General features: G+C 70.9%; 55 protein-coding genes (1 of these 55 only partly in view). 31 read left to right on the plus strand and 24 right to left on the minus strand.

Features of this window, described 5'->3' with window-relative positions; genetic code table 11:
• Positions 1-1,332, minus strand: partial view of a DNA repair protein RadA gene (gene radA / locus EV372_RS13275; protein ID WP_130396257.1) — the 5' portion only. It extends 51 nt beyond the left edge of the window; 1,332 of the gene's 1,383 nt are visible here — the first part of the coding sequence; its start codon is at positions 1,330-1,332; the stop codon falls past the left edge of the window.
• 171 nt (positions 1,333-1,503) lie between these two features.
• Between radA and EV372_RS13280 the strand changes: the two genes are divergently transcribed.
• The 12 genes from EV372_RS13280 to ccsB all read left to right on the plus strand — a co-directional run bounded on the left by EV372_RS13280 (position 1,504) and on the right by ccsB (position 14,999).
• Positions 1,504-2,418, plus strand: a complete 915-nt coding sequence (locus EV372_RS13280) for an SGNH/GDSL hydrolase family protein (protein ID WP_130396258.1) — start codon at positions 1,504-1,506, stop codon at positions 2,416-2,418.
• 229 nt (positions 2,419-2,647) lie between these two features.
• On the plus strand, positions 2,648-3,256 hold the full coding sequence (locus EV372_RS13285) for a C40 family peptidase (RefSeq protein ID WP_130396259.1): 609 nt from the start codon (positions 2,648-2,650) through the stop codon (positions 3,254-3,256).
• A 257-nt stretch (positions 3,257-3,513) separates the two neighbouring features.
• Positions 3,514-4,452, plus strand: a complete 939-nt coding sequence (locus EV372_RS13290) for a sugar phosphate isomerase/epimerase family protein (RefSeq protein ID WP_130396260.1) — start codon at positions 3,514-3,516, stop codon at positions 4,450-4,452.
• An 86-nt stretch (positions 4,453-4,538) separates the two neighbouring features.
• Complete coding sequence (gene proC / locus EV372_RS13295; RefSeq protein ID WP_130396261.1) at positions 4,539-5,333, plus strand: pyrroline-5-carboxylate reductase; 795 nt, start codon at positions 4,539-4,541, stop codon at positions 5,331-5,333.
• Between the two features lie 773 nt (positions 5,334-6,106).
• Positions 6,107-7,645, plus strand: coding sequence for a DUF1109 domain-containing protein (locus tag EV372_RS13305; RefSeq protein WP_130398909.1), 1,539 nt, complete (start codon positions 6,107-6,109; stop codon positions 7,643-7,645).
• A gap of 184 nt (positions 7,646-7,829) precedes the next feature.
• Positions 7,830-8,990, plus strand: coding sequence for an acetoin utilization protein AcuC (locus EV372_RS13310; protein WP_130396262.1), 1,161 nt, complete (start codon positions 7,830-7,832; stop codon positions 8,988-8,990).
• 255 nt (positions 8,991-9,245) lie between these two features.
• Entirely contained in the window at positions 9,246-10,043 is a 798-nt protein-coding gene (locus EV372_RS13315; protein ID WP_130396263.1) for a phosphatase, read from the plus strand.
• Positions 10,044-10,289: 246 nt separating this feature from the next.
• The gene (locus tag EV372_RS13320) at positions 10,290-10,493 is read left to right on the plus strand and encodes a helix-turn-helix domain-containing protein (protein WP_013155995.1); all 204 of its coding nucleotides are present in this window, start codon (positions 10,290-10,292) and stop codon (positions 10,491-10,493) included.
• Positions 10,494-10,757: 264 nt separating this feature from the next.
• Complete coding sequence (locus tag EV372_RS13325; protein ID WP_275101149.1) at positions 10,758-11,501, plus strand: TlpA family protein disulfide reductase; 744 nt, start codon at positions 10,758-10,760, stop codon at positions 11,499-11,501.
• Positions 11,501-12,307: a cytochrome c biogenesis CcdA family protein gene (locus EV372_RS13330; protein ID WP_130396264.1), complete on the plus strand. Its 807-nt coding sequence runs from the start codon at positions 11,501-11,503 to the stop codon at positions 12,305-12,307. The genes EV372_RS13325 and EV372_RS13330 overlap by 1 nt, the downstream gene beginning before the upstream one ends.
• Complete coding sequence (gene resB, locus EV372_RS13335; protein WP_130396265.1) at positions 12,307-14,010, plus strand: cytochrome c biogenesis protein ResB; 1,704 nt, start codon at positions 12,307-12,309, stop codon at positions 14,008-14,010. The genes EV372_RS13330 and resB overlap by 1 nt, the downstream gene beginning before the upstream one ends.
• The gene (gene ccsB / locus EV372_RS13340; protein ID WP_130396266.1) at positions 14,007-14,999 is read left to right on the plus strand and encodes a c-type cytochrome biogenesis protein CcsB; all 993 of its coding nucleotides are present in this window, start codon (positions 14,007-14,009) and stop codon (positions 14,997-14,999) included. The genes resB and ccsB overlap by 4 nt, the downstream gene beginning before the upstream one ends.
• Before the next feature lie 70 nt (positions 15,000-15,069).
• On the opposite strand, the gene EV372_RS13345 is transcribed toward ccsB, so the two are convergent.
• Complete coding sequence (locus EV372_RS13345) at positions 15,070-16,044, minus strand: LacI family DNA-binding transcriptional regulator (protein ID WP_130396267.1); 975 nt, start codon at positions 16,042-16,044, stop codon at positions 15,070-15,072.
• 185 nt (positions 16,045-16,229) lie between these two features.
• Here EV372_RS13345 and EV372_RS13350 point away from each other — a divergent pair, with 185 nt between their 5' ends.
• Complete coding sequence (locus EV372_RS13350) at positions 16,230-17,513, plus strand: pectate lyase family protein (RefSeq protein ID WP_130396268.1); 1,284 nt, start codon at positions 16,230-16,232, stop codon at positions 17,511-17,513.
• Between the two features lie 74 nt (positions 17,514-17,587).
• Here the strand turns inward: EV372_RS13350 and EV372_RS13355 are convergent, their stop codons facing one another.
• The 3 genes from EV372_RS13355 to EV372_RS13365 form a co-directional block, all read right to left on the minus strand.
• Positions 17,588-18,220 carry a DUF4333 domain-containing protein gene (locus EV372_RS13355; RefSeq protein ID WP_130396269.1) on the minus strand — a complete coding sequence of 211 codons (633 nt, stop codon included), beginning with the start codon at positions 18,218-18,220 and terminating at the stop codon, positions 17,588-17,590.
• A gap of 289 nt (positions 18,221-18,509) precedes the next feature.
• Complete coding sequence (locus EV372_RS13360) at positions 18,510-18,866, minus strand: PLD nuclease N-terminal domain-containing protein (protein WP_130396270.1); 357 nt, start codon at positions 18,864-18,866, stop codon at positions 18,510-18,512.
• A gap of 164 nt (positions 18,867-19,030) precedes the next feature.
• Positions 19,031-19,231, minus strand: coding sequence for a BldC family transcriptional regulator (locus tag EV372_RS13365; RefSeq protein WP_017535950.1), 201 nt, complete (start codon positions 19,229-19,231; stop codon positions 19,031-19,033).
• Between the two features lie 422 nt (positions 19,232-19,653).
• On the opposite strand from EV372_RS13365, the gene EV372_RS13370 reads away from it, so the two are divergent.
• Positions 19,654-20,028 (plus strand): DUF4229 domain-containing protein, encoded by a 375-nt coding sequence (locus EV372_RS13370; RefSeq protein ID WP_130396271.1) that lies wholly within the window; start codon positions 19,654-19,656, stop codon positions 20,026-20,028.
• 83 nt (positions 20,029-20,111) lie between these two features.
• Here EV372_RS13370 and EV372_RS13375 read toward each other — a convergent pair whose 3' ends face one another.
• On the minus strand, positions 20,112-21,365 hold the full coding sequence (locus EV372_RS13375; protein ID WP_130396272.1) for an MFS transporter: 1,254 nt from the start codon (positions 21,363-21,365) through the stop codon (positions 20,112-20,114).
• Positions 21,362-22,033: a winged helix-turn-helix domain-containing protein gene (locus tag EV372_RS13380; protein WP_130396273.1), complete on the minus strand. Its 672-nt coding sequence runs from the start codon at positions 22,031-22,033 to the stop codon at positions 21,362-21,364. Before EV372_RS13380 ends, EV372_RS13375 begins: the two co-directional genes overlap by 4 nt.
• Before the next feature lie 150 nt (positions 22,034-22,183).
• Between EV372_RS13380 and EV372_RS13385 the strand changes: the two genes are divergently transcribed.
• Positions 22,184-22,441, plus strand: a complete 258-nt coding sequence (locus EV372_RS13385; RefSeq protein WP_130396274.1) for a hypothetical protein — start codon at positions 22,184-22,186, stop codon at positions 22,439-22,441.
• On the plus strand, positions 22,441-22,887 hold the full coding sequence (locus tag EV372_RS13390; RefSeq protein ID WP_130396275.1) for a hypothetical protein: 447 nt from the start codon (positions 22,441-22,443) through the stop codon (positions 22,885-22,887). Before EV372_RS13385 ends, EV372_RS13390 begins: the two co-directional genes overlap by 1 nt.
• A gap of 10 nt (positions 22,888-22,897) precedes the next feature.
• Here EV372_RS13390 and EV372_RS13395 read toward each other — a convergent pair whose 3' ends face one another.
• The 4 genes from EV372_RS13395 to EV372_RS29055 all read right to left on the minus strand — a co-directional run bounded on the left by EV372_RS13395 (position 22,898) and on the right by EV372_RS29055 (position 27,514).
• Positions 22,898-24,175: a WD40 repeat domain-containing protein gene (locus EV372_RS13395; RefSeq protein ID WP_130396276.1), complete on the minus strand. Its 1,278-nt coding sequence runs from the start codon at positions 24,173-24,175 to the stop codon at positions 22,898-22,900.
• Positions 24,176-24,444: 269 nt separating this feature from the next.
• Complete coding sequence (locus EV372_RS13400; protein ID WP_130396277.1) at positions 24,445-25,686, minus strand: flavin-dependent oxidoreductase; 1,242 nt, start codon at positions 25,684-25,686, stop codon at positions 24,445-24,447.
• A gap of 278 nt (positions 25,687-25,964) precedes the next feature.
• Complete coding sequence (locus EV372_RS13405) at positions 25,965-26,291, minus strand: antibiotic biosynthesis monooxygenase family protein (RefSeq protein ID WP_013156012.1); 327 nt, start codon at positions 26,289-26,291, stop codon at positions 25,965-25,967.
• Between the two features lie 827 nt (positions 26,292-27,118).
• Positions 27,119-27,514 (minus strand): VOC family protein, encoded by a 396-nt coding sequence (locus EV372_RS29055; protein ID WP_165435986.1) that lies wholly within the window; start codon positions 27,512-27,514, stop codon positions 27,119-27,121.
• A 1,006-nt stretch (positions 27,515-28,520) separates the two neighbouring features.
• Here EV372_RS29055 and EV372_RS13415 point away from each other — a divergent pair.
• The 8 genes from EV372_RS13415 to EV372_RS13450 all read left to right on the plus strand — a co-directional run bounded on the left by EV372_RS13415 (position 28,521) and on the right by EV372_RS13450 (position 37,115).
• The gene (locus EV372_RS13415; protein WP_253796037.1) at positions 28,521-29,381 is read left to right on the plus strand and encodes a ParB/RepB/Spo0J family partition protein; all 861 of its coding nucleotides are present in this window, start codon (positions 28,521-28,523) and stop codon (positions 29,379-29,381) included.
• 76 nt (positions 29,382-29,457) lie between these two features.
• Positions 29,458-29,946 (plus strand): PhzA/PhzB family protein, encoded by a 489-nt coding sequence (locus EV372_RS13420; protein ID WP_197044255.1) that lies wholly within the window; start codon positions 29,458-29,460, stop codon positions 29,944-29,946.
• A 73-nt stretch (positions 29,947-30,019) separates the two neighbouring features.
• The gene (locus EV372_RS13425) at positions 30,020-31,195 is read left to right on the plus strand and encodes a 3-deoxy-7-phosphoheptulonate synthase (protein ID WP_165435987.1); all 1,176 of its coding nucleotides are present in this window, start codon (positions 30,020-30,022) and stop codon (positions 31,193-31,195) included.
• A 29-nt stretch (positions 31,196-31,224) separates the two neighbouring features.
• Positions 31,225-31,848 (plus strand): isochorismatase family protein, encoded by a 624-nt coding sequence (locus EV372_RS13430; RefSeq protein WP_013156018.1) that lies wholly within the window; start codon positions 31,225-31,227, stop codon positions 31,846-31,848.
• Positions 31,845-33,764 (plus strand): anthranilate synthase family protein, encoded by a 1,920-nt coding sequence (locus tag EV372_RS13435; RefSeq protein WP_130396280.1) that lies wholly within the window; start codon positions 31,845-31,847, stop codon positions 33,762-33,764. Before EV372_RS13430 ends, EV372_RS13435 begins: the two co-directional genes overlap by 4 nt.
• Entirely contained in the window at positions 33,761-34,627 is an 867-nt protein-coding gene (locus EV372_RS13440) for a PhzF family phenazine biosynthesis protein (protein WP_130396281.1), read from the plus strand. Before EV372_RS13435 ends, EV372_RS13440 begins: the two co-directional genes overlap by 4 nt.
• An 18-nt stretch (positions 34,628-34,645) precedes the next feature.
• Complete coding sequence (gene phzG, locus EV372_RS13445; RefSeq protein WP_130396282.1) at positions 34,646-35,284, plus strand: phenazine biosynthesis FMN-dependent oxidase PhzG; 639 nt, start codon at positions 34,646-34,648, stop codon at positions 35,282-35,284.
• A gap of 205 nt (positions 35,285-35,489) precedes the next feature.
• Positions 35,490-37,115: a flavin-containing monooxygenase gene (locus tag EV372_RS13450; protein WP_130396283.1), complete on the plus strand. Its 1,626-nt coding sequence runs from the start codon at positions 35,490-35,492 to the stop codon at positions 37,113-37,115.
• Positions 37,116-37,165: 50 nt separating this feature from the next.
• On the opposite strand, the gene EV372_RS13455 is transcribed toward EV372_RS13450, so the two are convergent.
• The 3 genes from EV372_RS13455 to EV372_RS13465 all read right to left on the minus strand — a co-directional run bounded on the left by EV372_RS13455 (position 37,166) and on the right by EV372_RS13465 (position 41,003).
• Positions 37,166-37,867 carry an FMN-dependent NADH-azoreductase gene (locus EV372_RS13455; protein WP_013156023.1) on the minus strand — a complete coding sequence of 234 codons (702 nt, stop codon included), beginning with the start codon at positions 37,865-37,867 and terminating at the stop codon, positions 37,166-37,168.
• A 304-nt stretch (positions 37,868-38,171) separates the two neighbouring features.
• Positions 38,172-39,059: a sigma-70 family RNA polymerase sigma factor gene (locus EV372_RS13460; RefSeq protein WP_130396284.1), complete on the minus strand. Its 888-nt coding sequence runs from the start codon at positions 39,057-39,059 to the stop codon at positions 38,172-38,174.
• 528 nt (positions 39,060-39,587) lie between these two features.
• Positions 39,588-41,003 carry a DUF6177 family protein gene (locus EV372_RS13465; RefSeq protein ID WP_130396285.1) on the minus strand — a complete coding sequence of 472 codons (1,416 nt, stop codon included), beginning with the start codon at positions 41,001-41,003 and terminating at the stop codon, positions 39,588-39,590.
• 188 nt (positions 41,004-41,191) lie between these two features.
• Here EV372_RS13465 and EV372_RS13470 point away from each other — a divergent pair, with 188 nt between their 5' ends.
• The 4 genes from EV372_RS13470 to EV372_RS13485 all read left to right on the plus strand — a co-directional run bounded on the left by EV372_RS13470 (position 41,192) and on the right by EV372_RS13485 (position 45,458).
• Positions 41,192-41,683, plus strand: a complete 492-nt coding sequence (locus EV372_RS13470; RefSeq protein WP_130396286.1) for a hypothetical protein — start codon at positions 41,192-41,194, stop codon at positions 41,681-41,683.
• On the plus strand, positions 41,680-42,033 hold the full coding sequence (locus EV372_RS13475; protein WP_130396287.1) for a DUF6507 family protein: 354 nt from the start codon (positions 41,680-41,682) through the stop codon (positions 42,031-42,033). The genes EV372_RS13470 and EV372_RS13475 overlap by 4 nt, the downstream gene beginning before the upstream one ends.
• Before the next feature lie 114 nt (positions 42,034-42,147).
• Positions 42,148-44,955, plus strand: a complete 2,808-nt coding sequence (locus EV372_RS13480; protein WP_130396288.1) for a hypothetical protein — start codon at positions 42,148-42,150, stop codon at positions 44,953-44,955.
• Positions 44,956-45,011: 56 nt separating this feature from the next.
• On the plus strand, positions 45,012-45,458 hold the full coding sequence (locus tag EV372_RS13485; RefSeq protein ID WP_130396289.1) for a hypothetical protein: 447 nt from the start codon (positions 45,012-45,014) through the stop codon (positions 45,456-45,458).
• A gap of 30 nt (positions 45,459-45,488) precedes the next feature.
• Here the strand turns inward: EV372_RS13485 and EV372_RS29435 are convergent, their stop codons facing one another.
• Positions 45,489-45,680 (minus strand): nuclear transport factor 2 family protein, encoded by a 192-nt coding sequence (locus tag EV372_RS29435; RefSeq protein WP_253796041.1) that lies wholly within the window; start codon positions 45,678-45,680, stop codon positions 45,489-45,491.
• Positions 45,681-46,056: 376 nt separating this feature from the next.
• On the opposite strand from EV372_RS29435, the gene EV372_RS13495 reads away from it, so the two are divergent.
• Positions 46,057-46,422, plus strand: coding sequence for a DUF1330 domain-containing protein (locus tag EV372_RS13495; protein WP_130396290.1), 366 nt, complete (start codon positions 46,057-46,059; stop codon positions 46,420-46,422).
• Between the two features lie 41 nt (positions 46,423-46,463).
• On the opposite strand, the gene EV372_RS13500 is transcribed toward EV372_RS13495, so the two are convergent.
• The 9 genes from EV372_RS13500 to EV372_RS13540 form a co-directional block, all read right to left on the minus strand.
• Positions 46,464-46,985: an ATP-binding protein gene (locus EV372_RS13500; protein ID WP_130396291.1), complete on the minus strand. Its 522-nt coding sequence runs from the start codon at positions 46,983-46,985 to the stop codon at positions 46,464-46,466.
• Positions 46,982-47,527, minus strand: a complete 546-nt coding sequence (locus tag EV372_RS13505) for a hypothetical protein (RefSeq protein ID WP_130396292.1) — start codon at positions 47,525-47,527, stop codon at positions 46,982-46,984. Before EV372_RS13505 ends, EV372_RS13500 begins: the two co-directional genes overlap by 4 nt.
• 246 nt (positions 47,528-47,773) lie before the next feature.
• Complete coding sequence (locus EV372_RS13510; protein ID WP_130396293.1) at positions 47,774-47,920, minus strand: DUF397 domain-containing protein; 147 nt, start codon at positions 47,918-47,920, stop codon at positions 47,774-47,776.
• On the minus strand, positions 47,907-48,128 hold the full coding sequence (locus EV372_RS13515) for a hypothetical protein (RefSeq protein ID WP_130396294.1): 222 nt from the start codon (positions 48,126-48,128) through the stop codon (positions 47,907-47,909). Before EV372_RS13515 ends, EV372_RS13510 begins: the two co-directional genes overlap by 14 nt.
• Positions 48,129-48,211: 83 nt before the next feature.
• A complete protein-coding gene (locus EV372_RS13520) occupies positions 48,212-49,105 on the minus strand; it encodes an immunity 49 family protein (RefSeq protein WP_130396295.1) in 894 nt (297 codons plus the stop codon).
• 161 nt (positions 49,106-49,266) lie between these two features.
• Positions 49,267-49,734 carry an antitoxin YezG family protein gene (locus EV372_RS13525; protein WP_130396296.1) on the minus strand — a complete coding sequence of 156 codons (468 nt, stop codon included), beginning with the start codon at positions 49,732-49,734 and terminating at the stop codon, positions 49,267-49,269.
• Positions 49,735-49,753: 19 nt separating this feature from the next.
• Positions 49,754-52,789: a DNA/RNA non-specific endonuclease gene (locus EV372_RS13530; protein WP_253797582.1), complete on the minus strand. Its 3,036-nt coding sequence runs from the start codon at positions 52,787-52,789 to the stop codon at positions 49,754-49,756.
• Between the two features lie 142 nt (positions 52,790-52,931).
• Positions 52,932-53,303 carry a DUF6507 family protein gene (locus EV372_RS13535; RefSeq protein ID WP_130396298.1) on the minus strand — a complete coding sequence of 124 codons (372 nt, stop codon included), beginning with the start codon at positions 53,301-53,303 and terminating at the stop codon, positions 52,932-52,934.
• Between the two features lie 43 nt (positions 53,304-53,346).
• Positions 53,347-53,634: a hypothetical protein gene (locus EV372_RS13540; RefSeq protein WP_130396299.1), complete on the minus strand. Its 288-nt coding sequence runs from the start codon at positions 53,632-53,634 to the stop codon at positions 53,347-53,349.
• A 200-nt stretch (positions 53,635-53,834) separates the two neighbouring features.
• On the opposite strand from EV372_RS13540, the gene EV372_RS13545 reads away from it, so the two are divergent.
• Positions 53,835-54,545, plus strand: a complete 711-nt coding sequence (locus tag EV372_RS13545) for a demethylmenaquinone methyltransferase (RefSeq protein WP_013156039.1) — start codon at positions 53,835-53,837, stop codon at positions 54,543-54,545.
• 634 nt (positions 54,546-55,179) lie between these two features.
• A complete protein-coding gene (locus tag EV372_RS13550; protein ID WP_019610406.1) occupies positions 55,180-56,484 on the plus strand; it encodes a geranylgeranyl reductase family protein in 1,305 nt (434 codons plus the stop codon).
• Positions 56,485-56,515: the final 31 nt, after the last annotated feature.

Raw genomic sequence — 56,515 nt, forward strand, 5'->3', positions numbered from 1 at the left:
GCTCAGGGCCTCGCTCAGCTCCTCCACCTCGTGGACGCGGATGCCCGGCACCGGGTCGCCGAAGTGCTTGGGCACGACCGCCTCGGTGAAGCCGAGCCGCTGCGCCTCCGCCACCCGGCGCCGCACGCCGCTCACGGTGCGCACGTCGCCCGCCAGGCCCACCTCGCCGATCGCGATGAAGCCGACGGGCAGCGCGACGTCGTTGTTGGAGCTGGCCGCAGCCATGGCCAGCGCCAGGTCCACGGCGGGCTCGGTCAGCTTCACACCGCCCACGGTGGAGGCGTACACGTCCATGTTGGCCAGCTTCATGCCCGTGCGCTTCTCCAACACCGCCAGGATCATGTTCACCCGCGAGGTGTCCAGGCCCGAGGTGGCCCGGCGCGGCGCGGGCAGCGGGGTCGGCGCGACCAGGGCCTGGACCTCGGTGATGAGCGGCCGCCGCCCCTCCAGGGTGACGGTGACGCACGTGCCCGGCACCGGGTCGGTGCGCTCGGTGAGGAACAGCCCGCTCGGGTCGGGCAGGCCGACGATGCCGGACTCGGTCAGCTCGAAGCAGCCGATCTCGTCGGTGGGCCCGTAGCGGTTCTTGACCGCGCGCAGCAGCCGCAGCTGGGAGTGGCGCTCGCCCTCGAAGTGCAGCACCACGTCCACCAGGTGCTCCAGCATCCGCGGACCGGCGATGGACCCGTCCTTGGTGACGTGTCCGACGAGCACCGTGGCGATCCCGCGCTCCTTGGCGATCTGGATCAGCGCGCCGGTCACCTGGCGGATCTGGGTGACGCCGCCCGGGACACCGGTGGTGTCGGGGGAGACCATGGTCTGCACCGAGTCCACGATGAGCAGCCGGGGGCCGACCGCGTCCACGTGGCTGGCCAGGGCGGCGATGGAGGTCTCGGCGGCCAGGTAGAGCTTGTCGGAGAGCGCGCCGAGCCGCTCGGCGCGCAGCCGCACCTGTCCGGCCGACTCCTCCCCGGTCACGTACAGCACGGGGCCCTCGGCCGCGCGCATCGCGGCGACCTCCAGCAGGAGGGTGGACTTGCCCACGCCGGGCTCACCGGCGAGCAGCACCACGCCGCCCGGGACCGCGCCGCCGCCCAGGACCCGGTCGAGCTCGTCGACGCCGGTGGGGACGGCCTCGGCGCTCTCCACGCTGATCTCGGTGATGGGCCGGGCCCGGGAGGTGACGGGCGCGGGCGCGACGGCGGAGGGCGCCGGGGCGCCCGCCTCCTCGACCGTGCCCCAGGCCTGGCACTCGCCGCAGCGGCCCACCCACTTGAGGGTGCTCCATCCGCACTCCGCGCACCGGAACGTGGTCTTCGCTGCCTTCGCCATGGTGGCCACGCTAGCGGCTTCCTGGGACAACTCCGCCGGAAGGAGTCAAGGGACCTTTCGGAGACACATGAAAGTTACCTACGAGTTAGGCGCCTTATCCCGTAGGTCGTGTTAAAGAATTCCTAGGGTCCGACAGCTCCAACGCCCCCGCTCCATGGAGAGGAAACCCGCGTGCCCCGTACATCCGCCACCGCCGCGCCCCGATTCCCGCGCCGTGCCCTGGTCCCCGTGGCCGTCGCCGCGCTGAGCGCGTCTCTGGTCGCCGCGCCCGCCGCCGCCGAGACCGCGCAGGCGCCCGCCTTCGACAGTTACGTCTCCCTCGGCGACTCCTTCGTCGCCGGTCCGCTCATCCGGGAGGAGAGGGTCAGCAGCAGCATGCCGCTGCTGGGCTGCCTGCGCACGTCCAACAACTACCCCACGATGCTCGCCGAGCGGATGGGCATCACCGACTTCACGGACGCCAGCTGCTCGGGCGCGGTCGTCAACGATCTCTACGAGCCGCAGTTCGACGACACGCCGCCCCAGCTCGACGCCCTGACCCCGGAGACCGACCTGGTCACGGTCGGGATCTCGGGCAACGACTTCGGCTTCTCCGAGGTGCTCATCGAGTGCGCCAAGCAGAGCCTGAGCAACCCGCTGGGCGACCCGTGCGCCGAGCACTACGGCGACGAGCTCGACCAGCGCGTCGAGGACCTGCGGCCGGAGGTCGCGGGGGTCTACGCCGACATCGCCGAGCGCAGCCCCGACGCCACGGTCCTGGCCGTGGGCTACCTCCAGATCCTGCCCGAGAGCAAGGGCTGCTGGCCGAGCACGCCCATCGCGTGGGGCGACGTGCCCTTCCTGGACCGGGCGCAGACCGCGCTGAACGCGATGATCGCCGAGGAGGCCGAGGCCCAGGGCGCGGTCTTCGTGGACGTCTTCGAGCGCGGCCACGACGTCTGCCAGTCCTCCGACACCCGCTGGGTGGAGGGCCTGATCCCCGAGAACGGGGCCCCGGTGCACCCGAACTACCTCGGTATGCAGGCCACGGCGGACTTCGTGGGAGCCGAGCTGGGGGTCCCCGCGCCCGTGGACGACGCCGCGTGACCCGGGGTGATCGGCCGCCGGGGAGGGGAGTCCGTTCGGTGGTGACCTGAGTGCTTTCGTCCCCCGAAGGTCAAGGACTCTTTACCGTCTTTGGCGGCCGATCACGCTACGGAGAGTGACATATCGCGTGGTCTGTGTGACGAATGGTGAGGGCGTCGCGACGGGGAGATCCGCGTCACAGTGACGTGGGCGCCGCGACGCTCCGAGCGAGAGCGGGAGAACCACCGTCATGCGAATACCGCGACACCACGAGCAAACGCAGGCCTGTCGTCCCACGGATCCGGGGCGGCAGGCCTCGCCCGTTCCTCCGCGTCGTGGCGGCGGGCGCGCGCTCGCCGTCGCCGCGCTCACCGCCGCCGCCCTGACCGCCGGTACGGCGCCCGCGCTGGCCCAGCCGCCGCAGCCGGTGCGACCGGCGCAGCAGGCCGCGCCCACCGCGCAGGACTCCGCCGGACCCCGACGCGTCCACATGTCGCTGTCCAGGTCGACGGTGGAGGACGCCATCGACGCCGCCGAGTCCAAGAAGGGCACCCCCTACCGCTGGGGAGGCACCGGCCCCAACGGCTTCGACTGCTCGGGACTCGTCCAGTGGGCCTACAAGCAGGCCGGGGTGGACCTGCCCCGCATCGCCCACGACCAGGTCGGCGCCGGGACCCGGGTCTCCTACTCCAACGCCCGCAGGGGCGACATCCTGTACTGGGCCGACAGCGGCGGCTACGCCTACCACGTCGCCATCTACCTCGGTGACGGGCGCATGATCGACGCGCCGAACTCGGGGGACCACGTCCGCGAGCGGCACGTCCACGAACACGGCCTCGCAGGCGCCGTACGGCTGTGAGGCGGGCGGGCCTCGCGCAGCGCGCTGACGGCCCCCGCACGCGCCGGGGAGTGAACCCGGCCAAGGTCCGACCGCCCCGACGACGTGGCGGTCGGCAACCACGAACCAGGGCTCCGCGGGTGCACCCGCGGGCCCTCCCACCACCGCCGCGCGACCGCGACCCGCACCCTCCGTGGGGGAGGGCGTGGGGAGAACGGCACGCCGCGTTCACGCGGGCGGTACGCACGCGAGGGGTGTTAGCGCATACTCTGGTTGGCGTGAGCCCTATCCAGGTCCCAGACGCGCCCGTCGTCCTGTCGTCGGCGTCGGTCTACCCGGAGAAGACCCCGGCCGCCTTCGAGATCGCCGCGAAGCTGGGGTACGACGGCGTGGAGGTGCTCGTCTCCTCCGATCCGGCAAGCCAGGACATCGACCTCCTACGGCGCCTCTCGGACTACCACCAGATCCCCGTCACCGCGGTCCACTCACCCTGCCTGGTCCTGACCCAGCGGGTGTGGGGCAGGGAGCCCTGGGGCAAACTCGTCCGCTCCAAGGAGATGGCCGAGGCCCTGGGCGCCAAGACGATCGTGGTGCACCCCGCCTTCCGATGGCAGCGCGACTACGCCCGTGAGTTCGAGACCGGTATCTCCCGCATGCAGGACGAGACCGACGTCGTCTTCGCCGTGGAGAACATGTACCCGGTGCGCGTGCGCGACCGCGAGGTCGTCCCCTACGCGCCGAGCTGGAACCCGCTCGACCGCGACTACCCCGACGTCACGCTCGACCTGTCGCACACCGCCATGTCCGGCTCCGACGCCATGGACATGGCCAAGCGCCTGGGCGACCGCCTCTCCCACATCCACGTGGCCGACGGCATCGGCGGCCAGAACCTCGACGAGCACCTCATCCCCGGGCGCGGACGCCAGCCGGTGGGCGAGCTGCTGGAGTACCTGGCCGGGAACGGCTTCGAGGGCCAGCTGGTCCTGGAGGTCAGCACCCGCAAGGCCCCCGACCGCCAGGCGCGCATGCGCGAACTGGCCGAGGCCCTGGCCTTCACCCGGCTGCACTTCGCCCGGACCGCGGGCCCCGGCGACCGGCCGCGCGACCGCCGCGAGCGCATCGCGCTGCTGCGCCGCGCCCCCTCGGCGCCGCCCCGCCGCTTCGCGGTCGACGAGGGCGGCACCGTGGACGACGAGGGCACCGTCGACCCCGAGTGAGGGCCGGGTGTCCACGGAGTGGGATCCGGTGTCCACACGGGGTCACCGGTGCCGTTAGCGTGGAGGCATCCGCAGGAAGGACCTTCATGATCGCCATCATCGGTGCCGGGAAGATGGGCGAGGCTCTGCTCGCCGGAATGCTGGCCACGGGCCACACGCCGGAGGACGTCCTCGTCACCGAGCCGCGCGAGGAGCACGCCGGGGAGCTGCGCGCCCGCTACGGGATCGAGGTGGTCCCGGCCGCGGACGCGGCCAAGCGCGCCGACACCCTCCTGCTCGCGCTCAAGCCCCAGGACATGGTGGCGCTGCTGGACGACCTGGCGCCGCGCCTGTCCTCCTCCTGCCTCGTGATCTCCGTCGCGGCCGGGATCACCACGGCCGTGCTGGAGGAGCACCTGCCCTCCGGGACCCCCGTCGTCCGGGCGATGCCCAACACGCCCGCCCTGATGGGGCAGGGGATGACCGCGATCGCGGGCGGCGCCCACACCGGTGAGGCCCACCTGGACCGCGCCGAGGCGCTGCTGGGCACGGTCGGCGACGTCATCCGCGTGGGCGAGCAGCACATGGACACCGTCACCGCCATCTCCGGCAGCGGCCCCGCCTACTTCTACTTCATCGCCGAGACGATGATCGAGGCCGGTGTGGCGATGGGGATGCCGCGCGCCACCGCGCAGAAGCTGGTCGGCCAGACCATCACGGGCGCCGCCGCGATGCTCAACGGCTCGGGCGAGCACCCGGTCGTGCTGCGCGAGGCCGTCACCTCGCCGGGCGGCACCACCGCCGCCGCGCTGCGCGAGCTGGAGCGGCACGGCGTGCGCACGGCCTTCACCGACGCCATCGAGGCGGCCCGGGACCGCAGCAGCGCGCTCTCCGGAAGCTGACGAGGCCCCGGGGCCGGGCGAAGCGTGCCGTCGGGGCCGTTCCGCCCGGAGGCGGGGAGGGAGCGCGGGCTGGCGCCGCGCCTCCTCAGGGGGCGCGGAGCGGCCCGGTGACGGCGGCCCGGCACCCGTGGAGCCGGCCTTGGCGGTGCCGGCCGGTCGGGACCGCCGCTTCGGCGGGGGCCCAGGCCCGCCCCGCCGCGGTGAGATGGCCGGAAGCGGCCCGCCCTGGAAGGTCCGATGTCGGGGGACCTGGGTAGTGTCTTCGGTGAAGGGTGTACACGGCCCCCTCGGTCCCGTACGCGCGGGATCTCCCCCATCTCCTGATTCCAGGGTCCTCCATGACTTCTCCCCCTCCCCCGCCCGACCCTTCCCAGCCGCCCGGCGGAGGCTTCCCGCCCCCGGGGCCCACGCCTTCCGGCCCGACCGGCGCCAACCCCGCGGGGAGCGTCCCCACAGGAGGCGACCCCGCGGGGGGTGACCCCGCCCAGGGCGGTCCGACCGGCGCCGACCCGGCCGGAGGGGCCTTCCACGGCGGTGCGCCGACCGGCGGTAGGCCCGCCGGGGGCGCGCCCACCGGGGGCACACCCGCGGGCGGGATGTACTCGGGCGGTGCGCCCGGCCCGCCTCCGGGCGGTATGCCCCCCGGAGGCCCGCCCCCCATGGGGCCTCCTCCCGGCGGCAGGCCGCCCGGCATGATGCCGCCCCCGGGCGGGATGCCCCAGGGCGGTCCGCCCCCCATGGGACCGCCGCCGGGCGGGCCTCCCCCCGGCGGCATGCCCCCCGGCGGGCCTCCTCCGGGTCAGTTCGGCCCGCCGCCGCCCCCGAGGCCGCCCAGGCTCGGCCTGTTCTCCTCCCCGTCCGCGCTGCGCACCTCGCTGCTCAACGCCTCGGGCATGGGAGCCGGGTACGTCTACCTGCGCCAGTGGCCGTTCTTCGCCGCCGCGCTCATCATCACCCTCGGCCTGCTGGTCACCGCCGCCGTCCTCGGCGCCGCCGACAACCTCCTGCTGTGGGCGTCGATCTTCGCGGCCTGGTTCGCCGCCGCGGCCGTGCACGGCCTGTTCGCGGGGCGTGCCCGCGACGAGCGCCTGCTCGGCGGGGGGGAACAGCCCTCCAAGCGGGCGCTGCCCCTCCTCACCGCCGCCGGACTGGCGCTCGCCCTGCTGGTGACCCTCACCGGCGTGTGGCAGGCGGGGGAGTGGCGGCTGCGCGTCGCCGACGCGGCCCACGCCCGCGGCGAGTGCGCGACCTCCGAGGCGGTCGCCGCCTACGGGAGCGTGGAGGACCTCTTCCAGCTCTCCTTCTCCCCGTCGCTCATGTCGCGCGCCCGCGCTGGCGCCGAGGCCTGCGCACTCCTGGACCTGGCCCAGTCCGACGTGGCCAACGAGGCGTACGCGCAGGCCCTGGACTCCTACGCCGCCTACTTCGAGCACCCCGCCGCCCGCTGGGAGGACACCGACGGCGAGGTCGCCGACATCCACCTCTCCTACGCCGCCGACCTGGTGGCCTCGGCCGAGGAGGACTTCGACGGCGAGGTCACCGACGGGTACCGCGAGAGCATGCGGCGGGCGCACGAGATCTACACCGTGATCCCGGCGGACTACGAGGGCACCGAGGCCGCGGGACAGGTCCCCACCGCCCTCACCGAGCTCTACGACACCGGCACCTCCGAGTACGCCGCCGAGAACTGGTGCGCGGGCTTCGACCAGATCGACATGTTCTCCGACCTGGCCTGGGACACCGTCCCCGAGATCGCCGAGCGCATGACCGCCGAGCGCCCCGACGCCGCCTTCAACTGCGGCTGGGACAGCGTGGACGGCGGCTCGCTCGACACCGCCGACGAGATGGTCGCCCTCCTGGAGGCGGAGTACCCCGACCACGAGACCGACGAGGTCGAGCGGATGGTCACCCACATCGGCGCCGGGCGCATCGAGGAGAGGATGGACGCCATGACCTCGCTCGGCGAGGCCGACTTCGCGCCCGTCCCCACCGCCAGCTCCGGCAGTGACAAGAGCGTCCTGGAGATCACCAACAACACCCCGTACGAGATGCAGTTCCTCTACGTCGGGCCGGACGCGGTCCACGAGGAGATCATCACCCCCGCGTGCGAGGACTGCGAGGTCTACAGCTCGCCGCCCTCGGGCAACTCCTGCTTCGACGACGGCGACGTCATGCGCGTCGAACTCGAACCGGGCGAGTACCGGGTGCTGCTCACCTCGAAGGACTCGTTCTTCGGGGCGGTGCCCCTGCACGGCACCGTCGACCTCTCCGGCGGCGACCTGTACGAGTCCTGCTACTTCGTCACGGAGTAGCCGGGCCCCGCGGTCCGGTAGCCCGGACGCCGCGGTCCGGCACGGGGGCCGACCCCCGTGCCGGACCGGGCAGCCAACCCCGGGGTTCGTCCACGCGTGCGGTTGTGCGTACTGTGTGCTTCGGAGCACGCACACCTGAAACGGGGGTCACCACATGGGAGGGCGCACGTCCTGCTCGCTTCGGGTGGCATGGGACGACGGACTCACGGCCTACGACTTCGGTCCGCAGCACCCGATGGCGCCGATACGCGTCGAGCTGACCATGGCGCTGAGCCGCGAACTCGGCGTGCTGGACGCGCCGGGGGTCGGGCTCCTGGACGTCGAACCCGCCTCGGACGAACTCCTGTCCCTCGTGCACGACCCCGCCTACATCGAGGCGGTCAAGCGCGCGGGCCGCACGCTGGAGCCCGACGACGCCCACATGCTGGGCACCTCCGACAACCCCGTCTTCAAGGACATGCACGACGCCGCCGCGCTCATCTCCGGCGCGTCCGTGGCCGCCGCGCGGGCGGTGTGGAGCGGGGAGACCGCGCACGCGGCCAACATCGCGGGCGGCCTGCACCACGCCATGCGCGGCAACGCCTGGGGCTTCTGCGTCTACAACGACCCCGCCCTGGCCATCGCCTGGCTGCTGGAGCAGGGGGCCAAGCGCGTCGCCTACGTGGACGTGGACGTCCACCACGGCGACGGCGTCCAGAACGCCTTCTACAACGACCCGCGCGTGCTCACCATCAGCCTCCACGAGTCCCCGGCGACCCTGTTCCCCGGCACCGGCCAGGCCTCCGAGACCGGCGGCCCGGACGCCGAGGGGTACGCGGTCAACGTCGCACTGCCCGCGGGCACCGGCGACAACGGCTGGCACCGCGCCTTCGACGCCGTCGTGCCGCCGCTGCTGCACGAGTTCCAGCCCGAGATCCTGGTGACCCAGCAGGGCTGCGACACCCACGCCCTGGACCCGCTCGCCAACCTCACCCTGAGCGTGGACGGCCAGCGCCGCGCCTACGCCGAGCTGCACGAGCTGGCCCGCAAGACGGCGGGCGGCCGCTGGCTGCTGTTCGGCGGCGGCGGGTACGGGCTGGTCCACGTCGTCCCCCGCGCCTGGACCCACCTGCTGGGCGAGGCCGCGGGCCGTCCCGTCGACCCCGACACCGAGACCCCGCAGCGCTGGCGCGACTTCGTGCGCCAGCGCACGGGGGAGCTGGCGCCGCTGTACATGACCGACGGGCGCGAGGTCGTCTTCGACCACTTCGTGGACGGCTACGACCCGGGCGACCCGGTGGACCGGGCCATCCACGCGACCCGGACCGCGGTCTTCCCCAGCCACGGGATCGACCCGAGCCTGTAGGGGGCGGCCCTTCGGCGTCGTCGCGGTTCGGACCGCCGATCCGGTGCCGGCAGGGGTTCGCGGGGCTCCGGACGGCTCACGGGACGGCTCCCATAACACCCCGGTGTCGACCGGCGTGAATTCCGGAGGAGCCGCGCGTGTCGCGTCCGAAGCGGGTAGGACAGAGGTTGAATACCGGGCGAACAGGAGCAGGCGCCGTGGTGGCCGCCCAGCGTGGCGCACGCTCGCTGCGCAGACGAGGAAGGGGAGCGCCAGGTGACGCCGCCGACACGCGCTGAACTGATCACCTATCTGGTGCGCACGGGAATCGCCGGGCACGTCGACACCCCGCGCCAGAACAACCTGCGGCACTACCGGCGGCTCGTCCAGAAGGACCCCTACCACCAGTTCGGCCTCACCTTCTCCCACGACTGGACCTACTCCGAGGTCCTGGCGCTGATGAGCAAGCGCTGCGGCGTGGTGGCCGACGAGGAGTACGTGTGGGGGATCGACACCATCGACCCCGACCTGACCATCGACGCCCTGGAGGCCTTCGCCGACCGGCTGGCCCTGGCCGCCGAGCGCCGGGAACGGGTCCTGTTCGCCACCGGCCACCCGCGCAACCTCCGCGAGACCTACCGCGCCTGGAAGGACGCCCTCGCCGAGCGCGGGTGCCAGATCCTCACCGCTGGCGGCGGATACTCCTACGAAGTGACCACAGAGCGCCCTCCGAATCGGCGGATCGTGGTGTGGGAGGACGACATCGCCATCGTCACGGACGGTCGTCTCGCCCGCCACAGCCACCACCCCTTCGCCATGCGTGCCATCCTCGCGGACCTCGCGGACCGCGGTGAGGCATGGCCGCAGTTGGTCATCGCCGATCACGGGTTCGCGGGTGCGGCGGGTGAGGCGGGAGTGCCCGCGATGGGCTTCGCCGACTGCAACGACCCCGCCCTCTTCCTCGCCGAGGCCGAAGGGAAACTACTGGTCACGGTGCCTTTGGACGACGGTTACCTGACCGAGGACTACGCCCCTCTGCGCGAATACGTTCTCGCCCGGGCCGGTCTCCTGTGAGCAGGGGGAGACCATTTATACCCACCGTTAAACCTCATCCGACCCGCCATCAACACATAGCGCCGAAGACAGGCCCAACGGCCTTTCGCTGAGGCGAACTCGGCTCTACTCTGAAAACGGACGTGTCAGTAGTGACAGCGTGACACGCTGGCATGGTTTGGGGCGGGTACACCGGGGTCGCCGCCGCACACCACGCCGGTCCCAAGGGTAGACAATGCTCACGTCCGGGAATGAGGGCGTCGAAAGATGAACGGGAGCAAGCCGCCTCTCGAAGAGGTCAGGTTCCTGACCGTGGCGGAGGTAGCCACGATCATGCGTGTGTCCAAGATGACCGTTTACCGAATGGTGCACTCGGGAGTTCTCCCCGCGATTCGCGTGGGGCGTTCCTACCGGGTCCCCGAGCGGGCCGTGCACGACTACCTCCGCGAGGCTTTCGTCGAGGCTGGTTGATCCAGGGCCCGGCCGACCGGGGCCGCCCCCCGGCCCCCGGTCAGCCGACACACCCGGGGGCGGTGACTGACGGACACCGCCCCCACCGGGGTCTTCTCCCCCCGCCCCCACGCGCGCCGTCCGGCGCGCGGCAGGGCCGTCCCCACCCCCACCGGCCGCGGTCCCCCCTTGTGCCGGGGCGGCCGAACGGGCCCCAGGGCATCTACTACACTTTGTCGTTGTTGTAGTCCGCCCTGTTCACACCCCGTTCGCGAGGTCCCCTCGATGCCCAGCACCAGCACCGGTACGCGCCGAAGCCGTGCCGTGCCGCGCCTGGCGGCGGCCGGACTGGCCGCCGTACTCGCCCTGACCGGCTGCGCCGGGGGCAACGAGATCCAGGCCAGCGACGAGGAAAACCGCTTCATCTCCGGAGACGGCAGCGCCACCACCTTCGAGACCGCCGAGCGCACCGAGGCGCCCGAGGTCACCGGCACCACCCTCGACGGCGAGGAGGTCGCCCTCGGCGACTACGAGGGAGGCATCGTCGTCCTCAACGTCTGGGCGAGCTGGTGCGGCCCCTGCCGCGCCGAGCAGCCGGTCCTGGACGAGGTGCACGCCGAGTACGCGGACCTGGGCGTGGACTTCCTCGGCGTGAACATCAAGGACGACGAGACGGCCGCGCGGTCCTACCAGGAGAGCATGGGCGTCCCCTACCCGAGCCTGTACGACCAGCCCGGCGCGGTGCCCCAGGCCTTCCGCGACACCGTGCCCCCGCGCTCCATCCCCAGCACCCTCGTCATCGACCCCGAGGGCCGCATCGCCGCCCGCGTCATCGGCCCGACCACCTACGGCCAGCTGACCGAACTGCTCAACCCGCTGGTGGTCGAGTTCGACTTCGGCGACCCGGAGGAGCGCCCCCGCGTCGCGGAGCAGGAGGCCGGGGAGACGGCCTCCCCGGAGGAGGCCGATCCCTCGGACGCGCCGTCCGAGGCGGACCAGGGCTCCGGCGGCTCCGGGGACGAGGGCTGATGGACCCCATCGGCACCACCGTCCTCACCGGCTCCCTGCTGGCCGCGATCCCGCTGGCCCTGGCCGCGGGCCTGGTCTCCTTCCTCTCGCCCTGCGTGCTCCCTCTCGTGCCCGGCTACCTGTCCTACGTGACGGGGATGAGCGGCGCCCAGGTGCGCGAGCGCACCGCCTCGACCGCGGGGGGCGGCACCGCCACCGTCGCCGACGTCGACGCCGAACTGGCCTCCCGCCGCTGGACCATGGTCACGGGCAGCGTCCTGTTCATCGCCGGGTTCACCCTGGTGTTCGTCGCCGTCGGCGGCTTCATCGGCTGGCTCGGCGAGATCCTCATGGACTACACCGACCCCATCACACGGGTGCTCGGCGTCCTCACCGTCGTCCTGGGCCTGGCCTTCATGGGCGTCGTCCCGGGCTTCGGACGCGAGTTCCGCTTCCACCGCCTGCCGCGCGCCGGACTGGCGGGCGCGCCGCTGCTCGGCGTCCTGTTCGGCCTGGGCTGGACCCCCTGCATCGGGCCGACCCTGGCCGCCGTGCAGACCCTCGCCTTCGTCGAGGGCGGCGCCGGGCGCGGCATGCTGCTGTCCCTGGCCTACTGCGTCGGCCTCGGGCTGCCGTTCGTCCTGGCCTCCCTCCTCTACCGGCGCGCGCTGGGCACCTTCGACTGGCTCAAGCGCCGCACCCGCACGGTCACCGTGATCGGCGGGGCCATGCTCGTCCTGGTCGGCCTGGCGATGGTGACCGGTCTGTGGACGCAGCTGACCATCGCCATGCAGGGCTGGGCCGCCGACTTCCAGACGGTGATCTGATGAGCACGACCGCGAACGACCAAGGGGCCGGGACCGCCGCCCAGAACGAGGAGGGCGCCCGGCCGCGCCCCAAGGGCCTGGGCGCGGTCGGCTGGCTGCGCTGGATCTGGCGCACCCTGACCTCGATGCGCACCGCCCTGATCCTGCTGTTCCTGCTGGCGGTCGGGGCCATCCCGGGCTCGATCCTGCCGCAGAACGTGGTGAGCGTCGACGAGGTCAACACCTACTTCCAGGAGAACCCCGAACTGGCGCCCTGGCTGGACCGGTTCTACCTCTTCGACGTGTTCTCCTCGCCCTGGTACGCGGCGATCTACCTGCTGCTGTTCGTCTCCCTGGCGGGCTGCGTGCTCCCCCGCGCGCTGGCGCACGCCCGCGCGGTGCGGGCCCGCCCGGTGCGCACGCCCAAGAACCTGGGCCGGATGCCCTACGCCGCCGCGTTCACCACCGACGCCGACCCCGAGACGGTGCTGGAGCAGTCCCGCAGGGTCCTGCGGGGTTACCGGACCGAGCGCTACGGCGACTCCCTCTCCACCGAGACCGGCTACCTGCGCGAGGCCGGGAACGTCCTGTTCCACCTCGCCCTGCTGGGCCTGCTGCTGGCCCTGGCCGCCGGGTCCTTCCTCGGCTACCGCGGCAACATGCTCCTGGTGGAGGGCGACGGGTTCGCCAACACCCTGACCTCCTACGACGCCATCTACCCCGGGCACTGGACCGACACCGACTCCCTGGAGCCCTTCTCCATCCACCTGGACGACTTCGAGGCCTCCTTCATCGAGGACGGCGACCTGCGCGGCCAGGCCGAGTCCTACGTCGCCGACCTCACCTACAGGGAGGCGCCCGACGCGCCGCAGGATCGGCACCGGCTGGAGGTCAACCACCCGCTGAGCGTGGCGGGCGTGCAGGTCTACCTGCTCGGCCACGGGTACGCGCCGGAGTTCGAGGTGCGCAACGCCGAGGGCGACGTGGTCTTCGACCAGGCGGTCCCCTTCCTGCACCGGGACACGGCCTCCTACACCTCCGACGGCGTGGTCAAGGTGCCCGACACCGGGGGCGAGCAGCTCGGCTTCGTCGGCGTGTTCCTGCCCAGCGCGGTGGAGACGTCCGAGGGGGAGATGGTCTCCAACTTCCCCGGGGCCCAGAACCCCCGGATCACCCTGGAGGGCTACCAGGGCGACCTGGGGCTGATCGACCCGCAGTCGGTCTACCAGCTGCGCACCGGCGGCATGGAGGAGCTGGGCAGCTCCCCCGTGATGGGGATCGGGGACACCTGGGAGCTGCCCGAGGGCGCCGGGTCGATCACCTTCTCCGGATACAAGGAGTACGTCAGCCTCCAGATGAACCGCGACGGCGCCCGGCTGCCCGCGCTGACCGCGGCCTCCCTGGCCGTCGCCGGGCTGGTCATCACCCTGTTCGTCCGCCCGCGCCGCGTGTGGGTGCGCGCGACCCGGGGCGGGGACGGCCGCACCCACGTGGAGCTGGCCGCCCTGGGCAAGACCGAGGCGGCCGGCAACAACGTGGAGTTCCACGAACTCACCACGGAACTCGCCGGACGGCTCCGGAGCCGGTCCGACGGGGACTCCGGCTCCGGACCGGACAGCCGTCCGGCTCCCGGCCCGGACTCCGACCCGGATCCCGTTCCGGGCTCCGACCCCCATCCGCCATCCGACCCGCCAGAGTCGACCACACAAGGGAGTGACCGGTGACGTACACACTCGCCGCACAGGTGGACGAGGTGATGACGTCAGTCAGTGACTCGTTGATCATCGCGATGATCGTCACGTACGCGGCTGCGCTGTTCCTCTTCGCCATCGAGGCCGCCTACGGGAAACGCACCAGGCTCAAGGCCGGTCGGCTCATGCCGGTCAACGCCGGTGCCGAGTCCGGCGCCGACGACGGCATCGAGGTCAACGTCCGCAGCACCGAGGTGGAGGCCAGGGCCTCCCAGAGCGTCTTGGGCAAGATCGCCCTGGGCGTGACGACGTTCGGCTTCGTGATGGGCGTCGCCCAGATCATCGCCCGCGGCATGGCCGCCGGGCGCTGGCCCTGGGGCAACATGTTCGAGTTCGTCGTGGCCCTGTGCCTGGTCGCGGTGGGCGGTCTGCTCTTCGCCTCCTACCGGTACCAGGCGCGCTTCCTGGGCGCGTTCGTGCTGGTCCCGGTGCTCATCCTGCTGGGCATCGGCGTCCGCTGGCTGTACGTGGACCCGGGCCCGCTCATCCCCGCCCTGCACTCGTACTGGGTGCCCATCCACGTGACCGCGACGATCATCGCGGGCGGCGCCTTCATGGTCTCCGGCGCGGCCGGCGTCACCTACCTCGTGGCGCACCGGGCCGAGGCCAAGCGCGCGCTGGGCGAGCAGGTGGCCGGTATCGCGGGCCGCCTGCCCAGCCCCGAGCTGCTGGACCGGATCTCCCACCGGTTCATCCTCTTCGCCTTCCCGCTGTGGACCTTCGGCATCATCGCCGGTTCCATCTGGGCCGACGAGGCCTGGGGCCGCTTCTGGGGCTGGGACCCCAAGGAGGTCTGGTCGTTCATCTCCTGGGTGATCTACGCGGCCTACCTGCACGCCCGGGCCACCGGCGGCTGGCGCGGACCCAAGGCCACGTGGATCAACGTGGTGGGCTTCGCGACCATCCTGTTCAACTTCTTCGCGGTGAACTACATGTTCAGCGGTCTGCACTCCTACGCCTGACCCCTAACCCGCGCACGGGGCCCCGCCACGGCGGGGCCCCGTGCGCTTCGGGGCTCCGCGTACTCCGTGCTCAGGCGGGCGGGGGAGCGGTGGACCCGCGCACGACCAGGCGGGTGTCCAGGGTGACGGTGCCGGGGGAGTCCCCGCTGCTGATGCGGTGCAGCAGCAGGTCGATGGCGGAGCGCCCGGCCGCGGCGGTGGGCATGTCGACGCTGGTCAGGTCGCAGTGCCGGGCGGTGTGGGTGTTGTCGACGCCGACGACGCTGAGGTCGCCGGGCACGGACGCGCCCAGGTCCCGCAGCTCCTGGACCAGACCGAGGGCGACCAGGTCGTTGTAGGCCAGGACGGCGGTGGCGCCGAGGTCCAGCACCTCCCGGGCGGCGGCCGCGCCGCCCTCCTCGGTGGGCTGGTTGGGGCCCACGCCGTGCAGGACCAGGCCGCGGCGCAGGGCGGCCTCCTCCGCCGCGCGCTCCAGGCGCTGGTTGGTCCACGACGCGCGCGGTCCGGTGAGCAGGGCGATCTCGCGGTGGCCGAGGGTGGCGAGGTGGTCCACGGCCTGCCCGGCGCCCGAGGCCACGTCCATGAGGACGGCGGGCAGCCCGGCGGGCTGGCGGTTGACGACGACGAAGGGCACGTCGGCGCTCAGCTCCGCGATCAGGCGGTTGCTCAGGCGCGGTGCGACCAGGAGCGCGCCGTCCACCTGGGTGGCCATGGAGCGGATCAGCTCCTCCTCCACGCGGGCCTGCTCGTCGGTGTCGGCCACGAACACGTGGTGGTCGCTGCGGCGGGCGTGGGCCTGCGCGGCCTTGATCAGGGGCGGGAAGAAGGGATTGGCGATGTCGGCGACGATCAGCCCCAGGTTGCCGGTGCGGCGGGTGGACAGGGCCCGCGCGGCGCGGTTGGGCCGGTAGCCCAGGGCGCTGGCGGCGGCGAGCACGCGGGTCCGGGTGTCGGCGTTGACCAGGTGCGCGGCGGAGAAGGTCCGGGAGACGGTGGAGACGTGCACCCCGCTCGCCAGGGCGACGTCCTTGATGGTCACGGCCACCCGTGGCCTCCTTTGCTGGGGAACGGTTCCGAGGCTACTGGCAACCGGTTGTGGTTGGCCAGTGCGTGCTTTCAGGTCTGGTGCCTGGTTTTCCGGGGTTTTCCCGGGTGGGAGGGGTTGACGCCGGTCCGACTCCTAGGAGATGTTCATGCAACCGTTTGCAGTCCCCCCTGAGGAGAAGAAACATGCGCAGGCTCGCACTCCCTCTGAGCGCGGTGTTGGTGATGACCGCTGTCGCGCCCGTCCAGGCGGCGCCCGACGTGGGCAGGCAGGTCCTGCCCGAGGGCGACGGCTGGGCCTCGGCCGGAGGCGGGACGACGGGAGGCGCGGACGCCTCCCCGGAGAACGTCTTCCGCGTCTCCACGGCGCAGGAGTTCCGTGAGGCGGTGAGCGGAGACGAGCCCAAGATCGTCTACGTCGAGGGTCTCATCGACGCGAACACGGCGCCGGACGGCACGCCCCTGTCGTGCGGGGACTACGCCGTGGACGGCTACACGCTGGAGGGCTACCTGGCCGCCTACGACCCCGAGGTGTGGGGCTGGCAGGACCCCAGCGGCCCGCTGGAGGAGGCCCGCGAGGCCTCGGCCGACGCCCAGGCGGAGCGGATCCGGGTGGAGGTCGGCTCCAACACGACCGTGGTCGGGGCCGGGGACGGCGCCGAGATCACCGGGATGAGCATCCGGGTGATCGGCGCGCGCAACGTCATCCTGCGCAACCTCACCCTGTCCGACACGCACGACTGCTTCCCCGGCTGGGACCCCGGCGACGGCGGCGAGGGCAACTGGAACTCCGAGTACGACCACCTGGAGGTCTCCGGCTCCACGAACGTGTGGATCGACCACAACACGTTCGACGACGGCGACAACCCGGGCTCGGAGCTGCCGGAGTACTTCGGGCGCCGGTACGAGGTGCACGACGGCCTGCTCGACATCGTGCGCGCCAGCGACCTGGTGACGGTGTCGTACAACCACTTCGAGGGCAGGGACAAGGCCATCCTGGTGGGCAACAGCGACGGCCGCACCACCGACCGCGGGTACCTGCGCACCACCTGGCACCACAACCACTTCGACAGCCTGGGCCAGCGGGCGCCCCGCGTGCGCTACGGACAGGTGCACGTCTACAACAACCACTACACGGTGGCCACGGACCTGTACCAGTACAGCCTGGGCGCGGGCTTCGAGTCGCACCTGTACGCGGAGAACAACCTGTTCGACCTGCACGACGGCATCTCGGCCGGGGAGATCGTCGGCAACTGGGGCGGCACCGACATCGTGGAGCACGGGAACGCGGTGATGGAAAACGGCCGCGGGCGCGTCACGGAGGTGGACCTGGTGGGGGCGCACAACGAGGCCTATCCCGACCAGGCGCTGGGCACCGACCTGACCTGGGTGCCGCAGTTCTCCACGCGGGTGGAGCCGGTGCACGCGGTCCGCGGCGTGCCGCGCGAGGCGGGCGCCGGGGTGCTCTGAGTCCGGCGCTCCCGGCGTGGTCGCGTACCCCGGGAGCCGGGCCCGCCCGACCCCGTCCGGGCGGGCCTTCGCGGTTACAGGGGCTGGTCGTCGACCTTGATGTCCCACTGGACGTCGTTGCCGTCGACAGAGGTGGTCGTGACGGTCACGCCGTAGTTCATCCCCCCGTCCACGAGGTTGCAGCGGATCTCGGCGCCCACCTCCGCGGGGAGGCCTTGGGAGCAGGAGAAGTCCTCGGGGGCCCGGCCCACCGCCGCCTCCAACTGCGCTGCCGACTGCTGGGCGACCTGCTCGGCGGGGACGACCCCGTCGCTCGCGGCGCTGGTGCCACCGTCCCCGCCGGTGTCCTCGCCCGCGCCGTCCTCGGCGGCGGTGTCCCCGGCCGGGGCGTCGTCGACCTCGATGTCCCACTGGACGTCGTTGCCGTCGACAGAGGTGGTCGTGACGGTCACTCCGAGGGTCTGGCCGTCGGCGGTGAGCTCACAGCGGATCTCGGCGCCCACCTCCGCGGGGAGGTCCTCGGGGCAGGTGAAGCCGTCGGGGGTCTGGCCCACCTCCTCGGCCAGCATCTCGCTCGACCGCTCGGCGACCTGTTCGGCGTCGACCGCGCCGGTGCCGAACTGGAACGAACAGCCGGTTGACAGGAGCAGGGAGACCGCGCCCAGGGCGGTTCCGGTGATGACTCGACGTTGTCCGGCCTGCCGCATCGCGGCCTCCTCAGTGTTCGGCGGTGTGTACGGGTGTGGACGCCGAACACGAGGAGCGGGTTCCGGAGCGGATGGCTCCGATACGGGGCTGTGACATCGGTGTCCGGCCCGTCCGTGCGGTGCTGCGCCGGGGAACCGGCCGTGCGGCGGGCACGGGCGCCCCGCGCAAGCCCGGACGCGCCTGCTCCGGGTTCGGGGATCGGGAAGGGGGTACACAGCGGTGGGGGCCGCGTCCTGTCGGGCGGCCCCCACCGTCGTCGTGTACCGGTCCGGGCCGGTCGTGTCCGGGTCAGTCCTCCGGATCGATGCGCCGGTTGAGTCGTCGCAGGAACTCGGGGTCGTCGTCCGGTCCGAGCGGGTGCGGGCTGCCCGAGGGCTTGGTGAAGTCGGACGGGTCGAGGTCGTCGGCCGAGGCCGTGGCCTGTGTCGGAGAGGGCGCGCCCCCGCGGGCTGCGGCCGCCTGGCGAGGGCGGCCGAGGAGGAGCCACAGGATGGCGCCGACGGGCACGAACAGCACGATGACGAACACCCACAGCACCTTCGGCAGAGTGCGCACCTCAGAGGAAGGGGTGGTGAGCGCGTCGAAGAACGCGTACACCCACAGAACGATCGATACGAGCGTGATCAGGCCACCAAGCCACACCATGGTTCCAGCCTAACTCTTGCAGTCGACTCCTCACGGTCGGGACACCGGGCCGGAGGGCAGGGGGAGTCCGCGGGGCGACTGGCCGGCCGACGGGGCGGTCGGAAGGCCCTGTGGCTCCTGGAGCCCTGGCTCCCGCCGGATGGGCTGTCTTGGGGCACTCGGCCTCAGGGCGTGCTCTCGCTCGGCTCCCCGAGCAGGAGGGCGCGCACCTCCGACTCGCGGAAGCGGCGGTGCCCTCCCGGGGTCCGGATGCTGCTGATCCGCCCGGAGGCGGCCCAGCGCGTGACGGTCTTGGGATCAACCCGGAAGAGTGAGGCCACTTCCCCGGGGGTCAACAGGCGTTCGCTTGCTCGTTCCACCTTCACATTCCCCCAATCGTGCCCGCCTCGGACTGTGGGGGCGGCGGGCGTTTGATCCCCTAGTGTGCACGAGTTGGACCGTTTCCTCCCTAGTTTTCGGAGAAATTGCGGTGTTGGGGGGAGGAGTACCGGATATGTGACCGGAACGTGATGTTCGGGCCCTGCTGTCGGGATTGGAAACATCCCATGACTATGCGAATCGTGTTCGCCTATGTCCCGTTCCCCTGTGCCGCAAGCGACACACCGACCCGATGCCCGTCGCAGCGGGCACGCCCTTAACCTGGAGATAAGGACCTGTGGGAGGCCGTCGGCCCGACCCGTGTGGGGTGCGGGAACGTCCGGACACAGGTGTTGACCGGGCGTTCCGCGCCGCCGATGGGCGTAGCGACCAATCTAGTCCAGGTAATCGTCTGTTGTGAGGCTTTTGGATGCGTAGCTTGCTGACCTATACCGCCGCCCGCCTGGGGCTGTTCGCGGCGGCCTTCGGAGTGGTCTACCTTTTCGGCGCCCGTGAGTGGATCGCCCTCATCCTGGCCTGGCTGGTCAGCGGACTGGCCTCCTACGTCCTGTTGTCCGGGATGCGCGACAAGGTCTCCGCGAGCGCGGTGGAGCGGATGGAGCGCCGCAAGGCCAACAGCCTGTCCGCGCGCCTGTCGGACGCCTCCGCGCGCGAGGACGACTTCCAGGAGGCACCGGAGCGGGAGGAGACCCCGTCCGGGGCGGAGGCCGACACCCGTGCCGAGGAGGACGGGGCCGAGGCGAAGCCGGGCGAGGACGCGCCGACCGCGGCCAGGGAGTCCTGACCGGGCGCCGCGCCCCCGCACACCTCGGCCGGGGAGCGGCACTCCTCAGCCGGGGCGGCCTACGCGGAGCCGCGCTCGACGCCTCAGGCCGTGCCCGCGTCCGCCCCGTCCGGTGACCGGCCCGCCTCGGACCCGCGCCTGTCGAGGCCCTCGGCCGCGCGGCCCACGAGCGGCGGCAGGACCGCGGCCAGGTAGAGGGCCGCGCACGCCAGCAGCACCGGCGACGCCCCGAGCAGACCGGCCGCCGCGCCCGCCACGGGAGCGCCCAACGGCGCCGCCATCCGGGTCAGCGCGCCGATCGTCGCCGTCCCCCGCCCCACGGCGCGGCGGGGCAGGCGTTCGAACAGCACCGCGCCCAGGATCGGGTTGAGCACCCCGCCCGCGAGCCCGCACAGGCCCCACACCGCCAGGACCGCCCACAGCGGCACGTCCAGCGCCAGCACGAGCAGCCGGGGCGGCCCGGCCAGCACCAGCCCCGCGAAGAACACGGCCCGCCGGGGCAGCAGGTGTCCGACCGCCGTGGCCGCGAGCGAACCCACCACCGAGGCCGCGCCCATCACGCCGCCCAGGAGGCCGACCACCGCGGGTCCCATGCCGTTGCCGTCCACCCACACCGGCAGCAGCACCGAGGCCACGGACATGTCGATCATGTTGGTCACCGCGAGCACGACCACCAGGACGCGCAGGGTGGGGTCGCCCCAGACCGCCCGCCAGCCGGTGCGCAGCCTCGCCAGATAGCCCGCGTCCGCCTCGGGGTCCTCGCCCGGGCCGGGGCGCTCCCCGGGCTGGGTGGCGGCCAGTACCACCGCCGCCGCGGCGAGCAGCGCGGCGTTCGCGTACAGGGCCGGGAGCGCGCCGAACAGGGACACCAGGCCGCCCGCGGCCACCGGTCCGACGGTCGTGGACAGCCGGTCCACGGTTCCGGTGAGCCCGGTGACCCGTTCGAGGCGTGCCCCCGTGCGCTCGGCGACGGCCGGGGCCATGGAGACCTTGGCGGCCTCGGCGGGGCCTGTGGCCAGGCCGATCACGGTCACCAGCGCCAGGAGCACGGGGAAGGACAGCAGCCCGGCCGTGTGCAGCAGCGGGACGCAGGCCACCGCCGCCGCGGCGACGAGGTCGGCGCGCACGCTCACGGCGCGCTGGCCCATCCGGTCCAGCAGTGGACCGCCCAGCAGCCGGGCCAGGGTGTAGGAGCCGATCTCGAAGAAGGCCACCGCCCCCATGGACGCCGGGCTGCCGGTGGTCTCCAGGACGAACCAGGGGATGGCGATCATCGCCAGCCGCGTGGCGGTGTAGCACAGGGCCTGGGCGGCGACCAGCCCGCCGACGCCCCTCACGTCCGCGTCCCCGTCGCCCCGTCGCCCCCCTCGGAGCCCTCCGTGTCCGGGCCCCGGTCCTCGGGGTCGGGGAAGGCGGCGAACTGGACGTGCACCGGCCGGCTGCCGGGGGCGCCGGTCTCGCGCGTGTAGCGGTCGAAGAGCGCGCGGACCTCCTCCCGGAAGGCGGAGAGTTCCTCCAGGGTCAGCTCCGTGCGCCGCCCGGACATGACCTGCGCCTCGCGCCAGCCCCCGGGCTGGGCCGCCCACAGGTTGACGGCCGCGGCCAGCTCCTCGCTCCAGCTGGCGGCCAGGGCCATGCGCACGGCGGTGCTCAGCTCGGGCTCGTCGGTGTCCAGGTGCTCGGGGAAGCGGAAGCCCTTGTGCCGGGACCGCCACCAGCGCTCCCGCGAGGTGCCCAGGGAGGGGTCCTCCTCGATGAATCCGTGGGCCTCCAGCTGCCGCAGGTGGTAGCTGGCCGAGGCGGAGGAGACGTCCAGCCACTCCGACACGGTCTTGCCGGTGGCGGGCCCCCGCTCCTGGAGGAGGTTGAGGACGCGGATGCGCAGGGGGTGGGCCAGCCCGCGCAGGGAGCGGGCGTCGAGGGTCGCCGCGTGGGCGAAGGGATCGGGGGTGCGGTCCGGGCCCGGGGAGGGGGTCTCGCTGTCGCGGGGGGCGGAGTCGTTCATGCGGTCACTGTAGACGCCCAAGGTTTCTTGGCCAAGGGTTGTTGGCCAAGGAATATTGGGATGGTTACGGCGACCCGGTACCCATGGGCTCGTGGCCCGTATATCTAGTTTCCTGGGCGATGGAGCAGCAACCGGCCTAGCTTGAGACCCGTGGCCACCAAGCGGATGAAGGCGCGGGTCCTGCTCGCCCTGGCGCGCCGAATGGCGCGCAAGAACGGCCCGCGCCCGGAAGAACTCAAAGGACGAGGCAAGGGGTCACACCAGACTTATGTCCTCCTGGACGGGGGCGGAGCACAGGTCGGTCGTTTCATGGTCACGCAACATTCCAAGGCGCTGTCCCGGGGCCTTCTACAGGACGTGGAGGACGGCTTGCAGCACCTGTTCGGTGAGAAATGGATGGAGAAGTGATGCCTGACTACACGGCTACCGTCATCCGCGATGAGGACCTCTGGGTCGTACGTGTCTCGGGGTTGCCCGAACCCGTCGTCGGAACGGTCGACTACGTACACTTCTCCGAGATCAAGGACGAGGTTCCCGAGGTCATCGCCGACCTCACGGACACCGATCCTGAGGACTTCACCATCACCTGGCGCTACGAGTTCGGCGGCGAGGACGTGACCGAGGACGTCATCCAGTACCTCGTGGCGGAGGAGGGGTTCCGGCGGTCCCCGACCGAGCGCGACCGCGCCCGCGCCCGGGTCCTGGAGACCATGCGCAGGGAGGGCGTCACCCAGCGGGCCATGGCCGACGTCGTGGACCTCTCCCACCAGCGCGTCCACCAGCTGCTCAAGGGTGTGGACACGCCGGTGCCCGGGGGACGCCGGGGGCGCCGCAGGGACGCCCCCGTGTCCTGAGGCCCCGGCTTCAGGAGAGCGGGAACATCCCCAGCCGGGCGTGGTACTCGCCGGCGAGGCGGTCGGTGTCGCTGCCCACGTACAGCCCGTCGGAGGTGGCCAGCATCGCCTCCACGCCGTGGCCGCGCGCCCGGCCGGGGTTCCACGGCAGGGCCTTGCCGGACTCGGGGTCCACGGCGGCGATGCCCTCGCGCGCCACCGAGCCGGGCCCCGGGTTGAGCGCGCCCTCGGCGTTGTCCATCCAGCGCTGGTGCCCGCCCACGTACACCGCCGCCGACGTGATCTCCACCGAGTACAGCGAGTCGCCGCCGGTCTTGTTGCTCCAGGTGGGCTCCGAGCCCGGGGTGTCGGTGTTCTCGAAGCGCGCGACGGACTTGCACAGGCCCGGCCTGACGTACGGGCCGCCCGCCGTCACCACCGCGAAGTAGGAGCCGTCCGGGGAGAAGGCCATCCGCCGCATGTAGGTGTGCAGCTCCTCGTAGTCGCAGGGCGCCTCGTAGGCGGACGTGGACCACGGCGTGACCGAGCCGCTCGCGGTGTCGATCATGGCGATCTGGGGGCGGTCCCGGCCGTCGACCCTGGTGAAGGAGCCGTTGACGACCAGCCGCCGACCGTCCGGGCTCAGCGCCAGCTCCTGCACCTTCAGCACGCCCTGGCGCGCGTCGGACACCTCGGGCGTGAAGCCGGTGTCCACCTCGCCGGAGCCGGAGTCGAGACGGACCAGCGTGGGCTGCTTCACGCCGTTCACCCCCGAGAAGCTGCCGCCCACGTACAGGTGCTCGCCGTCGCTGGCGATGCGCTGGACGCGGCCCCCGTCGACGGCGGCGCCGAACTCCGGCACCCGGTCGCCGTCGTCCGCCGACAGCCGGGCCAGCCCGTCGGCGGGCTCGCCGTCCACCGAGCCGAAGTCCCCGCCCGCGATCACCGTCCCGTCGGGTCCGGGGGCCAGCGTGGTGACGGTGCCGTCCACCTCCGGTTCGAACCCGTGGAGGATCCGACCGGTGCCGTGCTCGAACGCGAACAGGTGGGGCAGGTCGTGGGCGCGGCCCCCCTCGGTCTGGCTGACCCGCGTGAAGCTTCCGGCGACGAGGATGGTGTCGCCGACGCGCAGGATGTCCTTGACCGCGCCGTCCAGGACGTGCGGCGTCCACTGCACGGGCTGTTCGCTGACCACGCGCGCGTGGTCGGCCTCTGCGGCGGGGGAGGCGGGCGCCGCGGCCGCGGCCCCGGCGGGGAGTAGGAGCAGCGTGCCCATCGTCAGGGCGAGCAGCGGGCGGCTGGGTTTCACGGAAGGACTCTCCCTCGGTCGTGCGGGTCCATACGTGCGGGCCGACCGGAGGAGCCGGTCGGAGGGTGTCCGCACCCTCTCAGAGGGTCGCACAAAAACTACGGAGAGTGACACATGTCGAGCGCGGTTCCGGGTCGGCGGAACCGGTGGGACCGCTGGGGCCGGAGGGAGGGCGCGCGGCCCGGGCCCGGGGCTCACGCGGGGCGGGCCGGACGGCGAGGGGCCCGGCCGTGGTGCTCGCACAGCCGGGCCCCTCGGTCCCCGGGGACTCAGCGGGCGCGGGCGCCCGAGGCGTCCAGACCCCCGTTGTCCAGCCGCCGCTCGACCGCCTCCCGGTAGTCGTCGGTGACCGTCTCCAGCAGGGTGCTCTTCTCCTGGTCCGTCCGCCCCGCCATCGAGCGCTCCGAGCGGTCCATCCTGCGGTTGGCCCGGACGATCTCGTTGGTCGCGGGGAGCCGCACGTCCTCGTAGCGCCGCAGCGCCGCCTCCACGTCGCCGCCGGCCCCCAACTCGGCGGCGAGGGTCGCGGCGTCGAGGATGGCCTGGGACGCGCCGTTGGCCCCGATGGGGTACATCAGGTGGGCCGCGTCCCCGAGCAGGGTCGTGCGGCCCTCGCCCCAGTACTCCAGGGGGTCCCGGTCCACCATGGGGTACTGGAGGATCCGTTCGCTGCGGGCGAGCACGCCGGGGACGTCGAGCCAGCCGAAGTCCCAGTGCGCGTAGTGCGGGGCGAGTTCCTCGATGCGCCCGTTGTCGTCCCAGTCCGCATCGACGGACAGACCGGGGGAGGGCACCAGGCACACCCAGTTGAGCAGTGCGCGGCCGCGCGCCGCGTGGCGGGCCGAGATCGGATAGGCGACGAGTCTGGCGGAGTGCTCGTCGTTGGCGACGATCATGGTGCGCCCGTCCAGGAAGCCGTCCAGCTCGGTCAGGCCCCGCCACATGTGGACGCCTCCGCCGGACAGGGCGGTGCGGTCGGGGTGGAGCTGCGCGCGGACGCGCGAGTGCAGCCCGTCCGCGCCGACCAGCGCCGCCCCCGTGACCTCTGCGGCTCCGCCGGACTGGTCGCGGGCCAGGGCGCGCACGCCCGTCGCGGTCTGCTCGAAGGAGTCCAGGCGAAGGCCGGTGCGGACCGCGCCGGGGCCCAGGCGCTCGCGGACGGCCTCCAGCAGGAGCAGTTGGAGTTCACCGCGGTGGATCGAGTACTGCGGGTACTCGTTGCCCGCCGCCACGCCGCGGGGTTCGTTCCAGAGGGTGGTGCCCCTGTGGTCGAGGTAGAGGTGTTCCCTGGTGGGGATGCCCGTCGCGGCGAGCGCGTCGCCGAGGCCGAGGGCGGTCAGCTCGGCGATCGCCGCGGGCTGGACGTTGATGCCGACCCCGAGCGGACGGATCTCCTCGGCGGTTTCCAGAAGGGTGGCGCTGATTCCGTGGGAGTGCAGGGCGAGGGCTGTGGCCAGCCCTCCGATCCCAGCGCCGACGATCACGATGTCGGCACCATCGGCTGAGGTCATGGCGGCCCTCCGTGCTTCCTGCGATCTGGTGGTCGCGTTGTCTGCGGGCACACGCGCGCCCGTCGGGTGGTGCGGTCGATGGGCCCGGCGTCCCGGTGCATCAGAGGTGCTATCACGGCGGGGGCCGATCACCCAAGGGAGTCAGCCGGGAGGCCGCACACGAGACGGGCGGAGGCCCGGGCGGACGGTGCGCCGACTTCCCGGTCGCGCACGTCCGGCCCCGGACCCCCGCCCGCTCGCGCAAGGGAGGATGGGGAGGAAGGACCTGTGATCCTTTGTCAGGCGTGGTGGGTGGAGACCACCGAGTACACGCCGGGCGCCGGGGTGGCCAGCGCGGCGGCCTTCTTGCCGTAGGCCTGGGCCTCGGGGTCGGCCATGGTCGCCTGGATGTCCGCCGGGCTGTTCCACTGGGCCAGGTTGATGACCTTGGTCCCGTCCAGGCTGGCCAGGATGTTCACCGACACGAACCCGGGACGGTTCTTCATGACCTTCTCGGTGCCCTCGTTGAGGACGTCGACGAGCTGCTGCTGCTTCTCCTTCTCCACCTCGAAGACGTTGACGAGGACGGCGAGGCCGTCGTTTGCGCGAATAACGGTTTCACTCATGAAACGGAGGCTAGCAGAACCGGTATGCCGAAACAAAGGTCGTTCGCGGGTTTTTTGAAGAAAAGGGTAATCGATTTTTCATACGCCAAATAAACAGGCGTCCCGATCGGATCGGCAGCGCTCTTCAATGCGCGCTGCCCGGGTGTGCGCCTGTTCTTCGGGTGTGGTTCATCTTCCGTTTTGCGGCGCGGGTTCGGCTGGCCCGGCCGTTTTCTCCGCCACCCGGGGAGAAGTCCGTATGAGTGCCTGTCGGTCATTCACCCCGGGCGGGGCGCGGTTCCGTGGTTCGGCCACCCCGTTCCGCGGCTCCGCTCCGTGGCCTGGTGTGGCGGTCGAACCTTTCCGACCGACGTCCTCTCCGCTTCCGGTCCCCCTTCCACATGGTCTTCGGCGGCGCCCCTCCCCGGGGCCCCTACTCCTCTCGGACGGCGCTTCCGCCCGCGAACTTCCTGGTGGTGGCGGCTGAGGCGCCACCGGTGAGCGGGCACCGGCCTTCGCGGCCCGGCCCCGGCCCACCCGCCAGGGCGCGGCGTCGCCGCCAGTCCGTACGGCATTCCGCCAGGCGGGGCGAAAGGATTCGACGCGCCGGACAGGCCTTTCGGTGAAATGGCGGACAACGGCCGCAAGGGATCACCCGGGCGCGTGCCGAGTTCCGTTCGCGCGCTCCTCGGTGAGGCCTGGCCGTGCAACTGCGGATAATGCTCGGTTGTCCTTGGTCCTGTCGCTTCCCGCTTCGTTCCCGTCCTTTCTGGAGAGATGGGGGTGCAGGGATTCCGTTTACCTGGACGGATGATTCCCGAACCCCTGTCAGCGGGTGCTCCTCAAGGTCACCTGCCGCCTTCGATGAGGCCGTAGACGTTGCCGTCCCAGCCGGAGACCTGGGCCCACCGGTTCCCCTTTCTCCACGCGGTGTCCTGAGGCTCCGTCAGAATTTCGACTCCCTGTCCGCGCAGGTTCTCGCACACGGCGTCGAGGTCGTCGCAGTTGAACCACCCCTGGGCCATGCGGCCGACCCGCGACCGCATCTCCTCCAGGAGCCCGGGGTCGACCTGGGCGAGCGCCACGCTGGTCTGCGATCCCGGAAGGTGCACCTCCACCCAGCGCTGGCCGCCCTGGTGGACGGTGTCGACCTCCAGCCGGAAACCGAGCGCCTCCGTCAGGAAGTCCAGGGTCCTCTGCTGGTCGCTGGTGTAGAGCACGGAGAGCCGGGGGTGGGTGAGCATGGGCTTCCTCTCGGGGCCGACGGAACGGCTGCGTCCGCAGCCGGAGGAACCGTAGTGCAGGTGGACGGAGGACTCACGCGACGGCCGCACACCGCCGCGCGCCCCTCCACCGGCCCCGTACCGGCTCCCGCTCCTCCCCGCCCCCGCTGGGGAGGCCGGCCGACGGCCCGGGGCGCGCCCGCGCCCGGCTCCGTGCGGACCCCGCCCCTCCAACCGCGCCCCCGCGACGGTCATGAACCCACTCCTCTCCTCGCCCGGTCCGCTGACGCCCTTCACCTCCATGACGGACGGCGGGAGGAGAAGGTGACCGGACGGAGGGAGGAGGCGTACGGGCACCCGGTCGCGCGGGAGGCCGCCGTCCGGCGATCCCGCCGAAAAGGGAACGGGGTCCGGAGAAGTACGCCATTTCCGGGAAGTCGCGCCGTGTTACGAACGGTCACGCGGAGCGTTCGTTCGGAGAAAAGGCAAGAAGCGGGCCGCGTTTCTCGGATTGTTCGCGCGGCTCGTGCCCGTGCACGCGTGCCTGCCCGTGCTTGACACCGTCGCCCCAGTTCACAAGGGTCCGAGCACATTCCTGCCCGCCGTCGCCGGGGCACGGGAAGGCGGCTGGTCTCCCTTGCCCCAACCGCGGTCCGGAGGCTTTCACCTGGGCGTCTCCGGGCCGCCCGCCCCGGCGCCGTGTTTTCCCCGCTGTCCGCTTGCGGACAGCTTCGCGCTGGCGCTGCTGCGGGTCTCAACCTAGGCTGAATCCGGTTGTGATCCCCTCTGGAGAGTCCACCCTGCTCGCATGCCCTTCACGAAGGGAAATTTCACTGTGCCTGCCCAAACCATGCCATCCGCCCCTGGACTGGGGGAGGGTCAGAGAAATGACGGGGACCTGCCCCCCGAGGTGGCTGACATAATCAGGGATCTACCCCAGGGAATTGTTCCCATCGCGGATCTCGCCCCTTCCCTTTCCCCGCGCGAGAAGATGGAGGACCCGGCCCACGCCCGTGTGATCGCGGAAATGGGGAGTGCCGTCGAACCCATCCTCGTCCACCGCCGCACCATGCGCGTGATCGACGGGGTGCACAGGATCCGCGCCGCGCGGATGAGGGGGAAGACCGAGATCAGGGCCCGTTTCTTCGACGGCAGCGACGAGGACGCCTTCGTCCTCGCGGTGCAGCTCAACGTCGGACACGGGCTCCCGCTGACCCTGAGCGAACGCAGGACCTCCGCCCAGCGCATCATCCTGTCCCACCCGCACTGGTCCGACCGGGCCATCGCGAGGAGGGCCGGGCTGAACGCCAAGACGGTGGCCAGGCTCCGCCGGGAGGCGGGCGAGGGGGGCTCCGTCGCGGAGAGCAGGGTGGGCATGGACGGAAGGGCCAGGCCGCTCAGCAGCGTCGAGGGCCGGCGCAGCGCCGCGGCCATCCTCGCCGAGAACCCCGAGATCTCGCTGCGTGAGGTGTCCAGGAAGAGCGGGCTGTCGGTGGGTACGGTCCGGGACGTCCGCAAGCGCGTCGACCAGGGCCAGGACCCCATCCCGGAGCGCTTCCGCCGCAACGGCGGGGAGCGCGCCCCGGTGTCGGTCGCGGTCCGGGAGCCGGACCGCAGACCCCGGGTCACCGAGTCCACGGCGGTGGGCGAGACCGCGGCGGCGGTCCGCAAGCTCGCCCGGGACCCCTCCCTGCGCGCCACCGAAGCCGGTCGGACCCTGCTGCGCATGCTGACGATCACCGAGGTCGGACGCGCGCAGTGGGAGGAGATCATCAGGACGATCCCCGAGCACTGGCTGCCCCTCGTCCGCGCCATCGTCCTCCAGCGCTCCCAGGAGCTGCGGGAACTCGCCTACATGGTGCCCGGAGAGGACTCCGACCCGGGCTGAGGACCCGTCCGGCGTCCCCCAGAATTTCCCTTCGGACAGTATTCGACGCAGAAAAGGAAAGGCCAGGTGGTTTGCCATGCCCGAAAACTTTGAGTTTCCTGCGGATGGTGACGAGGCCGCGATCCGGAAACACAACCGTGACGTGGTGGAAACATACATGAACACGAGGGGGCAGGATCGGCTGAAGCGTCACCTCCTCTTCACCGAAGAAGGCGTTGGAGGGCTCTGGACCAATGACACCGGAGAGCCTATCGTCATCCGTGGCCGGAATCGCCTCGCCGAACACGCTGTCTGGTCGCTGAAATGCTTCCCCGACTGGGTCTGGACTAATATCCAGATCTTCGAGACGCAGGACCCCAACTTCTTCTGGGTGGAATGCGACGGCGAGGGAGCCATCCGTTTCGAGGGTTACCCCGAGGGTCACTACACGAACCACTTCCTGCACTCCTTCCGTTTCGAGGAGGGGAAGATCGCGCAGCAGAGGGAGTTCATGAACCCCTTCGAGCAGCTCCGCGCTCTGGGTATCCCCGTTCCCACGATCAGGCGTGAGGGAATCCCGACCTGACCCCGAGGGCTGGTTCGGATTCCACTCGGGCTGGCGATTCAGGCACGCACACAGAACCGATCAATGGAGACGCGTGGACAACGTGATGCCCGACATCGAGTCCAGAACCGCCCTGCAACAGCCCGACTGGAGCGACACCTCCCAGGTCCGGAGGGTGGCCGACGTGCTGTCCTCCCGGCCCGCCCTCGTCAGGACCGAGGACGTGCTGGCCCTGCGCTCGCTCCTGGCCGACGTGGCCCTCGGCCGGTCCCTGGTCGTCCAGGCCGGGGACTGCGCCGAGGACCCGGAGGAGTCCAGCGCGAGGCACGTCAGCAGCAAGGCCGCCATGCTCGACATGCTGGCCGGCGCCCTCAGGATGATCACCCACAAGCCCGTCCTGCGGGCGGGCCGCATCGGCGGGCAGTTCGCCAAACCCCGCTCGAGCCCCACGGAGAAGGTCGGCGAACTGGTGCTGCCGGTGTTCCGCGGCCACCTGGTCAACGGCCCCGATCCGACGCCCGAGAGCAGGAAGGCCGACCCGCTGCGCCTGCTCACCGGTTACATGGCCGCGGGCGACGTGATGGAGCACCTCGGCTGGCGCGGCTCCTTCACCCGGCCCGCCAGCGACCCGCCGGTGTGGACGAGCCACGAGGCACTGGTCCTGGACTACGAGGTGCCGATGCTCCGGCAGACCGCCAAGACGGACAAGCCGGTGCTCGGCTCCACCCACTGGCCCTGGATCGGTGAGCGCACCCGCCAGATCGAGGGAGCGCACGTCGCCCTGCTGGCCGAGGTCGCCAACCCGGTGGCCTGCAAGGTCGGACCGGCCATGGCCGAGGACGAACTGCTCGCCCTCTGTGAGCGGCTGGACCCCCGGCGCGAACCGGGCCGCCTGACGCTGATCGCCCGGATGGGGGCCGACCAGGTAGCCGACCGGCTGCCGCCGCTCGTCGAGGCCGTGGCCGAGGCGGGCCACCCCGTGATCTGGCTGTGCGACCCGATGCACGGCAACACCGTCCGGACCCCGGACGGCCACAAGACCCGGGTCGTGGAGGACCTCAGGAAGGAGGTCCGCGGCTTCGTCCGCGCGGTCGAGTCGGCGGGGGGAGTCCCCGGCGGCCTGCACCTGGAGGCCACCCCCGACGACGTGACCGAGTGCGTGACCGACACGAGCGGGTTCCCGCGGGTCGGCGAGCGCTACACGACCTTCTGCGACCCCCGCCTCACCCTCTGGCAGGCGGTCTCGGTGATCTCCGCCTGGAGCGACTGACCCGTAGGAACCGATCGGAAAGGACGAACATGCCCGGTATCCCCGTCATCGAGCCCTACGCGCTCCCGGCCGCTGGTGACCTCCCCGAGAACACCGCCCAGTGGGTGCCCGACCCCTCCCGCGCTGTCCTCCTCGTCCACGACATGCAGCGCTTCTTCCTCAAACCCTTCCCCGAACAGGTGCGCGACGAGCTGGTCGGCAACATCGCCCTCCTGCGCGAGCGCGGCGCCCGGCTCGGCGTCCCCGTGGGCTACACGGCACAGCCGGGCAGCATGAGCGACGAACAGCGCGGCCTCCTCAAGGACTTCTGGGGGCCCGGCATGCGCAGGTCCCCCGAGGACAGGCTCGTGGTGGACGAACTGGCCCCCTCACCCGACGACTGGATGTTCACCAAGCTCAGGTACAGCGCGTTCCACAAGTCGGACCTGCTGGAGCGGATGCGGGCCGCCGGGCGCGACCAGCTCGTGGTCTGCGGCGTGTACGCGCACGTCGGGGTCCTGATGACGGCGGTCGAGGCCTACACCAACGACATCCAGACCTTCCTGGTCGCCGACGCCGTCGCCGACTTCAACGCCGACTACCACCGCATGGCCGTCCGGTACGCCGCCGAGCGCTGCGCGGTCGTGCTGCCGGCCAAGGAGGTGTTCGCGTGAACGCGCCGGACACGGCGCCACGGGCCGCGGCTGGCGGGGACGGACTCCTGCGCACCGTCCTGGGGACGGAGCGGCCGCCCCCCTTCGCCCTGCTCGTGCGCTCCGGCGGCGACGGATCCGGCCGCGTGGACGTGCTGACCGGCGAGGTGTCCGCCGTCCCGGAGACCGCCGACATCCCCCTGCCCGACCTGACCGGGAGGGGCGGGGGCGCGGAGCGCCACGACGTGCTGGCCCTCATCCCCTACCGGCAGATCACCGAGCGCGGCTTCGGCTGCAACGACGACGAGGCGCCCCTGCTCGTCATGACGGTGGCCGACCAGGAGACGCTGCCGGTCTCCCAGGCCCTGGACCTCATCCCCGACCTGCCCGTCGCCCTGTCCGGAGGCCGCTTCGACGTCGACGACGGGGACTACGCCGAGACCGTCCGCAGGGTGGTCAAGGAGGTGATCGGCGAGGGCGAGGGCGCGAACTTCGTGATCAGGCGCTCCTTCGTCGCCGACATCGGGGAGTACACCCCGCACAAGGCCCTGGCCGTCTTCCGCCGACTGCTCCGGGTCGAGGTGGGCGCCTACTGGACCTTCGTCGTCCACACCGGCGACCGGACCTTCGTCGGCGCCACCCCCGAGCGCCACGTCACCCTCCGGCGGGGGCTCGCCACCATGAACCCCATCAGCGGCACCTACCGCTATCCCCCCTCGGGCCCCTCGCTGCCCGAGGTCATGGACTTCCTCGCCAACCAGAAGGAGTCGGACGAGCTCTACATGGTCCTGGACGAGGAGCTCAAGATGATGACGCGCATCTGCGAGCCGGGCGTGCACGTGTCGGGACCCCACCTCAAGCAGATGGCGCGGCTCGCGCACACCGAGTACTTCATCGAGGGGGAGACCCGTCGCGACGTCCGCGACATCCTCCGGGAGACGATGTTCGCCCCGACCGTCACCGGCAGCCCGCTGGAGAACGCCTGCCGCGTCATCCAGAACTACGAGACGGGCGGACGCGGCTACTACAGCGGCGTGCTCGCCCTCGTCGGAAGCGACGCGTCCGGCGAGCGGACCCTGGACTCGTCGATCCTCATCCGCACCGCCGACATCGACGACCGCGGCAGGATGGCCATCGGCGTCGGCTCCACCCTCGTCCGCCACTCCGACCCGGTGTCGGAGGTGGCGGAGACCCACGCCAAGGCCGCCGGGCTCCTCGCGGCGGTGGAGAGCCGCGGGGCCGGGGGCCTGGACACCCACCCCGACATCCGCGACGCGCTGGTCAGGCGCAACGCCAACATCGCCGACTTCTGGCTGCTGGGCGAGGGCCACCGGCGCGGCGCGGAGTTCCCCGGGCTGGCCGGGTGCCGGACGCTGATCGTCGACGCGGAGGACACCTTCACGTCGATGCTCGACCACCAGTGCCGCGACATGGGCATGTCCGTCACGGTCGTGCGCCACGACGACGTCCCCTTCTTCGACGACTACGACTTCGTCGTGCTCGGCCCCGGTCCGGGCGACCCGCGCGACCCCGCGCACCCGAAGATGGCCAACATGCGGGCGGCGGCGCGGGCGCTGCTCGCCGAACGCAGGCCCTTCCTGGCCGTCTGCCTGAGCCACCAGGTCCTCAGCGCCGAGCTCGGGTTCCCGATCCGGCGGCGCCCCTCGCCCAACCAGGGCGTGCAGAAGGAGGTCGACCTCTTCGGCGACCGCCAGCGCGTGGGCTTCTACAACACCTTCGCGGCCTGGTCGGAGGCGGACACGGTCGAGGTGGACGGCGTCGGCGCGGTGGAGGTCTGCCGCGACCCCTCCTCGGGGGAGGTGCACGCCCTGCGGGGACCGCGCTTCTCCTCCCTCCAGTTCCACGCCGAGTCCGTTCTCACCCAGAACGGCCCGCACATCCTCGGCTCGTTCATAGGAAGGACGTTGAGCGCATGAACGGCAGTCCGGCGCTCCTGGAAAGGGCGCACTCCTACGTCGTCGTCGACGCGTTCACCGACAAGCCCCTGGCGGGCAACCCCGTCGCGGTCTTCTTCGGGGCCGAGGACCTCTCGACCCCGCGCATGCAGAGCATCGCCCGGGAGATGAACCTGTCGGAGGTGACGTTCGTGCTGCCCCCCAAGCAGGGCGGCGACGCGCACATCCGCATCTTCACCCCGGTCAACGAGCTGCCCTTCGCGGGGCACCCCCTCCTCGGCACGGCGGTCGCCCTCGGCGACTCCGCCGAGAAGGACCGGCTCCGGCTGGAGACGGCCATGGGGATCGTGGACTTCGACCTCGAACGCGCCGACGGCAGGGTGGTCGCCGCCGCGATGGAGCAGCCGATCCCGACCTGGGAGCCGTTCGACCGGGTCGAGGAGCTGCTCGCGGCCCTCGGGGTGCCCGAACCGGAGACCCCCGTCGAGATCTACACCAACGGCCCCCGGCACGTCTTCGTCGGCCTGCGGAGCATCCCGGCGCTGTCCGAGGTCAACCCCGACCACCGCGCCCTGGCCGCCTTCCCCGACATGGCGACCAACTGCTTCGCCGGTTACGGGACGCACTGGCGGAGCCGCATGTTCTCCCCCGCCTACGGGGTGGTCGAGGACGCGGCGACCGGGTCCGCCGCGGGACCGCTCGCCATCCACGTCGCCCGCCACGGCCACGCCCAGTACGGCCAGTGGATCGACATCCACCAGGGCGTGGAGATCGGACGGCACTCCCTGATGCGGGCCCGTGCCAGGGGCAACGGCGATCACGTCACCGAGGTCCGGGTCAAGGGCAGCGGCGTCACCGTCGCCAGCGGGACCATCTACGTCTAGACAGTCGCAGGAGCACGCGTGAGCAGCAGGTTCGAGACCCTGACCGGTGAGATGGAGGGGGGCTTCCCCGAGTACGAGACGCCTCCGGCCGCCCCCATGGGGCTGGTCGGGCGGTGGGTCGACGCGGCCCGGGAGCGGGAGGTGAGGGAACCGCTCTCCCTGGCGCTGGCCACGGCGGACGCCAAGGGCCGTGCCTCCAACCGGATGGTCGCCGTCATCGACGTGTCGGACCGGGGCCTGGTCTTCACCACCCACAGCAGCAGTCAGAAGGGCCGGGAGATCGCGGCCACCGGCTGGGCCTCCGGGCTGTTGTACTGGCGCGAGACCGCCCAGCAGGTGATCGTCTCCGGGCCGGTGGAGCCGCTGCCCGAGGCGGAGTCGGACCGGCTCTGGGCCGCCCGGCCGCCGCAGCTGTACCCGATGACGACGGCGTCCCGGCAGAGCGAGCCCCTCGACGACGTGCCGGGCCTCCTCGAACGGGCCCGGCGACTGGCGGAGGAGGGCGGCCACTCCCTGCCCAGACCCGAGCGGTTCGTCGGCTACCGCCTCGAACCGGACACGGTCGAGTTCTGGGCCGCCGACCGCGAACGGCTGCACCGCAGGCTGCGCTACGACCGCACCCCGCACGGCTGGGAGGTCGTTCGGCTCCAGCCCTGAGCCGTCCCCGATCCGTCCCACGGCGTCCACCGCCGTCCCTCCCCGACGACGCGGGCCGCCTGTCCCGGCCCGGTGTCCCCACCGACGACGCGGCCCCTGCCCCGGTCCGGCGTCCCCGGGCCCCGGCCCTACCCCGCCGGGGGCCCGGAACCCACCCCCGCTCGAACACCATCCCTTTCCCTACACAATCGTGAGGAACTGTCCCGTGACCAACGCGAAGAACACCGATCTCGACGCGATCGTCGTCGGTGCCGGGTTCGCCGGCATCTACGCGCTGCACAAGCTCCGCAACGAACTGGGTCTGTCCGTCCGGGCCTTCGACAAGGCGGGCGGGGTCGGGGGCACCTGGTACTGGAACCGCTACCCCGGTGCCATGTCCGACAGCGAGGGCTTCATCTACCAGTACTCCTTCGACCGCGACCTGCTGCGGGAGTGGACCTGGAAGAAGCGCTACCTGTCCCAGGCGGAGATCCTGGGCTACCTGGAGGCGGTCGTGGAGCGGCACGACCTCGCCAGGGACATCCAGCTCAACACCGGCGTCGAGACGCTGGTCTACGACGAGACCGACGCCCTGTGGACCGCGACCACCAGTGACGGCCAGACCCTCACCGCCCGCTACGTGGTGACCGCCCTCGGACCGCTGTCCACCTCCCACTTCCCCGACTTCAAGGGCCGCGACAGCTTCCAGGGCCGCCTGGTCCACACCGGCTCCTGGCCCGACGACCTCGACATCGAGGGCAAGAGGGTCGGCGTCATCGGCACCGGCTCCACCGGAACCCAGTTCGTCTGCGCGGCCGCGAAGGTGGCCGGGCAGCTCACCGTGTTCCAGCGGACCCCGCAGTACAACGTGCCCTCGGGCAACGCCGAGGTGGACGAGGCCTACTTCACCGACCTGCGCGGCCGCTACGACCAGGTCTGGGAGCAGGCCAAGAAGTCCCGCGTGGCGTGCGGCTTCGAGGAGAGCGAGATCGCCGCGATGAGCGTCTCCGAGGAGGAGCGCCGACGCGTCTTCCAGGAGAACTGGGACCGGGGCAACGGCTTCCGCTTCATGTTCGGCACCTTCTCCGACATCATCTTCGACCCCAAGGCCAACGAGGCGGCGGCCGACTTCATCCGGTCCAAGATCCGGGAGATCGTCAAGGACCCGGAGACCGCCCGCAAGCTCCAGCCGACCGACTACTACGCCAAGCGCCCGGTCTGCAACGAGGACTACTACGAGTCCTACAACCGGGACAACGTCAGCCTGGTGAGCCTCAAGGAGACCCCGATCCGGGAGTTCACCCCCACGGGGATCGTGACCGAGGACGGGGTGGAGCACGAGCTGGACATCGTCGTCTTCGCGACCGGCTTCGAGGCCGTCGAGGGCAGCTACCGGCAGATGGAGATCCGCGGCCGGGGCGGTGTGACCATCGAGGAGCACTGGGGGGACACGCCCGCCAGCTACCTCGGGGTCAACGTCTCGGGCTTCCCCAACATGTTCATGGTCTACGGCCCCAACAGCGTCTTCAGCAACCTGCCCACGGCCATCGAGACCCAGGTCGAGTGGATCACCGACCTGGTCCGGATGATGGAGGAGCGGGACCTGACCTCCATCGAGCCGACCCCGGAGGCGGAGGAGGGCTGGACCGAGCTGTGCACGCAGATCGCCGAGCGCTCCCTGTTCCCCAAGGTCAACTCCTGGATCTTCGGGGCGAACATCCCGGGCAAGAAGAAGCGGGTCCTGTTCTACTTCGCGGGGCTCGGCAACTACCGCCAGAAGCTCGGTGACGTGGCCGCGGCCGACTACGAGGACTTCATGCTCAAGGGCAACCCCTCGGTGGTGACCGCCTGACGGCGGCGGTGCCCGGTCGGCTCGGTCCGCCGACCGGGCACCGCTCCGTGTCAGCGCACCGCGGGCTCGCGCGGCGCCAGCAGCGCGGGCAGGCGGGTCACCCGCTCCTCCGCCTCCGCCAGGGAGCGCGCGGCCATGTCCTGGAACTCCGCCAGCTCGGGGACGTCCGAGGCCCTGGTCATCTCGGCGTGGACGACGTGCACGTTCTCACCGGCGATGCCCAGGCCCTCCAGGTACATGCGCATGTAGGGAGTCTGGAAGTCGAACGCCTCCTTGGGCGAACCCGGCCCGTAGCCCCCTCCGCGCGCGGCGACCACCACGGCCCGGGCGTCGCGCAGCAGCGACTCCCCGGTGCGGGAGTCCTTGAAGGCCCCGGGGAAGGTGATCCTGTCGATCCACGCCTTGAGCGAGGCCGGGACCGTGTAGTTGTACATCGGGAGGCCGATCAGCAGGGTGTCCGCGTCCAGGACCTCCTCGATCAGGGGCAGGGTCCCCGCCCACTCCCGCTCCTCGGACGGCGACTCGGCCATGGCCGTCACCGCAGTCAGCGGCAGGGTGCCCCGCCTCTCCACCCGCTGGGCGAAGGAGCAGTAGGTGGCGGTGACCAGCGGCACCGGTTCGGCGGCCAGGTCCCGGTAGCGGTACCCCCCGTCCCCGTGCAGCCGTCGCCACTCCCTGGCGAACAGACCGGTGAGGTACCTGCTCACCGAGTGGTCCGAGTGGCTGGAGTCCAGGTGCAGCAAAGACGTCATCGTTCTTCCCCCGTTCGGCGCGTGGCCGTCGTGTCCCGCGCGGCTCCGGGCGCGGGGTCCGTGTGCGGATGCGGTGGAGCACGCGACCCGTCCCCCGTGGATGTCGTCGCTGAGTGCTCCTACCCCTATGACGGAGAGCGACGGGGGAAAGTGACCGGAGGGAGGGGACGGGGAACTTTCGGACGGTTTGCGACAGGCCCCGTGAACAGCGCGGACACCGCCGCGTCCGCCCGTCCGCCGAGCCCTGGACCGGTCGGCGGACGTCGCGGCGGCTGTGTCGCTGCGGTTGGGCGGTGGGTCACCGCTACGCCGGGTCGGCCACGGAGATCTCCAGCTCCCGCAGGCGTTCCGGGGCGCCGATGATCTCGATCTCGCTGACGCGGTCGTCGCGGACGGTGATCTCCAGCACGAACAGGAGCCGTCCGCCGGGGGCGACGACGGCCCCGGGCATGCCGTTGACGAGCGCGGGACGGGCGAAGCGGGTCCTGCGGACGTTGTTGGCGGTCTCCCCGGCGACCTGCCGCGCACCGCGCAGCACCGCGGGCTCGCGCAGCCGGAGGGCCTGCGGGTCCGCCCGCCGCATGACGTCGGGGGCCAGGACCTTCAGCAGGCCGTCCAGATCGCCCGCGCGCGAGGCGTCGAGGAAGGCGTCCACGACCTCGCGCCGCCGTGTGAGGTCCGGCTCGGGGACGCTCGTGGTGCCCTGCACCCTCTGCCGCGCCCGGCTCGCCATCTTCTTGGCCGCGGTCGGGGTGCGTTCGACGATCTCGGCGATCTCCACGAAGGGGACGGCGAACAGGTCGTGCAGGACGAAGGCGACGCGTTCCGCGGGGCTGAGCCTGTCCAGCACGACGAGCAGGGCCAGGCCCACGGAGTCGGCCAGAACCGCCTCGCCCTCGGGGTCCGCGCCGCGGTCGTGGGCGAGCAGCGGCTCGATGTCGCTGACGTCCATGAACTCCTCGCGGCGGCTCTTGCGTGAGCGCAGCATGTCGAGGCAGACGCGTCCGACGATGGTGGTCAGCCACCCCGTCATGTTGGACACCTCGTCGAAGTCCCCCCGGCAGGCCCGGATCCATGTCTCCTGGAGGGCGTCGTCCGCCTCGGCGGCCGACCCGAGCATGCGGAAGGCGACTCCGCGCAGATGTCTACGGGAGCGTTCGAAGTGATCCGCCAGCTCGATCTGGCCGTTCATCGTTCACCTTTCCTTCGTCCGTGGCCGCTGCGCAGGCGCGTTTCGAAAGCGCGATAAAAGAAGAATGCGGCTGTAGGTATTGAATTACCGGTATGGGTGGAATTTGTGCTTCTTGGCGAGGGAGGGGCGGTCGTCCTGGCTTCCTTCCTGCCGTCGCCAGCCCGGCCCCGCCCCGGCTCCGGGCGGTGTAAGCAGCGGATACGCGGTCGGTTCCGGCAGGCCTGTCGTACTCGGGGGATCGTGATCCGGGTGCGTGGGACGGTGGGGATTCCGGCCGCTTCGGGCTGATCCTCTTCATCCTAAACGGGTGAAGGCGGGTGGCACATGAGGGATCGCCGCTGGAGTATTCGCGCACTACAGCGTGTTTATGCGGCCGCGGTATGCGCCGGATTCCCGCCCTCGGCGCGGCGGGGCCAGCGCGGGCCCGGAGGCCGGGGGACACGGGCCGCGGTGTCCGGGGGGCCAAGCCCCTCGGGCCGGGTCGGGGGCAGGCGGCACGGGAACCGGGCAGGGGGCGGTAGCCGGAGGTCAGGGGCCGCTTCGGGAGCTCCGGCCGGACGCCCCGTCGGACACCGCCGCCAGGTGCCGCAGTTGCGCGGCCACGGCACGGCTCCTGAGGCGGCGCGGCGCGTCCTCGGGCACGGGGTACCAGACCGCGGGGTTCTCCTCCCGCCCCAGCAGGGTGCCGGGGAGCGGTCCGCGCAGCGCGTGTTCCACGCCCGCACGGCGAACCCCGTCCGGCCCGAGGGCCGTGCCGACCGGGACCGCGAGCCCGTGCCAGCGGGGTTCGTACGTGACGTCGCGGCGTCCGCGCGCCCCGCGCACGTGGAGCACGTCCAGCAGGTCCTCCTCGGCGAGGGCCGCCACGAGGTCGGGGAGCCTGTCGAGGGGCGGCGCCGACCCCTCCTCGTAACCGACGGTCATGGAGATCCGCTCGGTGCCCCGGCCCCCGTCCCAGCCGACGCGGACGCCGCCGGTGAACGGGTGACCCGTCCCGTGCGGTCCGGAGAACTGGAGGATCGACCCCTTCGGCGCACGGTGGCGCACCAGCCGCACCAGCCGCTCGCGGTCCCAGGGGGCGAGCGCGGGTTCGTGTTCGCCCCACCCGGCGGGCAGCGTCCCGGCCAGGTGCTCGGCGACCACCTCCACGGCCCGGCCCAGGGGAGGGGCGAAGGACGCGCGGTGGCGCACGGACAGGTCCACGACCAGGTGCTCGTCCGTCGGGGAGTCGTCCAGGAACCCCTCAGCCGGTTCGGGCGCGCCCTCCTCCGGCGGAACGGGAACGTAGGCGTGCACGGGGTCCCAGCGCAGCGGGACGCCGCTGACGCCGTCGAAATGTGCGCCGTCCTCGCCGCGCACGACCCAGCGGGCCAGAGGCTGGGTGATCAGGGTGCGCAGGGCGTAGGTGAGCCGGGATGTCCTCGGGGTGAGCAGCTGGAGCGCCGTGCCCCGCGCGCCGTGGACGGACATCGCGTCGAGGATCCAGGAGGAGAGGGGGACGACCTCGCGGTCCTGGGCGACGACCACCGCCTTCTCGACGGCGGCCTCGACGGCGGGGTGCCCGCTCTCCTCCCACAGGGAGAAGTCGGCGCAGCCCGAGGTCCATACGCTGCCGCCCAGCCGCAGGGCGAGGGCGTCGGCGAGCCGGTGGGCGGCCTCGCGCCCCGCCTCGTCGGGGCGGGCGCGGATCTCGGTCCACCAGCAGGTCTCGGGCAGGTTCACCGCGGCCTCCTCACCGAGCAGCCGGGCGACCTCGTCGCGCGACTCGACCAGCTGGGCGGGTTCGAGCGCGGCCAGGACGCGGCGGTCGGCGCCGCACAGCTGGAGGACGTTGCCGCTGTCCAGCGCCCGCACCAGCAGTTCGGGGCCGGTCTCGCGCAGGGCCCGGGAGATCGCGCGCATGCCGGGTTCCGCGGCGAGCAGGGCCACCACGTCGTAGCTCAACCGTTCTCCTTGGTGGTTCGGGGGGATCGGGGGAGGGGCGGGGCCGGGAGGGACCGTTGCGCACCGTGTCAAGGAACGCGGTACCGAGACGGACATCCTGTGCGAAAACGCATCACTGTCTGTCGTTGGATACCGGCATAATACGCACAAAGAGGCAGCGTGGAGACGGGTGCCCGAGCGTGTGGGGGATGGGGGAGCACGTGAAGTTCCAGCTGGTGGAGCCCGCGGAACCGCCGGAGGTCCCGGAGCCGGCGTCAGGCGCCGCGGCCGGTTTCTCCTCCGTGCCCTCCGCACCCGGCTTCCCCGCCCTCGGAGCGCACGAGGAGCTGGCCGCGCGTATGCGTGACCGCAGTGAGGAGCTGGGCACCCGCCTGACCAGGATCATCGAGGCCGTCCGGCCCGCGCTCCACCGGATGGAGGCGGGCATCGTCCGTGCGGAACGCGAACTGGCCGATTCCGGTCACGGCTGTGCCGCCGAGCCGCCGGACGGTTTCCGGGCCGACCGCTTCTCCGGTGGTGCGGGCCGCACGGCGACCGCGGAGCCGGCGGCCGTGACGGGTACTGCCCCGGGGAGCGCCACCGCCACGGCCACCGCCACGGCTCCGGCGGACGGTACGGCAGGCGGTCCGGCTGCGGAGGCGGCGACCCCCGCCCCCGCGACGAACGAGGAGAACCGATGAGCGGCTGGGACATCGACGCGCCCTCGGTGGGCGTCGTGCTCAACGACGTGCTGGGCCGGGTGGGCGACGGCAGCGGCGACGCGCTGGACGGTTCGCTGACCACCACCGGCGACGAGATCCTCGGCGCCGCCACCGCCGCGTGCAGCGGGCCCGTGGAGTCGGAGCTGTACTACTTCCTGGAGCACGTCGGCGGCATGGCCGAGGAGATGGTCGCCCGCGCGGGTTCGGCGATGGAGGGGTGCGCGCTCGCTGTGGACGCCTACCTCCTGGGCGACGAGGAGATGGCCGCCGAGGCGCAGGGCAACGCCGGTTCGATCGACACCTACGACCCCCTCAACCCTCCCGTGTGACCCGGGGGCCGCCCCCGGCCCCCGCCGTGCGCGTGCGTCCCCGGTCCCACCGTTTCCCCCCGGTCGCCACCCCGCCCCCGAAACCCCCGTTCCCCCACCACTCCCGGAGCTGACGTGCCTCCCGTCGACGTGATGAGTCCCGTCCCCGACCCCCGCAACCAGCAGCCGCTGGACCTGGACTTCGAGATCCTCATCGTCCCCGACGCCATCCCGATCCCCGGAACCTCCGTGGAGGTCCTCCAGGCCGCCGTCTCGGCCATGCGCACGGCCGCGGGCGAGGTCGCGGAGGGAGGCGAGGGCATCGAGTCCACCTGGCAGGGGTTGCAGCCCCACTACACCGCGCCCGAGTCCGAGACCCTGTTCGCCGCGATGGGCCCGGTGGCCGCCAAGGGCGGGACCATCCTGGACGACGTCACCACGGTCGCCAGCGCACTGGACACCTTCGCCGACGCGGCACAGACCGCAAAGACCACCCTCAACGCGCTCAAGGACGAGGCCACGGCCTTCGCCGAGGAGATGAGGGGCGATGAGAACTGGAGCAGCAACCCCCTCGACTACGCGGAGAACCGCAGGCTGAAACTCCAGGTCAACGGGGTCTGGGCCACGTTCCAGGAGGCTGAGCGGACCTGCGCCAACGCCATCTCGGCCGTCTCGGGTTCGGGCAACTCCTACGTCGCGGCCAGCGGAGAAGCACCGGGCGCGGGTGAGATCGTCTACGGCCTGGACCCGGACGACGTGCCGGACGTGGCCTACGACCTCACCAGCCTCGCCGACTGGCAGCGGGCGATGGAGGACACCTGGCACCAGCTGGAGTACTCGGAGAAGCCCTGGCCCGCGGACTGGGCGACCGACGCCTTCATGGCCCAGTGGGACAACTTCGGTCCCGGCATGCTCTGGGACGTGGGCGTGGGGGCGGTCGCCTGGACCGGCCTGTGGCGCGAGGGCAGCGGGTGGGCCAACAGCGTCGGTGAGGCCACGGACAACTTCTTCACGAACAAGCGGGAGACGCTCGAAGGGCTCGGCTCGCTCACCGGGCTCTACGGCGAGGACGGGTGGATGAACCCGTTCGACTCGGGTGAGCGCTCCGGCGAGACGTGGCGGGCCAACGCGGGTGCGGCCTGGACCGAGGTGGTGCACGACATCGTGCCGTGGCGGGAGTGGGAGGACCGGCCCGCGTACACGGTCTACACCGGGGCCGGGAACGCGGCGCTGGCCGTGGTGTCCCTCCCGGCCAGGGGCGGGACGATCCTGGCCAACCTCAGCCGGGGCGGCTCGGGTCTGCCCGACCTCGCCCCGGTGGACCGGCCCGAGGTGGTGTGGGAGCCGGGCGCGGCGGCGCGGCCGGGGTTCAGCCTGTCGCAGACGTTCAGCGACATCAGCGGGGACTTCTCCGACACCACGGAGGGCTTCGGGGCGGGGGTCGGAGACCTGTCGGCGCTGATCGACCGCTTCTCGGCGGGCGGTCCGGCGGGCGGCGTTCCGGGCGGAGGCGGTGGTTCGGACTTGCCGGTCTTCGTTCCGGAGCCGGGCGTACCGGGGGCCGAGCGTCCCGTCACCGCGCCGGTCAGCGGGGATCCCTCCGGCGACCCGGACCGGCCGCGCCGTGGGGACGAGGGGCAGTCCGTCGCGGACCGCGACCCGGAAAACTCCGAGGCGGACTCCTCCCGGCCGCTGGACGTCACGGCTGATGAGGGCTCCGGTTCCGCCCCGAACAACAGGCTGTTCGCTTCCCTCGGTCTGGACGCGGGGGAGATCGAGCGGGAGTACGAGAGGGACGTCGAACGGACGACGCGGCAGGTCGTCGACACGGTGGAGGAGTTCCGCGCGCTGCCCGCAGAGCGGCAGCTTGAGTGGCTGCGCGTGAACCAGCTGGTCGGCGCCAACGTGGGAGGCCCGCAGAACTCCGACTTCGGCGGCTTCGCGAACGAGGACTTCGGGATCACCGCCTCCCACGACCCGAACTCGGGTAATGGCGGTGGCCCGCCCCGAACGCCCCAGGACGGCACCTCCAACACCGGTTTCACACCCACACCCAGCGGTGACGGCGACACCAACCGGGGGGACACCACCGGAGGCCGCCCCGTTCCCGAGAGCGGCGGCCATGGTCGCTCGCCGCTATCGTCACATACTCCCGAACCCTATTCAGGGACCTCTAATGGCGACCAGGGGTCTCAGCGAGACAGTGGTTTTCTGGAAGAAGAGGCTGCTGAGGAGGTAGACGACCGAAGGACCCCAGTCGACGGACTGGATCCTGACAGTGCCGAACCGACGACTATGGCCAATAGCGAGAGGCGAGATTTTCCTGTCGAGTTTGGTCACACGGATGCCTCCAAGCGCTGGTTTGACGACACCGGTCTCGCTCATATCGGCGCCCCTGACTATGCGGAACATGCGCGCACATACAATAGGATCAGAGCGGCCGAGGGGGATGCTGCGCGGATTGCCGAAAGTTATGGTATTCAGCCAGAAGTAATGGAGCGCATTAAAGAGCACATATTCTTGAAGGATCACCAGGTCGCTGTTTCTGCGAGCGACATTCGCTTCGGTCGGTTTAGTCCCATGCAGCATATTTCGAACTGGTGGGAGCCTGCGGAGAGGGGTGGAGTTCCGGAATCGGAGCGTGTTTTCTTTCGGAGATGGCTGGAGCATGAGGCTGTGGAGAGTAAGCTTATGGAGTGGGGTATGCCCTATCTCTCGTCCCATCCGTCGGCCTTCGTCTGGGATGAAGCTTACAAAGAGGATGTGCCTACTCCGACTGCCGAGCATTATGGGGCTCACAATCTCGCCCCGTCTGAAGGCAAGCCTGAGCCTTATGCCCACTATCTGGAAGCCTGGGAGGCTCCCGGTGTGAAGCCGAACGAGGACCTCTCCAACACCGAAGAAATTGCTCGCATAATTTTTGAAAGGTTCCACAAGCGATGAATAAATGTGCGGAAGTGGCTTCGCTTGTCCACGGGATCAGCTGGAACAGTAAGCCCATGTTCAGGAGGTCCCAGGCGCGGCTTGTCCAGGAGTACCTGAGAAGATCGGCTCTGTGGTCAGCGGAGCTCGGTGCTGGAGGGTGGCCCTTCTATGACATCGCCTCTTGGGTTAACCCCGATGTTCGTGCCCCTGCGAATGTCGTGGAAGAAGCTGTCGCCACGCTTTCGGAGTCCGCAACTTTCTATGTTGCGCGTACCATCGAGTGGGCGCTCCACTTTGCTGCGCTGGAAGATTCAGGGGAAAAATTGCCAGATCTTCCTGATCCCTTCTTTCCGCTTCTTTTTGTTTATGAGCGAGGTGACGCTATTAATTACTCGCCTGCTGGTTTCATTGAGGTTGACGGTCTCTCTGTTCCCCGGGGAAAAGCTGTTCGTTATGCTGAGATAATCCCAATGGTGGACTTTGGGGAGGAGGCCCTCAGGGAGATAGACGAACAGGAGTAGGTTCCTCTGAGTCGGAGGGACGCGGCGGGGTCAGGTCTGGGCCGGGGTCACGTGGGAGTGCACGCAGAGCCAGCCGTGCGGCGTGCGGTGGTAGACGTCGGTGGTCCACTCGTCGGCGTGGAACTCCCGGCCGCCGAAGCGCGCCGTGTTGGTCACCCGCGCCGTGACCACCGCCAGGTCGCCGTGGACGCGCACCCGCTCGGTGCCCTCGACCGGCCGCATCGCGCTGTGCGTCAGCGCCGGAGGCCACTAGCGACAGGAAGTCCTCCCGGGTCCCCACCCCGTCGCTGTCCACGAGCACCCAGTCCTCGGACACGAACCGGCCGATGGCCTCGGCGTCGTTCGCCACGATCGCCCGGCGCCACGCGGCCGCGAGGTCCAGCAGCTCCCGGACCTCCTCGTTCTCTGACACAACGCGATGATCGCACGCGGACCGCACCGGCCAGGGGCCATGGCGTCCCACGGCTGGAACCGGGTCCCCGGCGGTCCTCGGCTGGGGCGCTACATGAGATACCAACCGGACGGTATGCAAGAGGGGGGCGGCGCACCTAGACTGCTGCCACTCGTGACACGGAAGACGGTGGCCAAGGAGGAACCGATGGCAGTCGACCCCTCGGGATCGGATCTCGCGCGCCTGGTGGACGAGGACCCCGGCGGCCCGGTCGTCATGCTCAACCTGCTCCGGTTCAAGCCGGACGGCCGCCCCTCGTACGAGGAGTACTCACGACGGGCAGGCGGATTCCTCAAGCGCTACGGGGCCGAACTGCTCTACGCCGGTGACGGCGCGTCGCCCCTGGTGGCGGAGGAGGGGCAGTCCTGGGACGCGGTGCTGCTCGTGCGCTACCCAAGCCGGGACGCGTTCAGCCGCATGGTCGCCGATCCGGAGTACCAGCGGATCACCCACCTGCGTACCGAGGCCCTGAGTGAGGCCGTGCTCCAACCGACCTCTCCCTGGGGCCGGTAGCCGGGCGGAGGGGGCGCGGGCTCCCGTCCGCCCGGGGCCGGTCAGCGGGTGAACACGAAGGAGCGCAGGCCGGGCGGCACGGAGGCGGGGTCCACGGGAAAGGCGGCCCACACGTGGGTGCCCAGGTCGGTCCAGGGCGCGAGGCGGTAGTGGCCCCAGGCGGCGGACAGGTTCTCGACCAGGAGCAGGCCGCGCTGGCCCTCGGCCCAGTCCCACTCGTCGGCCGTGCGCTGGTGCGGGACGGCCGGAACGCCGCCCCCGCCGCCGCAGTCGGACAGACCCACGCGCAGGGTGGCCGGATCGGGCATCGACAGCGCGCGCAGGACCTCGCCGCCGGCCCGGCCCGCATCGGTGTACTTGCAGCAGTTGGCGAACAGCTCGCTGGTGACCAGCGTGAGCGTGTCCACCAGGCCGGGGTCGAAGCCGGACAGGTCGCGGGCCAGGTCGGCGCGGACCTCGGAGAGCCGGGACAGCGAACCGGGGTAGAGGCGGTGCTCCCAGTGGACGCGGACGCGGCGGACGGCGGAGTCGAGGCTGGCGGAGTCGAGGTCGGAGGCACTCATGCCGGAATCCCCTGTCGCTGCTCGTCCCAGACCCGGATGAGGGAGGCCAGTTCGTCCCACTCGGCGTAGCGGGCGGACCCGGTGGGATCGACGGGCCGGGTGGGGCGCACGACGCCGAAACGGGGCGCGGGCTCGCCGAGCAGGTCGCCGCCGGGGTCATCCCTCCACTGCTGGACCAGGGCGGCGGCGCGTTGCTGGACGAGGGCGAACGCGCGCCGGACCTCGTCCGTCTCGGAGACGGGTTCGGGACCACGGGGTGCGGGGACGCCCGACTCGGACGCGCGCAGAAGCTCGTGAGCCGTGAAGTAGGGGCGGACCATGGCCACGTCCTCGGCCGGGATGACCTCGCGGGCGGGAGCCAGCCTCGGCATGGCGGGCCTGGAAGCGGGGAGGGGCGGGGCCTCGGGGACGTAGCGTCGGACGCGGGTGGAGCGGCGTCGGCGGCGTCCGGCCACCGTGGAGTGGCGTCCGCAGGGTGCGGAGAGGAGGGCGATCAGCGGGCCGAGGGCACGGCTGAGAAGGGCAGCGCTAAACTGGCGCATGCTGGCAATCCTTGTGTCTAAAGGGTTGGATGTTGCTGGCCACGGCCCCGGACGGTATTTAGTCGTCGCGGGGTCATTTGAGTTGTGTGTTCGAGAGAGAGGATAAGGGGTGGTGGGAGTGGAATGCCAAAATACTGGGGAGTAATGTGAGGGGAGATGAGAAAACGGCCGTCCAGAATTCTGGTCGGCCGTTGTTATGTCCTGTTTTTAGGATTTTGTGAGGGAAGTGCAGTGCAGGAACACGGCTCAGGCTTCGGGGGTGTGGTCGAGGTGGCCGAGTTCGCGGTTCCGGGTGTCGCGGACCGGGACCGTCCGCCCCTCGGCTGCCCCGACGCAGCGTCCCGAAGCGCCGCTGTAGGTGCTCTTGTGCCAGTGGGGTTCACGCCCCGCCATCGGGTTCCTCCTCGGCCTTCCTGATCGGAACCCGGCTCGCACGGGGCGACATCGCCTCCGGCCGGAGAACGCCGAAGAGCGTCGCGCGGTGCCGCACCGGCATCAGGTCGTCCACGAGGGTTTCGCCCTCCATGCGCTTCGCGGAGGCGGTCGCGGGGTACGCGTGCTCCTCGACCCGTCCGATGCGCCACCCGTGCTCGCCGAGCACGTCAGTACGCGGACACGGGACTACGCGCTGACCACCGGTCCCCGCACCGGTCAGGACACGGGACCGAGGCGGCGCCTGACCGGTCAGACGGGGAACTCGCCGTACCAGGAGCGCTGCACGAGGTGCTTGGGCAGGTAGCCGGATTCGACCTCCAGGCGGAAGTCCGGGTCGACTCGGGCGGTGTCGTAGGCCAGGCAGGCCAGGGCGAGCAGGGGCAGGGACACGACTCCTTCGATGTCTTGGGCGCGTTTGGCATCGGAGATCTGGTAATCGCGGAACAGTTCCAGCCCTTGGGCGAGGGCGTCGTTGAACTTCTCGGTGTCGCGCTCGACCAGGCTCAGGAAGGTGTTCATCGGGGGGAAGACGATCATTCCCAAGAGCTCGGGGGAGCCGATGCTCGCGCGGTCTGGGGCGGACAGTTCCATCGCGGCCAGGAGTTCCTCGCCCAGGCCGGGGCGGTTGAGGACGAAGGCCTGGAGCGCGGAGATCCAGTGGTAGGTGAAGGGGTTGTACTGGGTCCCCTCGCTCTCCCCGGCCTCACGCAGGCGGTCGACGGGGATCTCGCACAGTTCGCGGTAGCGCTTCTGGTCGCGGCAGATGACGGCGAGGAAGAAGGCCGTGAGCCAGTTGCTGGCGTTGGTGCAGTAGCGCGGTCCGGTGGCTTTGGGGTGTCGAACCTGGTGGTTGACCATGAGTTCGAGTTCGGTGCCCGGTGGGTTGGTGGTCATCGCGAACATGGCGTGATGCATCTGCATCGCGGTGACCCAGGCCTCCCAGGTGTCCACTCGGGCCGCCTCGGGGTCCGCCTCGACACTGAACATAGCGTCCAGGTAGAGCGAGGGCAGGGAGAAGTAGATGGTGCTGGCGTCCTCGGTGTCCAGACGGCTCGACCAGGTGTCGCGGCTGGCCCTGTTCTCCTCCCAGAGGTCTTCCTCGGGCTCGCGGTTCAGGTCGTGTCGGGGCACATAAGTGTTCATGAAGCCTTCTCTGACAGACCGAAGGGTTGGTGGCAGAGAGACTCTCCGAACTGCCTGTTCCCCTCGGCTCGCTTCGGCCGTAGGTACCCGCTGACACAGGCGCGGACCAAGGTTTCCTTCAGCCGTGCCCAGGGGAACGGCCGAAGAAAAGAACGGATCGGTTATTCCATCGCGCGGCCCTCGGCCTCTTCCCGGAGCTTTTCGCGGAGCCAGTCGGGGATGTAGTCCTCGTTGCGGGGGAAGTACTTGAGGTCGTTGGTGAATCCGAAGGCGGTGGGGAAGGTGATGCCGGGGTCCTCGTCGTAGTTGTAATTGACGTTGAACCTGCCAGGTGGGGTGATGACGTACTCAAGAGAGAACCAGGTGCCCTTACCCTCCTGATACATCCCCGCCCTGAGTTTGTCAAGCATAAAGCTGACCTCTGGGGGTGGTGACTTTCTCTGAGTCGTTCCATCCTCGAACTCAACGATGATGATACTAGAGGCGTGTTCGATGACGGATTCCCTGGTATAGGTAATCTTTGCCCAGCCCTCTGGTGCCCGATTGAGTATATTTGAGCCGACCTCTTGGAGGATCTTCTGCTGTTCCTCTGGTCCCAGGTGGCCTTTTTTGGCGTAGGGGCTGATCATATTAAGCAACCTCTCGTCTTCACTTCAAGGGTGGAACATTGTTGTATTCCTGTGGTTTCATGTCCACCCCGTTCAAGCTCCACTCTACTATGATCTTGCTTGGTGGAGGTGGCAGCGGGTTTCCGTTCTTGTCAGTCAGTGCGGGCATGTCGGGATCGTAGAAGTTTGTGATATTGACGTCGATCTTGGGGTTGGTCGGATTCAGTGCGAGAGCGGCATCCCAGCTTCCATCGTTGAATTTGGGGTTGGTGAATCCATGCCAGGAGCCCTTGTCTCGCATGATTCCACGCCAGGAGCGCTCCATGTTCCGGTAACTTCCCTCGATGCCGCCCCGTACTTCTTCGGGGATGTCATCCAGAGCGGTCTCGGTCCTGTTCTGGTTCACGTCGAACCGCATCGGGACCATGTTCAGGCGCTCGCCGATACCGAAGAACTCCGCGTATCCGACCAGGTGGCCGCCGTCCCACTGGATGTCCTGGTACTGGGGGACCTCACCCGCTTCCGGCGGACGGCCGTTCGCCGTTTCGAAGTCATCGCGGATCTTCTGGTTCAGCTGTTCGTAGTAGTTCGAACCCTGGCTGTTGACCTTGGACTGTTCGTTTTCGTTGCGGACGTTCGGTTCCTTGTGCAGCGTTCCCTCGACGGAGACCGTCCGGCCGTACTCGTCGGTCCTGTAGGTGTAGCCGTCCACGTTGAAGGTCATGTCCGGCCTGGGGTTGAGGTACTCCGGATGCTCGGAGTTCCAGCCCTTGGACTCGGTCCGGATCTCCCTGATGTTCCCGTCGGCGTCGGTGACGTAGTCCGTGTGGAGGTCGCTGCCCGGTTCGTAGAGCCTGTACCTGCTGTTCGGCTCCAGAACGCGGTTGCTGACATTGCCGTTGTCGTCCCTGATCTCGCCGAAGCGCAGGCCGTCCCTGGGGAGGAGTTCCCGGACCCCGGGGTCGGTGCTCTCCGGTCGCAGGTCGGGCTGGTTCCTGATCGGGGTGTTCTCCGGGCCGTCGTTCTGGCCGCCCCGGCCGCCGAGGATGTCGCCTCCGGCGCTGCCCGGCCGCGTGTCGCCGGGGCCCCGTCCGTTGCCCGTGTTGCCACCGCCGTCGCCGGATCCGTCCAGGACGTCCGTGCCGCCACGGGAGTTCCCCCCGGTGTCCAGCGTGTCACTGCCGTTGCCACCGGTGCTGTTGGTGACCAGGGGCGTGCGGTCCCGCATCTGCGGGCCGTCGTCGCCGAAGTCCGCGTCGCGGTGGTCGTCCGGGAAGCGCTGGGGACCGTCGCCGCCGGTGCCGGTCAGGTCCACCCGGTCGTACGACGGCGGGTTGGGGACGTCCTGGCTGGCCTCGAACGTGTCGTTGTTCCCGCCGCCGACGAGGGCGGGCACCCTGCCCGAGTCCGGGCCGTCCGGGATCTGCCCGGCCTCCCACGCCGGATAGTCCGAGGCGTGCGCCTTCATGTCGCTGAACACCGCCTCCAGGGACGGGTCCAGGCCCATCTCCTCCAGGTCGGATCGTGTCGGGCGCTCCGACCCGGGCGCGCCGGTGTCGCGGCCCTCCCCACCGAGGACCCTGCGCCCGAGGTCGCCCAGCTCGGCGGAGTCCGGGCGCGAGGTCAGCAGTTCCAGGAGCTCCCGGCTGTCGTCGAGCTCACGCGTGGTCGGGTCCACGGCGGGCCGGGTGTCGGCCGGGCCGCCCTCCTCGTCGCCGTGGTGGTTGGCGACGCGCTGGCTGTCGGAGCCCTCGGAGCCGTTCCCGTCCCCGCCGGAACCGTTGCCGCCCGGGCTGTCCCCGCCGCCGAAGAAGTTCCCCCCGGTGAACCTGCTCAGCAGGTTCTGCATCTCCGACAGCCGGGAGGTGCTGAAGGCGCCCTCCCGGAGCTGGCCCAGGTCGATCCTCAGGTCGGCCAGGGAGACGTTGCCGAACCGGGGCAGGCTCAGGTTGATCCTGCTCATGTCCGGCACGTCCACGTCGGGGACGCTCGGCCCGTCCCCGCCCATCCTGTTGAGCATGGCCGAACCGCGCCAGGCCATCAGCGGCACGCCCACCACCGCGCCCACGCCGGTCGCGGTCAGGACGGCGCCGCCCACGGTCGCGCCGATGTTGAGCAGGGCGGTCCCGATGACGTAGCCGGGCCGCTCGCTCCACTCCTCCCAGGGCACCACCGCGTGCGCGGCGTCCTTCCAGGCGTTGCCGACGGTGTCCCAGCCCGACCAGCCCCAGCTGTCGTTCTCGGAGTCGTACATGCCCGCCAGCGAGGCCAGCGACTGGAGGTTGCCCTCGTGGTACTCCCACATGGCGTCGCCCCAGGACATCTCGAACCAGCCCTCGGAGCTGTACATCCCGGTGATGCCGCCGACGTCCTCCGCGATCCCCACGAAGAAGTCGCCCACCGCCGCACCCGCGTCCACCCACCAGCCGTGGTCGGTCTCCATGGGACCGCCCCAGGCCATGGCCACGTCGCCGAGGTAGCCGTCGTAGCCGTGCTCGAACTCGCCCGGCGCGGACTCCCCGTCGCCGTCGCCCGCGACGAAGTTGGTGCGGTCGGGGATGTCGGCGTTGATCGCGTTGGCGCAGGCCCGCTCGGCCTCCTCGTACTCGCGCCGCAGCGCGTCCGCGCGGTCGAGCAGCGCCTGGTGCTCCTCGACCTTCTCGCTCTCGCGCCCCAGGAGGCTGTCGATGAACCCGTCGGCCTCGCGCCAGTCGTCGTCGCCCTCGATGGAGTTGAGGAAGGCGTAGGAGTCGGTCTTGAGCGTGGCCCACTTGCCCTTGATGTCCCGGACGGCCTCGGCGAAGGTCTCCAGCGCGCTCGCGGCCTTGTCGAAGGAGGTCTCCACCTTGTCGCCGTCGGTCGCGACCGGGTCCACCACCGCGTACAGGGTCTCGGCCTCGGGCGCGGAGTAGCACGAGGACAACCCCGCCCAGGCGCTCTTGATGTCACCGCCGATTCCGGCCACGTTGGCCCCCTCACGGCGCAGGTCCCCCGCCTGTCTCTCCAGCGTGGCGGGACTGGCGGTCGGAATGGGGAAGGCCGCGGGGTTGATCAGGCCGCCCGTGGGCGTGCACATCTCGGTCACGGGGGTGCCTCCGTCTGGGAGCTGAGGGAAGAACGCGTCGGGGGTCCTCGGGGCCGGGGGACCGCGGGAAGGAGGAACGGGGAATCGGGGGAGGGGCCGGGCGGGGGAAGTGCCGCGGCCGGAGCGCGACCCGCTACACGGGTGTGTTGCGCCCGTGTGTCGAGGGAGGCTCGGGCTCGGGGATCACGCCCGCGTTCTCCTGCGCCTCGGCGGCCATCTCCATGTTGCCGTTGAAGTAGTGGGTGACGGCTGTGCTGGTGTTGGTCACGGCGCTCACGGTCAGTCCGGCCATGTCGCCCATGAGCCCGAAGTTGTGCTCGGCGAACTCGCCCAGCGCGACGCTGACGGGCGTGCTGTTCGCCTCCTCGTTGATGGCCGTGATCAGGTTCTCGGCGGAGGTCATGGCGCCGACGAGGCCGTCGCTGCCGCCCTCCTCGCCGATGTGTCCGGCGACGCTGGTCAGCACGGCGCCCACCTCGGCGGGCTGGATGTTCCACCCGGACATGCGGACACTCTCCTCTCAGGGGCTCTCGGAGCTCTCGGGGGCTTCAGGAGTCGCCGGGGCGCGAGAAGGCGCCCGCGCGGAAGTTGGCGGGCGGCGCCGCGTCCGCGGACGCGGGTTCCTCCCGGCGCTGGACGGCCTGGATCTGCTCGTTGAGCATGCCCAGGGACGCGTGCAGGGCGGCGAGGTCGTCCCGGAGCCGGGAGCGCATCCGCGCGGAGGCCATGACGAGCCTGGGGTGGACGCCGCGGGCGGCGTCCCCACCGGGGGCCTCGGGCAGGTCCTCGTCGGGGATGGCCTGTTCGTCGCTCGGCTCCACCAGGTCGAACTTCATGTACTCCCCCTCTCGGCCGGGCCGTGTCCGTTCCTTGTGACGTCCGAAGGCCCTCGGTGGTTCGGGAAACCTCGCGCGCACCCTATTCTTGCGCGCGGACAGTCCGTCTGCCCAGGGGTTGTCCGCTTCGCGCCGGGGAGTCCGCCCCGTACGGACCCGCGGGGTCGGGGCGCTCGGGCCGCACCCTTAGTCTTGTGCCCATGACCCGCGCCAAACTCGACAAGAAGCCCCAGGACGTCGCGGCGATGTTCGACGGCATCGCCGACAGGTACGACCTCGTCAACGACGTCATCTCGCTGGGCCAGGACCGCATCTGGCGCAAGGCCGCGGTCAACGCGGTCGACGCCTACAGCGGCGAACTCGTCCTGGACCTGGCGGCGGGGACGGGCACCTCCTCGGAGTCCTTCGTCAGGAAGGGCGCCCGCGTGGTGGCCTGCGACTTCTCCCTCGGCATGCTCCGCGCCGGCGTGCGGCGGCGCGGGGGGGCCTCCCGGGGCGGCGTGACCTTCGTGGCGGGCGACGCCCTGCACCTGCCCTTCGCCGACGAGACCTTCGACGCGGTCACGATCTCCTTCGGCCTGCGCAACGTCAACGACGTGGACCAGGCGCTGCGCGAGCTGCGGCGGGTCACCAAGGTCGGCGGGCGGATGGTCATCTGCGAGTTCAGCCACATCCCGGTCGAGTTCGTGGACCGGCTCTACTCCACCTACCTCATGGGCGCGCTGCCCAAGATCGCGGGCATGGTGTCCGGCAGCGGCGAGTCCTACGACTACCTGTCCGAGTCGATCATGGCCTGGCCCAAGCAGCCCGAGCTGGCGCGCCGCCTCCAGGACGCGGGCTGGTCGCGGGTGGCCTGGCGCAACCTGTCGACGGGGATCGTCGCACTGCACCGCGGCTTCCGCGACAAGTAGCGGCACGGCCCGGAAGGTTTCGGGTGTGACGCCAGGGGTGTCGGAAGCGCCAGAGGTATCGCGCTCGCGCTGATCCCGCTCCTGGCTCCATGTTCGCGGCCGAGGTCGTCTCCGGCGGCGGGACCACGCCGGGAGGGCCGTCCCCCGACCGCGCCACCGAATCCCCCCGGGGCCCGTCCCCGCGAGTCCCGCGGTCTCGCCCCGAGTGCGCCCCGCGGACCCCGCACGGCCGGGGCACATCAGGCATAAAAATTTCGTAATCCCGAGGAGCACCCCGCTCCTCGGGATCTTCGTGTTGCCCGTGTGGCGCCTGTGGCGGTGGTCACCATTCTGAACTGGGGCTCTCGCGGAGCGTGACGTCGTTCGGGGCGTCTGAAGCCTTCTGGGGCCTATATCCCCTTTGATAGCGGGCCGTCTGAATACCCCCTGGGGACTCGCCTCCGGCTGCGGGAGGGTCTAGACTGCCGAAAAGGGCTTGTGAAGTGCTTCACAAGTCTGGGAGGTATAGGACACATGCCTCTATGTCGGACATAACGGACTCCCCACAGCACCCATACAACTCCCCCCGTGAGCGGGTCCATCCCGCAGGCAGACCCGCCACGGTGCATCCGCGCGAGCAGTCGAGGACCCACCCGTGAGCGAGACAGCCACCTCCTCTCCCCGAGGCCGGGAGCGGACCGAGTACGACGCCGACGTGATCGTGGTCGGCGCAGGTCCCTCCGGCTCCACCACCGCCTACTACCTTGCCCAGGCAGGACTGGACGTCCTGCTCCTGGAGAAGACCTCCTTCCCGAGGGAGAAGGTCTGCGGAGACGGACTCACCCCCCGTGCGGTGAAGCAGCTCACCGCCATGGGTGTCACCTTCGACGACCCGGGGTGGATGAAGAACCACGGCCTGCGCATCATCGGCGCGGGCGTCCGCCTGGAACTGCCCTGGCCCGACCTGGCCGCCTACCCGGGTTTCGGCCTCGTGCGCACCCGTTACGACTTCGACCAGATCGTGGTCAACCGCGCGGTGGCCGCCGGGGCCAAGCTCCTGGAGCGCACCACCGTCACCGGCCCCCTCATGGACGAGCGCAGCAACCGCATCGTCGGCGTCCGGGCCAAGAACGCCGACCGCGAGCCCGTCACCTTCCGGGCGCCGCTGGTCGTGGCCGCCGACGGCAACTCCTCCCGGCTGTCCGTGGCCATGGGCATCCGCAAGCGCGACGACCGCCCCATGGGCGTGGCCGTGCGCACCTACTTCGAGAGCCCCCGCCACGAGGACGACTACCTGGAGTCCTGGCTGGAGCTGTGGGACCGCAGCGGCGACAAGGACGTCCTCCTGCCCGGCTACGGCTGGGTCTTCGGCGTCGGCGACGGCACCAGCAACGTCGGCCTGGGCATCCTCAACTCCACCTCCTCCTTCCAGGACATGGACTACCGCAAGCTCCTGCGCCGCTGGACCGAGTCCATGCCCGAGGAGTGGGGCTTCACCGAGGACAACCAGAAGGGCGCCATCCGCGGCGCCGCGCTGCCCATGGGCTTCAACCGGGTGCCGCACTACTCCCGCGGCCTCATGCTCGTCGGCGACGCGGGCGGCATGGTCAACCCCTTCAACGGCGAGGGCATCGCCTACGCCATGGAGGCCGGGAACATCGCCGCCGACGTGATCGTGCAGGCGCACGGCAGACCCACCCAGCAGACCCGCGAGCGGGCCCTGCTGCGCTACCCGGACGTGCTCGCCGACACCTACGGCGGCTACTACACGCTCGGCCGCTACTTCGTGAAGGTCATCGGCCAGCCCGAGTTCATGAAGTACGCGACCAAGTACGGCCTGCGCCAGCGCACCCTCATGAAGTTCGTGCTGAAGATGCTGGCCAACCTCACCGAGCCCACGCAGGGAGACGCCATGGACAGGGTCATCAACGGCCTGTCCCGCATCGCCCCCGCGGCCTGACGGGCGGGTCCGGGCGCCCGCGCCCGGACCC

The organism is Nocardiopsis sp. CNZ308 (assembly GCF_004217075.1).

Excerpts from the sequence above, each read along its gene's own strand:
- resB (WP_130396265.1), top strand. The coding sequence starts at position 12,307 with ATGAGCACGACCGCGAACGACCAAGGGGCCGGGACCGCCGCCCAGAAC.
- EV372_RS13330 (WP_130396264.1), top strand. The coding sequence starts at position 11,501 with ATGGACCCCATCGGCACCACCGTCCTCACCGGCTCCCTGCTGGCCGCG.
- EV372_RS13360 (WP_130396270.1), bottom strand. The coding sequence starts at position 18,866 with ATGGTGTGGCTTGGTGGCCTGATCACGCTCGTATCGATCGTTCTGTGG.
- EV372_RS13285 (WP_130396259.1), top strand. The coding sequence starts at position 2,648 with ATGCGAATACCGCGACACCACGAGCAAACGCAGGCCTGTCGTCCCACG.
- EV372_RS13510 (WP_130396293.1), bottom strand. The coding sequence starts at position 47,920 with ATGGCGGGGCGTGAACCCCACTGGCACAAGAGCACCTACAGCGGCGCT.
- EV372_RS13530 (WP_253797582.1), bottom strand. The coding sequence starts at position 52,789 with ATGTGCACGCCCACGGGCGGCCTGATCAACCCCGCGGCCTTCCCCATT.
- EV372_RS13430 (WP_013156018.1), top strand. The coding sequence starts at position 31,225 with ATGCCCGGTATCCCCGTCATCGAGCCCTACGCGCTCCCGGCCGCTGGT.
- EV372_RS13355 (WP_130396269.1), bottom strand. The coding sequence starts at position 18,220 with ATGCGGCAGGCCGGACAACGTCGAGTCATCACCGGAACCGCCCTGGGC.
- EV372_RS13485 (WP_130396289.1), top strand. The coding sequence starts at position 45,012 with ATGTTCAGGAGGTCCCAGGCGCGGCTTGTCCAGGAGTACCTGAGAAGA.
- EV372_RS13475 (WP_130396287.1), top strand. The coding sequence starts at position 41,680 with ATGAGCGGCTGGGACATCGACGCGCCCTCGGTGGGCGTCGTGCTCAAC.
- EV372_RS29435 (WP_253796041.1), bottom strand. The coding sequence starts at position 45,680 with ATGCGGCCGGTCGAGGGCACCGAGCGGGTGCGCGTCCACGGCGACCTG.
- EV372_RS13415 (WP_253796037.1), top strand. The coding sequence starts at position 28,521 with ATGGGGAGTGCCGTCGAACCCATCCTCGTCCACCGCCGCACCATGCGC.
- EV372_RS13495 (WP_130396290.1), top strand. The coding sequence starts at position 46,057 with ATGGCAGTCGACCCCTCGGGATCGGATCTCGCGCGCCTGGTGGACGAG.
- EV372_RS13455 (WP_013156023.1), bottom strand. The coding sequence starts at position 37,867 with ATGACGTCTTTGCTGCACCTGGACTCCAGCCACTCGGACCACTCGGTG.
- EV372_RS13325 (WP_275101149.1), top strand. The coding sequence starts at position 10,758 with ATGCCCAGCACCAGCACCGGTACGCGCCGAAGCCGTGCCGTGCCGCGC.
- EV372_RS13370 (WP_130396271.1), top strand. The coding sequence starts at position 19,654 with ATGCGTAGCTTGCTGACCTATACCGCCGCCCGCCTGGGGCTGTTCGCG.
- EV372_RS13405 (WP_013156012.1), bottom strand. The coding sequence starts at position 26,291 with ATGAGTGAAACCGTTATTCGCGCAAACGACGGCCTCGCCGTCCTCGTC.
- EV372_RS13505 (WP_130396292.1), bottom strand. The coding sequence starts at position 47,527 with ATGCGCCAGTTTAGCGCTGCCCTTCTCAGCCGTGCCCTCGGCCCGCTG.
- EV372_RS13525 (WP_130396296.1), bottom strand. The coding sequence starts at position 49,734 with ATGATCAGCCCCTACGCCAAAAAAGGCCACCTGGGACCAGAGGAACAG.
- EV372_RS13460 (WP_130396284.1), bottom strand. The coding sequence starts at position 39,059 with ATGAACGGCCAGATCGAGCTGGCGGATCACTTCGAACGCTCCCGTAGA.
- EV372_RS29055 (WP_165435986.1), bottom strand. The coding sequence starts at position 27,514 with ATGCTCACCCACCCCCGGCTCTCCGTGCTCTACACCAGCGACCAGCAG.
- EV372_RS13535 (WP_130396298.1), bottom strand. The coding sequence starts at position 53,303 with ATGTCCGGGTGGAACATCCAGCCCGCCGAGGTGGGCGCCGTGCTGACC.
- EV372_RS13390 (WP_130396275.1), top strand. The coding sequence starts at position 22,441 with ATGCCTGACTACACGGCTACCGTCATCCGCGATGAGGACCTCTGGGTC.
- EV372_RS13520 (WP_130396295.1), bottom strand. The coding sequence starts at position 49,105 with ATGAACACTTATGTGCCCCGACACGACCTGAACCGCGAGCCCGAGGAA.
- proC (WP_130396261.1), top strand. The coding sequence starts at position 4,539 with ATGATCGCCATCATCGGTGCCGGGAAGATGGGCGAGGCTCTGCTCGCC.
- EV372_RS13380 (WP_130396273.1), bottom strand. The coding sequence starts at position 22,033 with ATGAACGACTCCGCCCCCCGCGACAGCGAGACCCCCTCCCCGGGCCCG.
- EV372_RS13320 (WP_013155995.1), top strand. The coding sequence starts at position 10,290 with ATGAACGGGAGCAAGCCGCCTCTCGAAGAGGTCAGGTTCCTGACCGTG.
- EV372_RS13305 (WP_130398909.1), top strand. The coding sequence starts at position 6,107 with ATGCCCCCCGGCGGGCCTCCTCCGGGTCAGTTCGGCCCGCCGCCGCCC.
- EV372_RS13540 (WP_130396299.1), bottom strand. The coding sequence starts at position 53,634 with ATGAAGTTCGACCTGGTGGAGCCGAGCGACGAACAGGCCATCCCCGAC.
- EV372_RS13440 (WP_130396281.1), top strand. The coding sequence starts at position 33,761 with ATGAACGGCAGTCCGGCGCTCCTGGAAAGGGCGCACTCCTACGTCGTC.
- EV372_RS13400 (WP_130396277.1), bottom strand. The coding sequence starts at position 25,686 with ATGACCTCAGCCGATGGTGCCGACATCGTGATCGTCGGCGCTGGGATC.
- EV372_RS13500 (WP_130396291.1), bottom strand. The coding sequence starts at position 46,985 with ATGAGTGCCTCCGACCTCGACTCCGCCAGCCTCGACTCCGCCGTCCGC.
- EV372_RS13420 (WP_197044255.1), top strand. The coding sequence starts at position 29,458 with ATGCCCGAAAACTTTGAGTTTCCTGCGGATGGTGACGAGGCCGCGATC.
- EV372_RS13545 (WP_013156039.1), top strand. The coding sequence starts at position 53,835 with ATGACCCGCGCCAAACTCGACAAGAAGCCCCAGGACGTCGCGGCGATG.
- EV372_RS13350 (WP_130396268.1), top strand. The coding sequence starts at position 16,230 with ATGCGCAGGCTCGCACTCCCTCTGAGCGCGGTGTTGGTGATGACCGCT.
- EV372_RS13470 (WP_130396286.1), top strand. The coding sequence starts at position 41,192 with ATGGGGGAGCACGTGAAGTTCCAGCTGGTGGAGCCCGCGGAACCGCCG.